35 protein-coding genes and 1 pseudogene are annotated in these 44,930 nt (G+C 63.1%); 19 read left to right on the forward strand and 17 right to left on the reverse strand.

Annotated features, from left to right (window positions below):
* The 9 genes and pseudogenes from BG57_RS26465 to BG57_RS26505 all read left to right on the forward strand — a co-directional run.
* Positions 1-578: ChbG/HpnK family deacetylase (locus BG57_RS26465; RefSeq protein ID WP_152562711.1), on the forward strand; the 578-nt coding region annotated here is incomplete at its 5' end.
* Positions 575-1,591 (forward strand): lysylphosphatidylglycerol synthase domain-containing protein, encoded by a 1,017-nt coding sequence (locus tag BG57_RS26470; protein ID WP_229753935.1) that lies wholly within the window; start codon positions 575-577, stop codon positions 1,589-1,591. The genes BG57_RS26465 and BG57_RS26470, both read left to right, overlap by 4 nt.
* 640 nt (positions 1,592-2,231) lie before the next feature.
* Positions 2,232-2,987, forward strand: coding sequence for a COG4705 family protein (locus BG57_RS26475; protein WP_035969822.1), 756 nt, complete (start codon positions 2,232-2,234; stop codon positions 2,985-2,987).
* 620 nt (positions 2,988-3,607) lie between these two features.
* A complete protein-coding gene (locus BG57_RS26480) occupies positions 3,608-4,297 on the forward strand; it encodes a response regulator transcription factor (protein WP_035969823.1) in 690 nt (229 codons plus the stop codon).
* Positions 4,287-5,585 (forward strand): sensor histidine kinase, encoded by a 1,299-nt coding sequence (locus tag BG57_RS26485; RefSeq protein WP_035969824.1) that lies wholly within the window; start codon positions 4,287-4,289, stop codon positions 5,583-5,585. The genes BG57_RS26480 and BG57_RS26485 overlap by 11 nt, the downstream gene beginning before the upstream one ends.
* An 80-nt stretch (positions 5,586-5,665) precedes the next feature.
* Positions 5,666-7,055: pseudogene (locus BG57_RS26490) on the forward strand (TolC family protein).
* Positions 7,055-8,113 (forward strand): efflux RND transporter periplasmic adaptor subunit, encoded by a 1,059-nt coding sequence (locus BG57_RS26495; RefSeq protein ID WP_035969825.1) that lies wholly within the window; start codon positions 7,055-7,057, stop codon positions 8,111-8,113. The pseudogene BG57_RS26490 and the gene BG57_RS26495 overlap by 1 nt, the downstream one beginning before the upstream one ends.
* A gap of 42 nt (positions 8,114-8,155) precedes the next feature.
* Positions 8,156-11,284, forward strand: a complete 3,129-nt coding sequence (locus BG57_RS26500) for an efflux RND transporter permease subunit (RefSeq protein WP_035969827.1) — start codon at positions 8,156-8,158, stop codon at positions 11,282-11,284.
* Positions 11,285-11,988: 704 nt separating this feature from the next.
* Entirely contained in the window at positions 11,989-14,142 is a 2,154-nt protein-coding gene (locus tag BG57_RS26505) for a filamentous hemagglutinin N-terminal domain-containing protein (protein WP_229753936.1), read from the forward strand.
* Between the two features lie 77 nt (positions 14,143-14,219).
* Here BG57_RS26505 and BG57_RS33140 read toward each other — a convergent pair whose 3' ends face one another.
* Positions 14,220-14,366 (reverse strand): hypothetical protein, encoded by a 147-nt coding sequence (locus tag BG57_RS33140; RefSeq protein WP_160174753.1) that lies wholly within the window; start codon positions 14,364-14,366, stop codon positions 14,220-14,222.
* Positions 14,367-15,063: 697 nt separating this feature from the next.
* On the opposite strand from BG57_RS33140, the gene BG57_RS26510 reads away from it, so the two are divergent.
* Positions 15,064-15,426, forward strand: coding sequence for a BON domain-containing protein (locus tag BG57_RS26510; RefSeq protein WP_035969828.1), 363 nt, complete (start codon positions 15,064-15,066; stop codon positions 15,424-15,426).
* A 218-nt stretch (positions 15,427-15,644) separates the two neighbouring features.
* Here BG57_RS26510 and BG57_RS26515 read toward each other — a convergent pair whose 3' ends face one another.
* Entirely contained in the window at positions 15,645-15,974 is a 330-nt protein-coding gene (locus tag BG57_RS26515; RefSeq protein WP_035969830.1) for an ArsR/SmtB family transcription factor, read from the reverse strand.
* Between the two features lie 88 nt (positions 15,975-16,062).
* On the opposite strand from BG57_RS26515, the gene BG57_RS26520 reads away from it, so the two are divergent.
* Entirely contained in the window at positions 16,063-17,160 is a 1,098-nt protein-coding gene (locus BG57_RS26520) for an NADH:flavin oxidoreductase/NADH oxidase (protein ID WP_035969832.1), read from the forward strand.
* A 718-nt stretch (positions 17,161-17,878) separates the two neighbouring features.
* On the opposite strand, the gene BG57_RS26525 is transcribed toward BG57_RS26520, so the two are convergent.
* The 10 genes from BG57_RS26525 to BG57_RS33145 all read right to left on the reverse strand — a co-directional run bounded on the left by BG57_RS26525 (position 17,879) and on the right by BG57_RS33145 (position 28,241).
* Positions 17,879-18,910 (reverse strand): LacI family DNA-binding transcriptional regulator, encoded by a 1,032-nt coding sequence (locus tag BG57_RS26525; protein WP_035969833.1) that lies wholly within the window; start codon positions 18,908-18,910, stop codon positions 17,879-17,881.
* A complete protein-coding gene (locus BG57_RS26530) occupies positions 18,907-20,022 on the reverse strand; it encodes a glycerol dehydrogenase (protein WP_035969834.1) in 1,116 nt (371 codons plus the stop codon). The genes BG57_RS26525 and BG57_RS26530 overlap by 4 nt, the downstream gene beginning before the upstream one ends.
* Positions 20,019-20,762, reverse strand: coding sequence for an SDR family oxidoreductase (locus BG57_RS26535; RefSeq protein WP_081850995.1), 744 nt, complete (start codon positions 20,760-20,762; stop codon positions 20,019-20,021). The genes BG57_RS26530 and BG57_RS26535 overlap by 4 nt, the downstream gene beginning before the upstream one ends.
* A gap of 19 nt (positions 20,763-20,781) precedes the next feature.
* Entirely contained in the window at positions 20,782-21,792 is a 1,011-nt protein-coding gene (locus tag BG57_RS26540) for an NAD(P)H-quinone oxidoreductase (protein WP_035969836.1), read from the reverse strand.
* A gap of 5 nt (positions 21,793-21,797) precedes the next feature.
* Positions 21,798-22,346 (reverse strand): 2,4'-dihydroxyacetophenone dioxygenase family protein, encoded by a 549-nt coding sequence (locus BG57_RS26545; protein ID WP_035969837.1) that lies wholly within the window; start codon positions 22,344-22,346, stop codon positions 21,798-21,800.
* A 45-nt stretch (positions 22,347-22,391) separates the two neighbouring features.
* Positions 22,392-23,096 (reverse strand): ABC transporter ATP-binding protein, encoded by a 705-nt coding sequence (locus BG57_RS26550; RefSeq protein ID WP_035969838.1) that lies wholly within the window; start codon positions 23,094-23,096, stop codon positions 22,392-22,394.
* A complete protein-coding gene (locus tag BG57_RS26555) occupies positions 23,080-24,864 on the reverse strand; it encodes a branched-chain amino acid ABC transporter ATP-binding protein/permease (protein ID WP_035969839.1) in 1,785 nt (594 codons plus the stop codon). The genes BG57_RS26550 and BG57_RS26555 overlap by 17 nt, the downstream gene beginning before the upstream one ends.
* An 18-nt stretch (positions 24,865-24,882) precedes the next feature.
* The gene (locus BG57_RS26560) at positions 24,883-25,755 is read right to left on the reverse strand and encodes a branched-chain amino acid ABC transporter permease (RefSeq protein WP_035969840.1); all 873 of its coding nucleotides are present in this window, start codon (positions 25,753-25,755) and stop codon (positions 24,883-24,885) included.
* Between the two features lie 80 nt (positions 25,756-25,835).
* Complete coding sequence (locus BG57_RS26565; protein ID WP_035969841.1) at positions 25,836-27,053, reverse strand: ABC transporter substrate-binding protein; 1,218 nt, start codon at positions 27,051-27,053, stop codon at positions 25,836-25,838.
* A gap of 921 nt (positions 27,054-27,974) precedes the next feature.
* Positions 27,975-28,241 (reverse strand): hypothetical protein, encoded by a 267-nt coding sequence (locus BG57_RS33145; RefSeq protein WP_160174754.1) that lies wholly within the window; start codon positions 28,239-28,241, stop codon positions 27,975-27,977.
* A 16-nt stretch (positions 28,242-28,257) separates the two neighbouring features.
* Here BG57_RS33145 and BG57_RS26570 point away from each other — a divergent pair, with 16 nt between their 5' ends.
* A complete protein-coding gene (locus BG57_RS26570; protein ID WP_229753937.1) occupies positions 28,258-29,379 on the forward strand; it encodes a right-handed parallel beta-helix repeat-containing protein in 1,122 nt (373 codons plus the stop codon).
* 447 nt (positions 29,380-29,826) lie between these two features.
* Here BG57_RS26570 and BG57_RS26575 read toward each other — a convergent pair whose 3' ends face one another.
* Positions 29,827-31,395 carry a methyl-accepting chemotaxis protein gene (locus BG57_RS26575; protein WP_052006015.1) on the reverse strand — a complete coding sequence of 523 codons (1,569 nt, stop codon included), beginning with the start codon at positions 31,393-31,395 and terminating at the stop codon, positions 29,827-29,829.
* Positions 31,396-32,513: 1,118 nt separating this feature from the next.
* A complete protein-coding gene (locus BG57_RS26580) occupies positions 32,514-33,101 on the reverse strand; it encodes a MarR family winged helix-turn-helix transcriptional regulator (RefSeq protein ID WP_035969843.1) in 588 nt (195 codons plus the stop codon).
* Between the two features lie 216 nt (positions 33,102-33,317).
* On the opposite strand from BG57_RS26580, the gene BG57_RS26585 reads away from it, so the two are divergent.
* From BG57_RS26585 to BG57_RS26605, 5 genes are all read left to right on the forward strand, one after another.
* Positions 33,318-34,670: an MFS transporter gene (locus BG57_RS26585; protein WP_035969858.1), complete on the forward strand. Its 1,353-nt coding sequence runs from the start codon at positions 33,318-33,320 to the stop codon at positions 34,668-34,670.
* A gap of 187 nt (positions 34,671-34,857) precedes the next feature.
* Entirely contained in the window at positions 34,858-35,820 is a 963-nt protein-coding gene (locus BG57_RS26590) for a PDR/VanB family oxidoreductase (RefSeq protein ID WP_035969845.1), read from the forward strand.
* A gap of 18 nt (positions 35,821-35,838) precedes the next feature.
* Positions 35,839-37,164 carry a Rieske 2Fe-2S domain-containing protein gene (locus tag BG57_RS26595; protein ID WP_035969846.1) on the forward strand — a complete coding sequence of 442 codons (1,326 nt, stop codon included), beginning with the start codon at positions 35,839-35,841 and terminating at the stop codon, positions 37,162-37,164.
* On the forward strand, positions 37,164-38,333 hold the full coding sequence (locus tag BG57_RS26600; protein WP_035969847.1) for a Gfo/Idh/MocA family protein: 1,170 nt from the start codon (positions 37,164-37,166) through the stop codon (positions 38,331-38,333). The genes BG57_RS26595 and BG57_RS26600 overlap by 1 nt, the downstream gene beginning before the upstream one ends.
* Before the next feature lie 33 nt (positions 38,334-38,366).
* A complete protein-coding gene (locus tag BG57_RS26605; RefSeq protein WP_035969859.1) occupies positions 38,367-39,359 on the forward strand; it encodes an ABC transporter substrate-binding protein in 993 nt (330 codons plus the stop codon).
* A gap of 863 nt (positions 39,360-40,222) precedes the next feature.
* Here BG57_RS26605 and BG57_RS26610 read toward each other — a convergent pair.
* Complete coding sequence (locus tag BG57_RS26610; protein ID WP_035969848.1) at positions 40,223-41,464, reverse strand: NAD(P)/FAD-dependent oxidoreductase; 1,242 nt, start codon at positions 41,462-41,464, stop codon at positions 40,223-40,225.
* Positions 41,465-41,486: 22 nt separating this feature from the next.
* Positions 41,487-42,269 (reverse strand): ABC transporter substrate-binding protein, encoded by a 783-nt coding sequence (locus BG57_RS26615; protein WP_035969849.1) that lies wholly within the window; start codon positions 42,267-42,269, stop codon positions 41,487-41,489.
* Positions 42,270-42,433: 164 nt separating this feature from the next.
* On the opposite strand from BG57_RS26615, the gene BG57_RS26620 reads away from it, so the two are divergent.
* Positions 42,434-43,420, forward strand: a complete 987-nt coding sequence (locus tag BG57_RS26620; RefSeq protein WP_052006016.1) for an ornithine cyclodeaminase family protein — start codon at positions 42,434-42,436, stop codon at positions 43,418-43,420.
* A gap of 51 nt (positions 43,421-43,471) precedes the next feature.
* Positions 43,472-44,125: a helix-turn-helix transcriptional regulator gene (locus tag BG57_RS26625; protein WP_035969851.1), complete on the forward strand. Its 654-nt coding sequence runs from the start codon at positions 43,472-43,474 to the stop codon at positions 44,123-44,125.
* Between the two features lie 377 nt (positions 44,126-44,502).
* Here the strand turns inward: BG57_RS26625 and BG57_RS33150 are convergent, their stop codons facing one another.
* Positions 44,503-44,655, reverse strand: a complete 153-nt coding sequence (locus BG57_RS33150) for a hypothetical protein (RefSeq protein ID WP_160174755.1) — start codon at positions 44,653-44,655, stop codon at positions 44,503-44,505.
* Between the last annotated feature and the right edge of the window lie 275 nt (positions 44,656-44,930).

The raw sequence follows: 44,930 nt of genomic DNA on the forward strand, positions 1-44,930 counted from the left end.
ATTCCTTGCTTCCGCACGTGCGCCGACAGCTTGCGGAGGAAATTCGCGCGCAGTTCGAGGCATTCATTGCAACCGGCTTGCCTCTCGATCATGTAAACACGCACAAGCATCGGCATGTTCATCCGGTCGTGCTCTCGCTGATTCTCGCTATCGGGCGCGACTACGGCATGCACGCGATGCGGCTGCCGTCAGAAGCCCGCGCGCCGCTCTGGCTCAGACCATGGACCGCACTCGTGCGCAGACGTCTCGCGCGGGCGCGCATCGCGCACAACGACTACGTGATTGGAATCGCCCAGACTGGACGCTTCGACGAAACCGCGTGGCTGGCCGCCATAGCAGAAATCGGAAGCCACACCGGAGGTGTCGTCGAAATCTACTGTCACCCTGCGGTGCAAGGCGGAGTACCGCTGACGCCGTCGATGCAAGACTACCGGCACGCCGATGAGCTCGCCGCGCTGTTATCGCCGCGCGTCGCCAGGGCTTTGGAGGCTGTCCGCCAACGCGGCTTCGCGTTCGGCGGTTTCGCGGATGTTTTCCCCGCTGCCGCCGATGCATTCGGCGCGAGGCGGCTCGCTTGAAGCGAACGCACCCGTTGACCGCCGCGTGGACGCTGATGATCGCGCTCCTTGCCGCGATTGCCGTCGGCTTCGCACTGCGTGACAGCCTCGGCCCCGCGACCGCGCGGGTGGCCGACGCAGGGTTGCCCCTGCTTGCGCTCGTGCCGTTCCGCGCGCTCCCGCTCGCACTGGATGCAGCAGGCTGGTGGATTCTGCTTGGGCGCGCACCGCCGTTCGTGTTCATTTGGTGGATCGCGGCGGTGCGCGACGGGGTCAGCCGATTGCTTCCGGTGGCGAGCATCGGCGGCGAGGCGGTCGGCGTGCGAGTCGCGTGTTGGAAAGTGCATGAACTACCTGCGGTCATTGCATCGGTGATCGTGGAAGTGCTCATTACGCTCGCAATGCAGGCGATATTCGCGACCATCAGCATCGCCGTGCTGGCGCGTTCAGCCGCTCTGGGGCGCGCAGCATGGCCGCTCGCCGCAGCGAGTGCGACAACGATCGTGGCCGTTGCTGCGAGCTATGTGTGGCTGCGTCATGGGGCGCCATTTTTGACGCTGATAAGAGTGACGCGTCGCGTGCTCGGCAGATGTCATTCCCTCTTGATCGCGGTGCCTACCCGCCAACTCGACGATGCGCTCCGCGCGCAGACGCATGCACCGCGCAGATGGCTCGCAGCCCTCATCGCGCAGCTCACGGGTCAGGTGGTCGGCGCATTCGAGAATCAGTTCGCGCTCTGGGCGATCGGCGTTCCGATAACGTTCTCGAATGCGCTCGCCATAGAAGCCGTCGCGCAGATTGCCCGGCATGTGGCTTTCTTCGTGCCGCTTGGCGTGGGCGTTCAGGACGCGGCGATCGTCCTGACGAGCCAGATTGCGGGGCTGAGCACGGAGGCTGCGCTGTCGCTTGCGCTCATCAAGCGGATGCGCGAAGTGCTGTCGGGCGGGCTCGGTATTGGGTCGTGGCTTCTCGTCGAGACTGCGCGCGGCAGCCACCTGTGGGACGCCGAGCGAGACAAGCGGCAGCTTCATTGACGCCGGGAGTTGCGCTCCACCTCGGACGCGTTGAACCACCCCGGCCCACATTGCACGGGTTCGAGTCCGCCCGCGAATTGCGGGACGGTTGCTTCTTGCGCCCGCCTGTTGATGCCGCGCGCCCCCCAGGACCGAGCCACACCTTAAGCGAGCGCGCGAGCGGAATCGATGACCTCTTTGCAGGTAAGAAGCGTTGATAGACTCCCGCACCGCGACGGAGCGCAGCACAAGGCCGGGTCGCAAAGCAGGCGCACTCAGCCTCGCCGGAACGGTCCAGACGGACCCATGCCTGATGTTGCCTATTGGATGTCAGCTTGGCCTCGGACATCTGCCGGCTGTTGCCTTCGCCGACGCAGCGTGTTTGGGCTAGAGAGGCCTTCGACCATCCCATTTCGACAGGAAGAGGGCGTCGCAGAGAGCTGCAGTCTGGAGTTTCTGCGCCGCGCGCTTTTAGCGAATGCGAGCACGTCGTTTTCACAGCTCTTTCGTTTGCACTGAGGCAATTGCATGTCTCTACAGCGCATATGCCACGGCGTCTATGCTGCACGCCTCCCTTTTTGCCGTTCTCGCACGGTCCACTAAGGTTCTCTTAAGCAGCTAGGTACTACCCTTGGAGGTTTTCCTCGTTTCAGGAGACGACATGGAAAGAGCGAAGCAGGCGTTTGCCAAGGTTCCAGAAGTCACTTTAACGTTCTGGATAATCAAGATTGCGGCCACCACGCTCGGAGAAACCGGCGGCGACGCGCTTTCGATGTCAATGAACCTCGGGTATCTGATCAGTACACTGATCTTCGCCGCCGTGTTCATTGTCGCAGTCACTATGCAGGTCAGGGCAAATCGGTTCCATCCGGTGTACTACTGGACAACGATCATCGCGACGACGACGGTCGGCACGACGCTCGCGGATTTCGCAGACCGCTCGCTCGGGATCGGCTATGCGGGCGGGAGCATAATCTTGCTTGCGCTGCTGCTTGTGTCGCTGGTGCTGTGGCATCGTGTAACGGGCTCGGTGTCGATCTCGACAATCGTGTCTCCGAAAGCCGAGGCTTTCTATTGGCTCACCATCATGTTCTCGCAAACGCTCGGCACGGCGCTAGGCGACTGGACCGCCGATAGCGCCGGCTTCGGTTACCTGGGCGCCGGCCTGATTTTCGGCGGATTGTTGCTCATAGTCGTGGCCGCTCACTACTTCACCGGAGTCTCGCGAACCTTGCTGTTCTGGAGTGCATTTATCTTGACGCGGCCGCTCGGCGCGGTCGTTGGCGATTTCCTAGATAAACCGCTCGCTAACGGAGGACTGGCGATGAACCGCTACAGCGCATCTGTCGCGCTTGTAACGTTCATCGTCGTGTGCGCTAGCCTGTTCAGGCAACGGCCCGCGCAAGTAGCGCATTGACCGCGCACAGCGGAAAAGAAACGGGACGAGTTCTGCGACAGTGACCGCCGCTGTACCCTAGCTAGCCAACCGCGTACACGACCACGTTCGCGCTGGCTTAGAGCGACTCGGTATCCGGCCTGCGCTAGCGTTAGCTTGCGCCACTTCCGCTGGACGAGACGGTACCGACCAAGTGAAGATGCAATCACAACTCGCTGAGCAGAGGATTGGTCGGCCAACTGCGTGTCCCGAAGGATGCACAATAGTCTTCGACGGCCGACGTTGATTGAGCTCTCAGAAGGAAATCGAGACGAACTTCGTTAGTCAGACGCCTTCTGCTAGCGGCTCGTCAACCGTGTGCGAGTAGCCTTCGGCGAAGCTCCCTTGCGTCCGAACTGCAGGTCGCATGCGCTCACCGATGAACCGCTATAAGTAATCGCGCGTGGCGCGCGCGAGTTGCAACAGAATCAATCGCGCTGAACTTGGTTAAACTGTCGCGCTCCCGGCTGCACTATGCGCTTTCCTTTCCGCATCGATCTCGACCGGTTGCGCGTGAAGAACTGAGTAGCACCGCAGTTTCGCGAACAGAAGCCGTCCGCGTCTCAGCGTCCAAGCAAAAAAATCTCACGGATGGCAATTTGATGAAGGTGCTCATTGTCGAGGACGATTCGGCGATCGCAGCGAATCTATACGACTACCTGGAAGCGAACGGATACGAAGTCGATCTCGCCTCCAACGGCCGAATGGGACTCGCGATGGCGATTGCAAATTCATGGGACGCCATCCTGCTCGATCTGTCGCTGCCGCACATGGACGGGCTGACGCTGTGCCGCAAGCTGCGCGAGGAGGCGCGCCGGGACACGCCGGTGCTGATGCTCACTGCAAGGGATGCGCTGGACGACAAGCTCACCGGTTTCGTGCACGGTGCGGACGACTATCTTGTCAAGCCTTTCTCGCTGCTCGAGGTGGGCGCCCGGCTCGGCGCGCTGGTCAAGCGGTACCGGGGCGAAGTCGCCACGCCGGAAATTCGCTTCGGAGACGTCCGGCTCGACTTGACGACGCTCACGGTCGAGCGCGCCGGGCGGATCATCAAACTGCAGCCGAAAGGCCTGCAACTGCTGCGCATCCTGATGCAATCGCCCGGGCGCGTATTCGGCCGGGTCGAGCTCGAAGCCGAAGTCTGGGGCGACGAGTTGCCCGACAGCGACACGCTACGCGCCCACATCTACATGTTGCGCAAGGCATTGGCGCAGCAAGGCGAGCCGGAGTTGATCGAAACTGTCCACAGGCTCGGCTACCGGCTCGTCGCCCGCGACACCGATGCGACGTAGCCTGCGCTTCAAGGTCGCGCTAGTCTTTTCGGCGCTCACGATCGTGCTTCTGGTAGCCCAGGCCCTTGGCGTGCGGGTGCTCGCGGAGGCTCAAGAAGAACGGCTCATTGCTGCCCTGATCGACGATGACGTACAGAGCGTGCTGCGAAGCTTCCAGACCAATCCCTCGCAGCTGCCTCCGTATGATGTGCGACTTCACGGGTACGTCTCTTCGGCGGATCAGGCACGGCTCACACTTCCATCAAGCATCGCCACGCTGCCTGCTGGAACGCACGAGATCATCGTCGGCGACCGGGAAATCCATGTGTCGATCACGCCGGTCGCGGACACCCGGCTTTATCGCGTCTACGACTTCAGCCGCTACGAGAAGCACTTCAAGGAAATGATTAACGCGTTCATGGCCGGCACGGGCGTGTTCGCGCTCCTGACGGTCTGGCTCTCGTTCGGCGTTTCAGGGTTGCTGGTGCGCCAGGTCGCCGGCCTGGCTCGCCAGGTAAAGGCGCTGCGGCACGAAAGCACCGCGTCGATCAATCCGGGCAGGTATGACGAAGTCGAGATCGTCGGGCTGGCCGAGGCCTTCAACGACTATCACCAGCGCATGGCCGACATGATCGCGCGCGAGAAGGATTTCACCGGAAACGTCAGCCACGAATTGCGCACGCCGCTTACGGCGGTCAAGACCAGTTGTGAGTTGCTCGAACACGATCCCGCCATTGAGGGCAAGTCGCGCGCGCGGCTTGCCCAGATCAACCGCGCGGCGGACGGCATGCATGAACTCGTCAATGTGTTGCTGATGCTCGCCCGCGACGATACCCCCCAATGGATCGAGCCGGTCGAACTCGCGCACGTGATCGAGACGACGTTGACGCAGTTTGCCGATCGTCTGGCAAGCAGCGGCGTGCATACGGTAATCGACGTTGACAGCCGCTTGCAGGTCAACGCGAACGTGTCTGCCCTGACGATCGTGCTTTCGAACCTCGTCGACAATGCCGTGCGGTACACCGATCGTGGTTGCATACGTTTCTCGTACGCAGACGGCTGGCTGCACATCGAAGACACCGGCTCGGGCATCTCCGAAGAAGCGTTGCCGCACGTCTTCGACAGGTTCTATCGGGCCGGGCCCGAGCAGACCGAACAGCGGGGTTTCGGCATTGGCCTGTCGATCGTCAAGAAGATCTGCGACCGCTACGGCTGGGCAATCCGGCTCGAGAGCGCAGAACATCGGGGCACACGTGTGTCGGTGAGTCTTCCCCTGACTGGCTCAGATGGCAATCGGCCACCTTGTTGACAAAAATTTCACATCCTGTTGCGTAGCATCCGGGTCTGTAGCTGCCTGAAGGGTACGGCAGCAAGACCCATGGATGCGGAATGCGCCGAGCCGTACTGACTGTCCTGACACTGCTAGCTGGCTGCGCGACTTATCACGCACAGCCAATTGCGCCCGCACAACTGGCTCACCAGTTCGAGCATCGCTCGCTCGCGAGCGATGAGCTGCGAGCGTTTCTTACGAGAGAAGTCGGTCACGAGATCCAGCCATGGCCTGTCGCCCGCTGGGACCGGCGCATCCTCACGCTTGCGGCCTGGTATTACAGTCCGGCGCTCGATGTCGCGCGCGCCCAATGGGAAACCGCGAAAGCCGGCGTTCAGGTCGCCGATGCTATCCCGAATCCGGTACTCCAGTTGCCGTTTCAGTTCGCCACACCCAATCCCGGACCGGGAGCGCCCTTTATTTGGGGCCCCGCGCTCGACATTCCGATCGAGATCGCCGGAAAGCGCGGTTATCGCGTCGATCAGGCCTCGCACCTGTCGGAATCCGCGCGCCTCGCAATTGGCAACGAAGCGTGGAAAGTGCGTGGCCAGGTTCGCGATGCGCTGCTTGCGCTGTACGCCGCGCGCGAACGCACTGAATTTTTGTCACGCAAGGCTCAGGCGCTGGAGCAAGTCGTCCGGATGGTCGAAAAGCGACGCTCGGTCGGGGGAGAACTCCGGGCCGGATGTCGACGCAGCCGTCCTCGTGGCGACCCAGGCGCAAAGCGATCTGGCCACGGCCCAAAGCGCCCGACAGGATGCGCTCGCGCAGTTGGCGTCGGCGATCGGGGTTGCGGTGGCCGCGTTCGAAGACGTCCAGCTCGACCTCGACGAGTTCGCTACTTCGCCCGCCGCTCCGCCTGCCGCTGAAGCACAGCGTGACGCCATTTTTCATCGCGCTGATCTGCTTTCTGCGCTCGCTGACTACGCGGCAGCCGAATCGGCGCTTCAACTGGAAGTGGCGAAGCAGTATCCCGACATTCACCTCGGCACCGGCTACACGTATGACACCGGCACGCACAAGATCGGCTTCGGGATTGCCGGCATCACCTTGCCGATTTTCGACCAGAACCAGGGGAACATCGCGCAGGCCGAGGCGAAGCGCAAGGAAGCAGCGGCCCGTACGGCCGCTCTGCAGGACTCGATCCTCGGCGATCTGAACCACGCGCTCGCGCGCTATCGGTCCCGTCTCGATGCCGTGCAGCTCTCGGCGCGCCACCTTGCGACCGCACGACGTCAGCTCGACGATCGGGCGGCAGCTTTTGCCACCGGCGACACCGATCGCCTGACGTTCACGCAAGCGAAGGCCGACTTCGAGGTCAGCGAGATGACGCATCTCGATGCCGTCGTCGCCGCGCGGCAGGCGGCTGATGCGCTCGAGGATGCAATGCAACGGCCCCTTGAGCCGGAGTTCACGAAAGCATCTCTGAGCCAACAGGAACCACTGTAATGAAATATCGGTTGCTCTTCTTTGGCGCCATCAGCATCGTGCTGGCTGCCGGCGCGAGTTGGTACATCTGTGAGGCGTTCCACGCTGAACCGGCGGCGACGGCCACGCAAACAGCATCCCCGTCGAGTGTGCAGACTGTCAACGGCGAAACCGTGGTGACCGTCAGCCCCGACATTCAACGCGCCAGCCACATCGAGGTTGCGCCGCTCGCGCCTATCACGGTGCAGCCTGACAGCCCAGCTTGGGCAACGGTGGTCGATTTGCAGCCGCTCTTCGATCTGCGCAACCGGCTAGCCTCCGCTCGAGCCGACCTCGATACGCTCACCGCACAAGCTGCCAACTCCCATACGCAGTATGAGCGCAGCAGCGTGTTGTTCGAGGACGACCGCAACGTTTCTCAGAAGAGCCTGCAGGATGCGGGCGCAGTAATGCAGGCGGATCAGGCGAAGCTCAAGTCAGCCAAGGCAGCAGTCAGCGGACTGGAAGCGACAATACGCCAGCAATTCGGTGATGCGCTTGCGCGCGCATCGACGAACTCCTCGTCGGACCTGTTCCAGCGCCTGCTGTCGGGCAGCACGGCCGTGCTGCGTGTGACGCTGCCGGCGGGGTTCAACGGCGGCGCGCCCGCCCGCATCACGGTCGACGGGGTGGGCGGGCAATCTATTGCCGCGACGAAGCTGTCGGCGTCGCCGCTCGCCGATCCATCCGTGCAAGGCAGCCCGTGGTTCTACGCCACGGACCGCGCGCTGCCAGTCGGCACACGCACCGGCGCGCACGTCCCGACTTCAGCGGCGGCCTCACAGATGCTTGTCGTGCCCGATGCAGCCGTCATCTGGTACGGCGGGCAGCCATGGGCTTACGTGCAGACTGCGCAGGATCATTTCACAAGGCGCTATCTTCCGTCCGGCAACGAGAGCGCTCACGGCATTCTCGTAACCACTGGATTTCATGCGGGGGACCGCGTCGTCACGCAAGGCGCCCAGTTGCTGCTTTCCGAGGAGCAAAAGCCCCAGGGGATAGGGACGGCCTGCAAGGACCCGCCCGAGTGCGACGACTGACCCGTCACTTCCCTCGGCACGACACGAACCCACCGACTGCTCATGCTCAACGCAATTATCCGGTTCTCGCTGCGCTTTCGCGGCGTGATCTATGCGCTGGCCGTCATCACGGCCGGCTACGGCCTCTACTCGCTCACCCGTGCGAAGCTCGATGTGTTTCCGGAGTTTGCTCCGCCCATGAGCATTGTCCAGACCGAGGCGCCCGGCCTCACCAGCGAGCAGGTGGAGACGCTCGTGACACAGCCGATCGAGAATGGCCTGGGCGGCATGGTGGGACTGCAATCGATGCGCTCGAAATCGATGCAGGGCCTGTCCGCCATTACGCTCGTCTTCGACGGCCATGCGAACGTGATGCAGGTCCGCCAACTCGTCTCCGAGCGGGTGAGCGCGCTAGCCGCAGCCCTGCCGGCGGGTGTCATGCCGCCGAAGCTGCTGCCGCTCACCACCACGACGAGCGTGGTACGTACGATTGGACTGACGTCGAACAAGCACTCCCTGATGGCGCTGCATGACATTGCGCAGTGGACCATCAGGCCGCAGTTGCTCAGCTTGCCGGGCGTGGCTGACGTTATCGTCTTCGGCGGCCAGACGCGTCAACTCCAGATTCAGGTTGATTCCGCCAAGCTGATGCGCTACGGCATGACGATGCAGGACGTATTGGCTGCGGCGCGCGTATCGACTGGCGTGCGCGGCGCGGGTTTCATCGAGAACGATAACCAGCGCATCGCCGTCAACACCGACGGCCAGATCTCCACACCTGAAAAGCTCGCCGCGATCGTGCTGCATTGGAGCAATGGCGCCGCTGTGCGACTCGCCGATGTCGCGACGGTGACCTGGGCACCGGCGCCCGCGATGGGCGCCGCCTCGATCATGGGTCAGCCGGGCGTGATGCTGGTGCTCGAGAGTCAGTACGGCACCAATACGATGGCGGTCACGAAGAACATCGAGCAAACCCTGTCGACCCTGGCGCCGGTCCTTCGAAAGGAGGGCATAGACGTGAACGCCGATGTGTTCCGGCCCGCGAATTTCATTGATGCATCGGTGAGTCACTTGCGCACGGCGTTGCTCGTCGGTGCCGTGCTGGTCGTTGTCGTACTTTTCCTGTTTCTTCTCAACCTTCGCACAGCGGTGATTTCCGCGGTGGCCATTCCGCTGTCGCTGCTCGTCGCGATCATCGTGCTGACCTCGTTCGGCCTGAGCCTTAACACGATGACGCTGGGCGGTCTTGCCATTGCGCTGGGCGAAGTCGTCGACGACGCCATCATCGATGTCGAAAACATCTATCGCCGCTTGCGGGACAACCGCGGCCTGCCGAAGCCAATGCCCGCGTTTCGCGTGGTGCTGCGTGCGTCGCTCGAGGTTCGCAGCGCCGTAGTGTTTGCCACCTTCATCGTGATGTTGATTTTTCTGCCTGTGCTCACGCTGTCAGGCGTCGCCGGCAAGCTGTTCGCGCCGCTGGGCATCGCTTACATCCTCGCCGTGCTCGCGTCGCTCTGCGTGGCGCTGACTCTGACGCCCGCGATGGCGCTCGCGCTGCTTGCGCGCGGCTCATTGCCAAAAGACGAGCCGCGGCTGATCGCCCGCATGAAGGTCCGCTACGTGGCGATGCTCGTGAAGGTCGAGCAACGCGTGAAAACGGTCATGATCGTTGTCGCACTGATGTGCGTCGCGGCGCTCGCTTGGGTGCCGTTCATGAACGGCAGCTTCATTCCGGAGCTGCGCGAGGGCCACTTCATCGTCCACATGGGTCTGGCTCCCGGCACGTCGCTCGCTGAATCGATGCGCATCGGCACCCAGGTTTCGCATGCCCTGATGCAGGTTCCAGGCGTGCGTCTCGTCGCTCAACGCGCGGGTCGCGCCAACGAGGTTGTCGATCCCGTGGGCGTGCAACTCTCCGAGTTCGAAGTCGATCTCAAACCCATGAGCCCATCAGATCAGAGCTGGGCGCTCTATCGCATCAATCAGGCGCTTGCACGCTTCCCCGGGCTCACGACGTCCGTCAACACGTTTCTCGTCGAGCGCATTGACGAGACGATTTCAGGTGTGACCGCTCCGGTCGTGGTCAATGTGTTCGGCGACAACCTCGATGTGATCGATCGCAAGGCGCAGGAGATCGCACGCGTGCTGGGGGCGATACGGGGCGCGGCGAGTGTACGCGTGGAATCGCCACCCGGCATTCCTGAGCTCGACGTGAAGCTGCACCCCGAACAGTTGAACCGTTACGGGTTCAGGCCGCTGGAAGTGCTCGACGCGATCCAGTTGGCGTACCAGGGCACGACCGTGTCGCAAATTTATCAGGGTAGCCGCACCTACGATGTCGCGGTGATGCTTGCGCCTCGTGATCGCGCCGCACTCGACAGCGTCGGCGCGCTGATGCTGCGCAACCCGGATGGACTTGCCGTGCCGCTGCGTGATCTCGCGTCGATTCGCCAGGTCTCGGGCCGCTATCAGATAACTCACGACGGCGGGCGGCGCATGCAGACGGTGTCGGTCAACCTTGGCAGCCGGGCGGTGAGTGATTTCGTCACGGAGGCACAGGGCCGTTTGAGTCACGAAGTCACCATGCCGCAGGGAACGTACGCGGTGTTTGCTGGTGAGAGCGAAGCGCGCGCGCAGTCCCAGCATGACCTGCTGATCTACGGCGCCATGTCGCTGATCGGCATTGCGTTGCTGCTTTTTTTTGCGCTCAAAAGCCGGCGCGGCGTGCTGCTGGTTATGACGAATCTGCCGTTTGCACTTGTGGGCGGCGTGCTCGGCGTCGTGATGACAGGCGCGAATTTGTCCCTCGGCAGCATGGTCGGATTCGTTACGCTGTTCGGCATTTCCCTGCGCAACTCGATCATGCTGATCAGCCACTACGAGCACCTCGTACATGTGGAGGGACAGCCATGGAACCGCGATACGGCCGTTCGCGGCGCCTCCGAACGTCTCGTGCCGATTCTGATGACCGCACTGGTCACCGCGCTGGCGCTTCTGCCGCTCGCCGTAACAAGCGGTGCGGCCGGCAACGAGATCGAAGGGCCGATGGCGGTCGTGATCCTCGGCGGGCTGATTACATCTACCGCGTTGAACCTGATCGTATTGCCGACGCTGGCCTTGCGCTATGGACGTTTCGAGCGAGATGAACTTGCTGAACCCGCCGCCAGCGGCGGCGCAATCGTGGAGCAGTGATGTCCATCCATGCCTTGTTGATGTCGCTCAGCGAACGTCCCTTTCTCATGCTTGCCGTGGTGTGCGCCGCCAGTACGGAGTTTGCGGCGATCGGCGCCTTCGTTTCGACAGGCGTTGTCATGTTCGTCGCAGGCGCGCTGATCGGCGCAGGGGCGGTGAATGCCTGGCTGACACGGCGGCAAGCGCGTTGTGCTAGCCCCGTTCGTCGCCCTCTGGCGGGGCCTCGGGGCCCGCACACATCGCGCCCGGTATTCTGTTCGTATCAAACAAAAGTGAGCTGATAGGTCCCGGGAGCGTTTTTCGCAGTCGAATGTCTGCTTATGTCGGCACCGAGAACTTGGCGGCGACACCGGCGGTCGTTTGCTCTTGCAACGCGCGCGGTCGGTCGTTTCGCCGGGCGCGGGCTCCTACTCGAAACCTTCCGGATAAATGGTCGCGCTTGGTCTATGTTGATGTTAACTGCCTTGTAGGTGGTGGACGTTGACGTACGTAGACGGGGACATGACATGCGCAGCCGTTCCGCATCAATGAACAGACGGGTGAGAACGCCTCGTCCGGTTCAAGCAAAGGCGCTTCGCCGCACTGCAACCGTCTTGCTCGGGGCGGGACTCGCGGTCGCTTGCAATGTATGGGCGGCGGCTCCCTTGCCGAGCGGAGGAAAGTTCGTCGCGGGGGCCGGTGCGATAACTTTCACGGGCGCACGGTTGACCGTCACGCAGTCGACATCGCGCGCCGTCATCGACTGGTGCAGTTTCTCCATCGACAAAGACCATGCTGTCATGATCCAGAACGGTTCGGGCGCGACGCTAAGCCGCGTGACCGGCGCAGAACAGTCCGTGCTCAGAGGATCCCTGAGCGCGACCGGTAGCTTCTATCTGATCAACCCGCAGGGCGTCCTCGTCGGCCCGAGCGGAGTCGTGACTACGGGCGGGCGCTTCGTCGCGTCCGCGCTGGATATCAGCAACGACGCCTTCATGGCAGGCGGTCCGCTCACTTTCACCGGCAGTGGCACTGGCGTCGTCTTGAACCTTGGCAAGATCACCTCCACTGGCGGCGACGTGTTCCTGATCGCGCGCAAGCTCGTCGAGAACGACGGCACGATCAGCGCCCCGTCCGGCTCGGCGGAACTGGCGGCCGGCGACCAGGTGCTGGTGCGCGGCACCACCGGTCTGCCGCAGACCTTCGTGCAATCGACGGGCAGCCGCGGCGATGTCGTCGACAAAGGGACGATCGCCGCGGCCCAGATTGCGCTGCAGGCTGCGGATGGCAAAGTGTACGCGCTCGCGGGCAACACGAATGCTTTGCGCGCCACAGGCACGGCGACTCGCGACGGTCACGTATGGCTCATCGCCAATGACGGCACGGCGCACGTCCACGGCCGAATCGAAGCAACGAATCCGGTTGGCGGCGGAACCGTCGACACCAAGGGCGCGGCGCTGCATCTCGACAATGCCGATGTTCACGCGGCGAACTGGAATCTGAATGCGCCGGTGTTCAACGTCGGCCCGTTGACGACGGCGGCGCTGCTTAGTCAGTCGGGGCAGGGCACGTCACTGACGCTCGTCGCCTCCCGAGGCGACATCGTGATGGAACAGACGATGCGCTGGGCCGGCAACGCATCCCTCACGCTCAACGCCGCGGGTTCGGTCACGGTCGGTCCAATGGCGACGCTTGCCAATAGCGGGACGGCCAATCTGCTTCTGCGCGCCGACATGGGCGGGCAGAACAACGGAGGCGGCGTCGCGAATCTCGGCACCATCGACTGGTCGAAGAGTTCGGGGCTCGTGTCGAGTTACCACGATGGCAACGGGCTAGATGTAGCCGGATACACAAAGAGCAATGCCACATGGACTGTTCCGGCATACAGTGGCATCCGAAGCCAGTTCACGGACTACGTGCTGGTCGACTCGTTGGACGACCTGAACAAGATCTCGCAGCGTCTTGGCGGAACCTACGCGCTGGGCCGCGACATCGATGCGAGTCCTGCCGCCAACAACTTCCAGCCCATAGATACTGGAACGGCGAATGGCTTCATAGGGCAACTAGACGGTCTCGGACACACCATTGCCAACGTCGGCATTTTCTCCGAGGATGATGTCACTGATCGCTCTGGCGCCGGCCTTTTTTCAACCATCGGCAACACTGGCGTCGTGCGCAATCTCAAGCTCGCCAACGAGCGCATAACCGTGTACTTCGTCCCTGCAGGCGGGCTCGCTGCCCGGTCGTCCGGGCTGGTGTCGAACGTCTATGCTGACGGTATTGTGATGGACGTGGCAAGCGGACCTTCTGCCGGGTTGATAGGAACGAATTCCGGTGTGATATATCGTGCGGGCAGCAATGTCGCGGTCTCGGGGTCTGGCGGGTCCGGCGGGCTCGTCGGTAACAACAGCGGGACCATTCTGCAATCGTTCGCGACAGGTAGCGCCGGTGGCGGTTCGCATTCATCGGCCGGCGGACTGGCAGCCAGCAATTCGGGATTGATCCGGCAATCCTATTCGACGGCATCGGTATCGGCCTTTAGTGGTCAGGGCGGATTGGTCGACTCCAACAGCGGTACGATCGAGCAGTCGTTCGCAAGCGGCCCAGTCAATACGTTCCCGCTGCCGTTCTACAGGGGCGGCATCGCAGAATATAACGCCGGCAAGATCGCCGCCGACGTTTTCTGGGACCGCGATAAATCGGGACAATCGTCCGGAGTCGGAATGGGGACATCCGTGAGCACGGCCAATGGCCTCACGACCGGACAGATGAGCGTAGCGGCCAGCTTCGGCCCGACGTGGGATTTCGGCGCTGGCGGGACCTGGGTGATATTGCCGAACACCACGCACCCGATACTGAGATGGCAACTACAGCAATAGCTTGCGTTCCTTACGCCAACTCTATCGACGCTAACCGCGCGGTTCGCTCCCTCACACGACGCCCGCTCGATCGACGGTCACTGCATGGGCAGCGTCACAGGTCGCGCCACCGTGACAGCGGTCAGCGCGACCCAACGCCCGTGATTGCCGGGCGAGCCAACGAGCGGTGACGTCGCGAGCATGAATCTGCCTGACCACATCGCGCGCATCACGCGGGTCAGCATGGCCTCCGTGCCAGGCCTAAGCCTCTTATCAGGCTCACAGATGAGAGCAACTATCGACGGCGCAAACCGCTGTTAGACGCCGTGGACCGAACGCATTGGGGCAACTTGATCGCGATACACACTGGGCCGATCGATTATTTTCCCATACTGGGTGACGGTTGCACTTCCGATCGCAGCCATTCACAAGGCCATGAGCCGAACGGCCGGAAGCGGTCGGTTTGGCCAATCGCCCGCGACGGACAGCAAGCGGCCATCTCCGGCCGTTCAGAGGGCAGGGTTTTCGAACGATCGAGCGTCCCTTACGCGTCGGAAGCCTGTGCTTGATCCGAAAGCGCTACCGAGCGGGAACGAGTTGAACGCAGTCCATCGATGAAACAGGACCAGACTACAAGCTTCTTTCTCGCGTCCCCACGCGCCTCAGACAGCTTTTCCCCGGATCTTGCCATCGCTTGCCGGGCGGCCCTTAAGATAACCGATCACCCCGCGAAGCCGACGTGCCGACGAAGGATGCGTGCCTTCTGCGCTCGGCGTTAGCGCTGTGCGCACCAACAAGTGGCACGAACATTCTGAACCGACGCGTTGGGCCGGAATTGAGCTTGGTTATCCTCAAGATTGAAGTATCTCTTGGAAGTCACGCATGGCCGCCTAGAATTCAGCGTGCCCCTCAATGAGATTCAAGCGAACCTGGAGCTAAGCGATGAAGACGATCAATGTGCTCAGACTTGCCGCGATCGCCCTGGCGACCGTGTTTTCCGTCAACGTTTGGCCGCAAACGGCCGGCACCACCGCCGCCTCAGGCGCGCCGTCCGCGAGTGCGGGAATGTCGAAGAAGCAAATTCGTACAGCCAACAGGGCGCTCAGCCGGAAAGTGTCCCAGGCGCTTCAGAAAGGCGGCGTTCAGACGAACGGCATCAGCGTAATCGCGAAAAACGGTGTAATCACGCTCAGCGGGCACGCTGCCGATCAGACCCAGATCGACAAGGCCGCCGCTATCGCGAAAACCGTGGATGGCGTCTCCTCGGTGAAGAACGTTCTGACGGTCCAGTATGGAGGGCAGTAAGCTCCACGCCGCCGGGACTGAAGGATTCGATCTCACCACCTCGTGAATACGGAAGCGACCACCCCTTATTCTGTACAGCGAAGATTGATCAGGCTGACGCTCTATGACGCGCCGTCTGGGCTGACACCGCTACATCGGGAAAGGGGTTCGCCGTCCCGGCTTTCATGGTGCGCACCGTCGCGCTCGCGCCTATCTTTCCACCAGCCTTCAGCCGACTTTCAAGCCGATTCGCTCAATGCGGGTTCATTGGCGACCTGCTTGATGACCGCCTCCATTAGGCCCGGAAAGCGCGCATCTAGATCCGCGCGCCGCAATGAATTCTGGTGCACGGTGCCGGCAACACGCGTGCGCACCAGACCGGCTTCGCGCAGAATTCGGAAATGATGGGAGACGCTCGACTTCGGGCGTCCACCGTCGAGGTCGCCGCAGGTGGCTTCGTCGACCGTTGCAAGTCGACGGACGATCTCAAGGCGCACCGGGTCGCTCAGCGCGTGGAAGAGCCGCGCTAGCGTGAAGTCCTCGGCGCCAGGATGGGAATAAGTGCGCATTGTGCAAAAGGTAGAGGTTTCTGCCATACTCAATAGTTCGATATTCATCGAACTAACGTACAAGCCTTATCCAGAGGAGTTTAGCCTGATGTCCGCATTATTTCAGCCCTACAAGCTCAAGGACGTTTCCCTGCGCAACCGCATCGCCATTCCGCCGATGTGCCAGTACACCGCCGAAGACGGTCTGATCAACGACTGGCACCGCGTGCACCTGGCCGGTCTGGCACGCGGGGGCGCGGGGCTGGTGATCGTCGAGGCAACCGCGGTGTCGCCCGAGGGCCGGATTACACCGGGCTGTGCGGGCATCTGGACCGACGAGCAGGCGCAGGCGTTCGCGCCCGTGGTCGCATCGATCAAGGCAGCGGGCGCCGTGCCCGGCATTCAGATCGGTCACGCGGGCCGCAAAGCCAGCGCGAACCGGCCGTGGGAAGGTGACGACCATATCGCCGACAGCGATCCCCGGGGCTGGGCGACCCTCGCTCCGTCGGCGATTCCCTTCGGCGGCGGTCTGTCGAAAGTGCCCAAAGCGATGACGCTCGACGACATCGCGCGCGTTCGCGAAGACTTCGTCGCGGCTGCCAGGCGCGCGCTCGATGCCGGCTTCGAATGGCTCGAGTTGCACTTCGCGCACGGCTACCTCGGCCAGAGCTTCTTTTCCACACATTCCAATCAACGCGACGACGCATACGGCGGCAGCCTCGAGAACCGCAGCCGCTTCCTGCTGGAAACGCTGGCCGCAGTACGCAAGGTATGGCCTGAGCATCTGCCGTTGACGGCGAGATTCGGCGTGATCGAGTACGACGGACGCGACGAAGAAACCCTCGCTGAGTCGATTGAACTGGCGAAGAACTTCAAGCGCGAAGGGCTGGATATGCTGAGTGTCAGCGTGGGCTTCTCCACGCCGAAGGCGGCCATCCCGTGGGCGCCGGCGTTTCTTGCAACGATCGCGGAGCGTGTGCGCCGCGAGGCTGACATTGCCGTCTCATCGGCGTGGGGCATCGATACGCCGGAACTGGCCGACCGCTCCGTCAAGAACGGTCAGCTGGACCTGGTGATGGTCGGGCACGCGCATCTGGCCGATCCGCACTGGCCGTACCACGCGGCGAAGAAGCTCGGTATCGAACGACCGTCGTGGACGCTGCCGGCGCCTTACGCGCATTGGCTCGAACGTTACGCGGTTGCTTGATTGAAGTCGACGCCGATCACGGCGGTTGCTGCTGATCTGACCGGCGGCGCACGCATCGGGTCGGCGTTTCTCGCATAATCGTGAAATGAGTCGTGCTGCGGACACACGTCTGCAGCGCGACTCTATCCATTGCGAATACCTTGGATAAACGAAGCTGCACGGACCGCATGCACTCCATGCAAGCATCTCCCGTCGGACGGTAATGCCACCGCAAACTCATGCGCTTGCTCGTTGCCGCGTCCCCGGGCCGGGCTTTTCGAGCAATTAACCGTGTTTCGGCGTCGGACGCACCATTCAGCGGATCGGAATGACCGTTGCACTTCATCAAGAGACGTCCGGCCCATCGAGAGGCTTTACGTGCAGGCGCAACAGTTTTACGACCATCTCGACGCACTCGATGCACACGCGTTCGCAGGGAAGTCGCGCTCCCGGGGCACGGCCACACCGTGATCGACGATACACACGACCTGGCTTTGGTGCATCGCATAGATCATGGCCGATGAAGCGCAGCCTTCGGCAAGCGCCTCGCATGGCGTGACAAGAATAATCAGGCTTCTATCAAGGCAATCCTGTGGGACATGGACTGACACGCTCATCGGGACATTTCGATCGTTCCGTGCCCGAGCGCATCGAGCCGATCCCTGGCCTGTCGACGATGCATCGCCGCGCCGATGGTGCTACGACGTGACGAAGCGTGCGCACCGGGGCAGGGCACCGGTCAGCTTCCCGCCTGCCCGCCCAGCGGCCTCGAAAGCGTGTCCCGTTCGACAACCGGCGCGTCCAGCACGATCTCATCCTCACCGCTTCTGCCGTCGATCAGCGCCATCAGATGCCGCGCCGCACGAGCGCCGATTTCCAGCGACGGCACGCGCACCGTCGTAAGGGGCGGCTGCGTGAGCCGGGCCTGCTCGATATCGTCGAAGCCCGTCACCGAGAGGTCCTGGGGCACGCGAATGTTCTTCGCCCGGCATTCGTCGAGCAGACCGATGGCCTGCAGGTCGGTGCCGCAAATCACAACGCTCGGACGCTCTTCACTGTCCCACAATTCGCGCAGCGCCTGCCGACCGCCTTCGAACGTGAACGGCGCTTCGACGATCCAGTCGGGTCTCAGGTCGAGGCCGGCTTCTCTCAGCGCGGCGCGCGTGCCGGCCTGCCGTGCGCGCACTCGCTCGTTGCCCGCTGTGGAGCCGCCGCACATGGCCACGCGCCGATGTCCGAATTCGACGATGCGCCGCGCGAGCCGATAAGCGGCCTCGAAGTTCGAGAAGCCGACACAGTGCGGATACTGCGTTTCGTCGACCGACCACGTCAGCACATAGGGCAAGTCGTATTGGCGCGTCAGCTCGATGACTTCGGGCGGATGGTCGGTGCCGACGAGCACGAGGCCATCGACGCCGCGTTCGAGGATCGCGCGCAGCACTTCAAGTTCGCGCGCCGGCCTGTATTCGTGACTCGCGATGAGCAACTGATACCCGTAGCCCCACAACGTCTGCTGCAAGGACTGGATGGAATCGGCGTAGATGGGATTGTTGAGCGTCGGATAGATGGCCGCGACGGTGCGCGTCTTGCGCGACGCCAGCGCCTGCGCCGCACCGTTTCGCACGTAGCCGAGCTGTTCGACCGCGCGCTGCACGCTCGCGAGCGTCTGCGGCTTGACCTGGTCCGGCACGGACAAGGCCCGCGACGCACTGCCGAGCGAGACGCCGGCGAGCCGCGCAACATCGGCGAGCGTGGCGCGGGTCGGCTTCATGACGCGCTGCGTGTGCGTCCGTAGGCATCCGCGCGAGCGATGCCGTCGATCACCCGCTGCGCCGTCAACGGCGGCGTCATGTGCCGGCTATAGCGCGTGGCGAGCGTGGCCTCGGCGATGAGCGCTTCCTGCGCCGGGGTAAGCGGGGCGTGCTGCCCCAGTTGCGCGAGCGTGAGCGGCAATCCGACTGCGGTCATGAGCGTGGCCAACGGTTCGATCTCTTCGGGCGATGAATCTTCGACGAACAATTGTACAAGCGTGCCGAAAGCGACCAGTTCGCCGTGCATCATGGAGGCCATCGCGGGGATCGCCGTGAGACCGCGAATCAGCGCGTGCGCGAGCGACAAGCCGCCGCTCTCGAAGCCGACGCCGCTCAACAGCACGGTCGCTTCGACCACGCGTTCGACGGCATCGGTGAGTTCGCCTCGCCCGACATCCGCATAGGCGCGCGCGCCGTCTTCGAGCAGGATCGCGAGCGTCGCACGGGTGAGCAGCAGCGCACTTGGCAGCGGCGGCGTGCCGTATGAATTCAGGCCGGCAGCACGCTGACACTGCGCCGCTTCGAACTTCTTGCTCAACGCATCGCCGATGCCGGCCGCGAACAGGCGCGCGGGCGCGGCGGCGATCAACGCCGTATCGACGATCACCGCATCCGGATTGCGCGGCAACATCTCGATGCCCGCGACGCGATGCGCTTCGTCATACAGGATGATGAGCCGGCTCGTCGGCGCGTCGCTCGAAGCGGCCGATGGCGCGATGACGATCGGCGCGTCCAGCGCCCGCGCAACGCCCTTCGCCGTGTCGATGGTCTTGCCGCCGCCGATCGCCACGACCGCATCGGCATGCCGCTCGCGCGCATCGGCGGTCAGCTTCGCGATGACGGCCGCCGTGCATTCGCCCGGAAACGCGGCCAGATGCGGCGCGACGCCCGCGGCTTCGAGCGATCGCACGACGTCTGCCGACACGCGAACGGCCACCGCCTCATCGACGACCACGAATGCGCGCCGCGCGCCGAGGTCCGCGAGCGTCGGTCCGAGAGATGCCAATGCGCCCGGTCCTTGCGTGTATCGCCCGGGAAAGCCGATGGTTCGCAATGGCGCGTGCGTCGTCATGTCATCAGCCATCCGCCGGCCACGTCGATCACCTGGCCCGTGACGAACGCCGCGTCATCGGACGTGAGGAAGAGGCACGTCGATGCCACCTCGTCAGGCGCGCCCAGGCGTCGCAACGGTGTTGCGCGCGCCACTTTCTCGTTGGCCTCGCGCGCGACGCCGCGCACGAGCGGCGTGTCGATGCGTCCCGGCGCGATCGCGTTCACCGTGATGCCATGCGGGCCGAGTTCGCCCGCGAGATGCCGCGTCATGCCGATCAGCGCGGCCTTAGTCGTGCTGTAGTGCGCGGCGACGATGTCGAGATAAGCCTTGCCCGCCACCGACGACATCGACACGATGCGGCCAAAGCGCCGCTCCACCATGCCCGGCGCAAGAATGCGGCAGAAGTTGAAGACGCTATTCACGTTGACGTCCATCACGCGGCGCCATTCGTCGGGCGCCATCTGCCAGACCGGCATCGGCTTGCCCGCGTGTTTCGGCGAAATGCCCGCGTTGTTGACGAGCGTATCGATCGGTCCGAGCGCCGCTTCGATCGAACGGCACGCGGCCTCGCACTCGGTGAAGTCGCCGACGTCGGCGCGCGCGAAATGCACACGCAGGCCCGCATCGGCGAGGCGCCGTGCCAGCGCTACGCCCGCTTCTTCGTTGACGTCGACGATGCCGACTGCCGCGCCGTCGCGCGCATAACGCTCGACGAGCGCCTCGCCGATGCCGCCGCTGCCGCCCGTTACCAGAACCACACGCTTGTCGTGCCGCACGTTATCGGTCTCCCACTTTCAGCATGATTTTGCCGATGTGCCGGCTCGATTCCATCAGTTCGTGCGCAGCCTGCACATCGGTAAGAGGCAGCACGCGATGAATCACCGGCAGGGCGCGGCCTTCTTCGAGGAGCGGCCACACCTGCGCGTGCAGCGCCTGGGCGATGGCCGCCTTCTGCGCGACGCTGCGCGCACGCAAGGTCGATCCGGTGAACGTGAGACGGCGCAGCATGATCGGCATGGCGTCCAGTTCGATGCGGCTGCCTTCCAGAAACGCGATCTGCACAAGCCGGCCTTCGAGCGCGAGCGCGCGGATGTTGCGCGGAATATAGTCGCCGCCGACCATGTCGAGGATGATGTCGACGCCCCGGCCATCGGTGAGCTTCGCGACGGCCTCGACGAAATCCTCGTCGCGATAGTTGATGACGTGATCCGCGCCCGCCTCACGACACGCCGCTGCCTTCTCCGCATTGCCGACGGTCGTGAACACGCGCGCACCGAACGCGTGCGCGAGCTGAATCGCGGTCAGCCCGATGCCGCTCGATCCGCCATGCACGAGGAAAGCCTCGCCCGCTTGCAGCCGGCCGCGCTCGAACACGTTCGTCCATACGGTCAAGTAGGTCTCGGGCAACGCGGCGGCCTGCAACAGCGTGAAACCTTTCGGCACCGGCAGGCAATGCGATGCATCGGTGATGCAGTATTGCGCGTAGCCGCCGCCCGGAACCAGCGCGCAAACTTCATCGCCCACGCGCCACTGCGTCACGCGTGCGCCCGTGGCGACGACGCGTCCCGACACTTCGAGCCCCAGATGCGGCGACGCGCCCGGCGGCGGCGGATACGAACCGGAACGTTGCAGCACGTCCGGGCGGTTGACGCCCGCGTAGGCGACTTCGATCAGCACGTCGTCGGGGCCGGGCGAGGGCAGCGGACCTTGCGCGAGCCGCATGCAATCGGGCGCGCCGCCCGCGCCGTGATCGATGTATTGCATCGATGCGGGAAGAGTGGATGTCATGGCGTTCAACGGATGATCGATTCGATGTAGTCGGCCGGCAGACCGATCGACGCATAGTGTTTGCGGGCCGCTTCGATTTTCGTGAAGACGTCCTCGTACCCCTGCGCGACGCCTTGCGGATCGACATACGTGTAGCCGCCCGTCACGTGGAACCACGTGATCATCTCGGGCACGTCTTCAGGCACGAAAAGCGTGTGCGTTTCGCCGGCGGGCTCGAACGCATAGCCGCCCTGTTCCGCAACCCAGTCGTGTTCCAGGTAGTACCAGCGGCCCTTCAGCACCATCGCATGAACCGCTCCGCTATGACGATGCCGCGAGATCACGCCGCTGCGGCGCACGCGCAGCAGGTTCACGTAATAGCCCTGGCTCGCGCTGAGAATGAGCGGCTTGAACGACACGGTTTCGGTCGCGGGCACCCACAGGTTGTCGTCTTCGAGCCAGTCGGTCATCACGCCGCCATGCACGAGATCCTTCGACATGTACGGCGCTTGCGGCAATTGATAGGCGATGACCTGTTCATCGGGTTTGACTGCGGGCTTCACTTCGGTTTGCATGAGTTGTTCTCCGTGAGTTCGGGATGCGATGCGTCGGCCGTTCGATCAATGACCGAGATAGGCGCGCCGCACGTGGGGACTGTCGAGCAATTCTGCGCCGGTTCCAGTCAGCGCGATGGCGCCGTTTTCCAGCACGTAGCCGCGGTTCGCGAGCTTCAGCGTGTGAAACACGTTCTGTTCGACGAGTAGCACCGTCACGCCTCGGGCCGCGACCGTGCCGACCACCTCGAACATCTGTTCGACGAGCAAGGGCGAGAGTCCGAGCGACGGCTCGTCGAAGATGAGCAGTCTTGGCGCGGACATCATGCCGCGCGCGATGGCGACCATCTGCTGCTCGCCGCCCGACAGCGAACCGGCGAGCTGCGTCAGCCGCTCGCGCACGCGCGGAAAGAGTTCGAGCACTTCGTCCATGCGTTCGCGCCGTGCGCCGCGTGCGGCGTGACGGAACGCGCCCATCAGCAGATTCTCTTCGACGCTCAGGAAAGGGAAGAGCTGACGGCCTTCGGGAACCATCGTGACGCCCATCGCGACGATCTCGTACGCCGTCTTGCCGACGAGTTCCTTTCCCTCGAACGTGATGCTTCCGCCGCGCGCAGCGACGATGCCGCACAGCGTCTTGAGCGTCGTGGTCTTGCCCGCGCCGTTCGCGCCGACGAGCGTCACGATCTCGCCTTCCTGCACGTCGAGCGAGACGCCGCGCAGAACTTCGCTCTTGCCGTAGCCGGCCGATACGTTATGCAGCTTGAGCATCGAGATACCCCTTGCCGAGATAGGCCTGGATCACCTGAGGATCGTTGACGACATCGGACGGCTTGCCTTCCTTCAGCATGCGCCCGGCATTGATGACGATGATGCGGTCGGAGAGCGCCATCGTCGCCTGCATCATGTGCTCGATCATCAGCACGGCGACGCCCGAGTCGCGGATGCGCCGCACCATCTCGATCGCGCGCGCGATGTCGGCGGGATTTAAGCCCGCCATCACTTCGTCGAGCAGAAGGGCGCGTGGACGCGTCGCGAGCGCGCGGGCCACTTCGAGACGCTTCATGCCGCCGACGGTCAGACTGCGCGCTTCGGTATCGAGCAACGAGGTAAGGTCGGTGATCTCCGCGACTTCGCGAGCGATCGATTCGGCTTCCAGGCGCACCCGTGTATGCATGAACGCGCCAAGCATGATGTTCTCCAGCACGGAGAGGCCTGCGAACGGCTGCGCGATCTGGAAGGTGCGGCCGATGCCGTCCTTCGCGAACGCATCGGGCGTGCGCGGTTCGGTCCAGCGGCCATCGGCGAGGCGAATCTTGACGATGCCTTCGTTGGGCCGGATGAAGCCCGAAAGCTGGTTGAAGACCGTCGTCTTGCCCGCGCCGTTCGGGCCGATCACGCCGAGAATCTCGCCGGCATGCAGCGTGAGGGACACGTCGTCGGTGGCGACGAGACCGCCGAAGCGCTTCTTCAGATGCTCGGCGACGAGCAGCGGCGTGCCGAGCGGCAGCGCATCGGCGGGTGCGATCGACTTCGCCGGTTGCGCCGCCGGCGTGCGCGCACCGGGCAAGCGGTCGATGAAACGCAGCACGTAGCCGCCCAGATGCCCGACGAGGCCGCGCGGGATGAACAGCACGACGAGCACCAGCACGACGCCGTAGACGAAGCCGTGCGTGCCGCTGCCGAACGAGCTGAGCCATCCGCGTGCAAGCTCGGCGATCGGCAGCACGAGCACGGTGCCCGCGAGCGGCCCGGCGACGCTGCCCAGCCCGCCGATCAGCGCGAACATCGCGATCTGCACCGACAGTTCGAGCGAGAACGCGGCGGACGGATCGATGAAGGTGAGGTACATCGCGTGGAAGGAGCCGATGAGGCTCGTCAGCACGGCCGAGATCACCGCCGCGCCGATCTTCACCTTCACCGCGTTCACACCGACGGCGCGCGCCGCATCTTCACGCTCGCGCACCGCGATCAGATAGAAGCCGAAGCGCGAGCGCCGGATCAGCCACGCGGCCCACAACGTCACCAGCAGGAAGCCGAAGGCGATCAGCAGGTACGCCCACTTTTCGCGGAAGACCATCCACGGCAGGCCGATATTGAGCGGCACGTTCAGGCCCGCGGAGCCGCCCGTCCAGCTTTCCTCGTGGACGGTGAGCAGGCGGCACACTTCCAGGAAGGCGATGGTGGCGAGCGCGAAGAACGGCCCGCGCAAACGCAAGGTGGGATACGCGATGACGACCGCCGCCGCCGCCGATATGACCGCGCCCGCGAACATGCCGAGCCACGGCGTGATGCCGAAGTGCATCACGAAGAGCGTCGCCGTGTAAGAGCCGATGCCGTAGAACACCGCGTGCCCGAGCGACAGTTGGCCGGCGAATCCGCCGACGATATTCCATGCTGTCGCGAGCGCGCCGAAGATGCACACGAGCACGGCCAGGTGAAACGCGAACGGCGATTGCAGCGCGAACGGCGTCGCGAGCAGCGCGAGGAGCGCCAGCGCGCCCATGTAGCCGCGCGGATGCAGGAGATTAGGAAACATCGGTTGCCTCGCTGAACGTTATTCGGAGCCGCGTCCGAGACCGAAAAGGCCGGTCGGGCGCACCACGAGAATCACGAGGAAGATCGCGAAATAGACGACTTCCTTCATGTCGGGCGAGATGTAGTAGCCCGCGAGACTGTCGATGAGCCCGATCACGATCGATCCGACGAGCGCGCCCGGCAGGCTGCCGAGACCGCCCAGCACGACGATGACGAACGCGGTGAGCACGAAGTACTGGCCGACGGTCGGGAACACCGGATACTGCGCGACCAGCAGGCCCGACGCGAGTCCGACCAGCGCCGCGCCGATGCCGAACGCGAGCACGTAGGTGCTCTTTACGTTCACGCCCATCAGCGAGGCCGCGTAGCGATGCTGCGCCACCGCGCGAAACGCGCGTCCGGTATAGGTGCGCTGCAGGAACAGATGCAGCCCGCCCGCGACCGCAAGCGCGGCGGCGAACGTGAACAGTTGCCCGCTCACGATGTTGATGTCGCCGAATTGCAAATGCTCGGTGCCGAACGTGACCTCGACTGGATGCACGTCCGCGCCGAAGATCATCAGTGCGAGATTGACGAGCGCGGTCGATACGCCGACCGTCGCGAAAATCTGGATGTGGGCATCGGCGGAAAGCAGCGGCTGGATGATGAAACGCTGGATGAGCACGCCGAGCGCGAACAACAGCACCGCAACCGGCGCCGCCGATACATACGGATGCCAGCCGAGCTTCGCGGCGAGCAGCCAGACGGCGTACATGCCGACCATCAGCAGTTCGCCGTGCGCGAAGTTGACCACGCGCACGACGCCGAAGATCAGCGTGAGGCCGATGCTGATGATCGCGTACGCGCCGCCGAGCAAAAGGCCGTTGACGAGAAGTTGCAGAAGGATAGACATGCTCGTTTCCCGGACGCCGCGCGGCGCATCGGCGCCACGCGGTTCGAGTGAAAGAGGAATGAGGCTTGATCGCGGCGGAGTTACTGCGCGGCAACCGGCTTGGCGATCGCAACCGATTCCGGATACACGGTCACGAGCTTGCCGCCTTGCCACTGCATGACGTTGGTGGTCGCGAGCTGGTTCTGCCCGTTATCCGCGAACTGGAAGCCCCAGCCGGCCGCGGTCGTGCCGGTCGCTTTCTTGTAGGCGAGGACGGCTGCGCGAATCTTGTCCTTGTCGGTGGACTTCGCGTTGGCGAGCACGTCGAGGAACGCCTTTGCGCCGACGTAGTTCACGAGGCTGTGGCCCGATCGCGGGGCCATGCCGAAGTGCTTCTGATATTCGGTGGTGAACGTGTCGAGGCCGGGCGCGCCTTTCTCGTTCATGGCGACTTGCGGGAAGTCGATGTCGTACACGCCGTTCATCGGCGCGCCGACGGCCTTGGCGGTATCGGCGAGCGAATAGCCGCCGCCCGCGCCGATGACGGCCTTCGGCTTGAAGCCTGCCTGCGCGGCCTGACGGAAGAACAGGATGGCATCGTTCTGATACGCCGTTTGCAGGACAACGTCGACGTCCGCGCCCTTGAGCCGCAGGATCAGCGAGGACAAATCCACGCTTTTGGCGGAATAGGGCAGCACCTGCACGACGTTCAGGCCGAGCTTCTTCGCGCCTTCCTTCTGAAAGCCGCTGACGAGCGTCCCGTACGGGCCGTCTTCGGCGATGATCGCGATCTTCAGCGCCTTCGGGTCCACTTTCAGTTGCGGGGCGACGACCTTGGTAAGCGCCTCGAGCGTGCTGTCCGCGAAGGTCTTGGTGGTCGAGTTGCTGCGATAGAGATACTTGAAGCCGCGGCTCGTGATGGTGTCGGCGGTCGCCCCGAGTTCGAAGAAGGGCACGCCGGCGAGCTCGGTCACCTGCGTCGCGGCCGACGACACCGCCGACGAGTAGCTGCCGAACACGGCGGTTACGTTTTCGACCGACGTCAGGCGGCGCGCTTCGCCGACGGCCTGATTGGCATCGACGGCATCGGCCTTCACCAGCACGACCTTGTCGCCGTTCACGCCGCCTGCGGCATTGCGTTCGTCCACGGCAAGCTGCACGCCGCGATAGCTTTCCTCGCCGAGCAACGCGAGACCGCCGCTAAACGGGAAAAGCGCGCCGATTTTCAGATCAGCCGCATGTGCGGCACCGACGCTCAGCGAGGCAAGGCAGGCGCCGAGTAAGCCGCGAAGGGCGGTGCGAGGAAAGGTCGAGGACATGCGTTGTCTCCATTGTAAGTATTTGACTCGCAGTAACGCGAATTTGAAGCGCTTCATTTTTTACGCGTGGCAGTGGCACTTGGACGCGCGCATGTCGCGCTGTCTGTCCTTCTGGTGAGAGGTCGCCGCTGTCCGCGCTTAGCTGAAGCGCTTCAATATTGAGTTCTGACTTCGACGCACGTCAACGAGGGGTTTCCCGACTCCGGCTTCCACCACCGACCGCTCTTCGAGCAACGCCTTCTCCTCAAAACCGCTGGCTGGCGCCAGACGATTCGGAGCTAGTCCGCCAACAAGTCGATCTTCCGTTCCTAGCGCTGCAGCAAAAGCACCGACGGAGTGCTCTCGATCGCCTGCGCATTCGTGCCCGGCGAACGCTGCCTGAGCAAGACAAGCGCTCTTGGCAGGAACACCGACCCCGATGCCGGTACTGCCCAATGGTCAGGCCGACGCGGACGTTGGCATCGTTCAGCACCACCGAGGATCTACTCAGCTAGCTCGCGAACCGCTGTTACTTCATCAGAAGCGCCGAGGCAAAGTACGCGGTCCGGCACGTTGTGGCAAAGCTTCCCGATCGCGCGTCGAAGGCGGTAAATATGCCTGATGGTGCACGCGATGCGCGGAGATCCGCACATCTTCGAACTAGCCGCGACGGTTGGAAATCGGACGCAACTGGGCCGCAAATCGCATTTTTAGCGAGTAATTTTTACTATATTAAGGATTTACATAGCTGTGCTTAGCAAGAAAATTATCGATTAGACGCCTTTCCTCTGAAATAACGCGTCCGTTCTTTTCTCAATACGCAAACGATTGCGGGCGTTTTTTCCTCCTTACGGTATGAGCATATCCAAGCTTTGCTTTCTTCCGATTGTTACTTTCAGATACGTTTTCGGTCGCTTTTCGGCCCATATACTTCGGCCTCCTTCACCAAACGTAAAAAATTGCCGTGTCGTTGAACAGCTTTCCCCAAACGCAGGACGAAACTTCCTTTTCTAGCGTCACCAGCACGACCAACGCTCCCTTTTCACGTAGAAAGTTCCTGACCTTCATGATGGCGGGTGCAGGAACTGCCACATTGGCTGCCTGTGGCGGCGGCGGCGACGCTGCCGGTACCGATGCCGCAGATCCTTCGGCGGTAGCAAAGGCCGCCTCATCGAGCGGGACGGTGATTCCGCCGGCAGCATCCATCACTGATAGTTCAGGCGCCGTGTGGACGCTCGTGGGCGGCCGTGCGACGCGCAACGGCGCATCGGTGGCGACCGGTTCCCCCGTCGCGTACACCACGATCCTCTACTTGAACGGCGTGATTCACGCCAAGAACACAGCAGGCAACTGGTACAAGAGCGGCACATCGCCGTGGATGAACCTGGGCGCCGCAGATCCGCGCACCGCGGCGAGCACCGGCTCGCAAGGCACCAGCAACACCAGCACGAACGGCGTGCTGCAAGACAAGTCATTCGGCGTGAAGGGGGATGGCACGACCAACGATCGCGCGGCGCTTCAGGCTGCCATCGACGGCTCGGTCGGCCAGATTCTTCTCATCACCGGCAAGAGCCGCATCGACACGACGGGTCTCACGCTGCGCTCCAACACGCATATCCGCTTCGCGCCGGGCGCGTCGATCAAGATGCTCTCGCACAACACCGGCTCCTATCAGATGATGCGCGTGTGGGACGTGAGCAACGTGAACATCGAAGCACCGTATCTCGACGGCAGCAAGGAACTGAACTCCGCCGGTTCGGGCGAGTGGGGCATGGGCATCTCGATCAACGGCTCCACGGGCGTCACGATCACGAACCCGACGACGATCAACTGCTGGGGCGACGGCATCTACATCGGCAATAGCCAGAGCGGCTCGAACAAGACCAGTTCGAACGTGTCGATCAGCGGCCACCACGCGAACGGCTGCCGCCGTCAAGGCGCGACGATCACGTCCGGCAGCGGGATCACGTTCACCAATCCGCTCTGGGAAAATATTGCGGGCACTGCGCCGGCATGTGGCCTCGACATCGAGCCGAACGACAACAACGCCGTGCTTCAGGCCATCAAGATCGTCAGCCCGACGACTCAGGGTTGCGCGGGCGGCGGCATCCTGGTGTACCTCGGCTTCTTGCCCGGACCCGTCGCCAAGAACGTCGACATCCAGATCACGAACCATACCGACCGCTGCACGACCGATTCGTTCGACGTCCAGGGTCTTCGGTTGAATGGCTGCGTCGTTACGGGCGCGATCACCAGCACGAACCCGGTGTGGAAAAAGAACTGGTATTTCGCTGACTGGGACAGCAACGGCCCGAAGGTGTCGGTCGTGAATCCCAAGGTTGGCTAAGCCCGGAGATGTGCCGCTCGTGTTTGCGGACCAGCTGGAAGAAAGTGCGTGAGGTCGTGTGTTGTCACGGCAGCATCTCAAGGGGTACTGAGGCGGACCTTGCGTATCGAGTAGCGGATCGCTCTGGCAAGCAGACGGTTCGTCATCGGCTCGATCAGCCGGTCGGCGGTGCGCCGAGATGACGGAATGCGTCGATCTCCTTCCGCGCTGCGTTCATTCGAACTGCAGACGAAGGGCTGAGGCACTCCGAGACGCGCCGTTGACGCCTCGATCCGCTGAAACGGAGATAGGTCGCGAGTGTTGATTCTTGCTGAGTTCGGTGTAGCGTTCGCGCCGCCTCACGCGTGACGAGGCTGCGAGCCTTGGCTGCCACCGGCAGCCAAGGAATCCGGGCCATCGCCAAACCAGCGCTGGTTCATAGTCAGCGCACACCCTCTCACTGCAGGATCAAAGCGCGCTCACCTTGAAGACGGAGACCGCGCGGCGAAGGCTGTTCGCCTGCTCTGACATAGCTTGTGCCGCGGCGCTAGCTTGCTCGACAAGAGCGGCATTCTGCTGAGTGACTTGATCCATCTGGCTAACGGCGACGTTGACCTGTTCGATACCCGTGCTTTGCTCATTCGATGCCGAGGCGATGTCGCCCATGATGTCGGTTACGCGTTTGACCGAGCGCACCAGCTCATCCATCGTGTTGCCTGCGTCGAGCACGAGCGACGACCCCGCGTTCACATGTTCCACCGAGCTGCTGATCAGGTCTTTGATCTCCTTCGCAGCAGTCGCGCTGCGCTGTGCGAGCGTGCGCACTTCTCCTGCGACGACCGCGAACCCGCGCCCTTGCTCGCCGGCGCGGGCGGCTTCGACGGCGGCATTCAACGCAAGAATATTCGTTTGAAACGCGATCCCTTCGATCACCGAGATGATCTCCGCCACCTTCGATGAGCTGTCCGAGATATCGCGCATCGTCGAGACCACGCGCTGAACGACCTCGCCGCCTTCGGCCGCAGTACCGGAGGCTGACGTCGCAAGAGAACTCGCCTGAAGAGCGTTCTCGGTGTTCAGCCGTACGGTAGAGGTGAGTGCCTCCATACTCGACGCGGTTTCCTCCAGTGACGCGGCCTGCTCTTCGGTTCGTTGCGACAGGTCGACGTTGCCCTGTGCGATCTCGCCGGCGGCTACCGAAATCGATTCGGCGGAAGTCTTGATGCCGGCGACAACGATGCTAAGTTGCCTGCGCATGGCCTCGAGAGATGCCATAAGACTGCTGTCATCGCTTTGCGTAACGTTCATAGTCATCGTCAAGTTGCCTTCGGCGATTTGACGCGCCATTTCTTGAGCTTCGGCAGGTTCCCCGCCCAATTGCTTAACGATGCTGCGAGTGATGACGATCGCTGAGACCAAACCGGTTAACAAAGCAAGTGCGACGATTGAACACATCGCTATGCGGATCGATTTATAGGACGCGGCCGCTTCGTTAGCAGCCTGATCGTTAAGTTCGGCTTCGAGAGAAGCAAGGTCTGCAAGGTGGCCAAGCCATACGGACTGTTTCGGTCTCGCCTCTTGTAGAAGGACTTTGGTTGCGGCATCTGCATCGTTCGCCAGACCGAGGGCACTGGCCTTGGCTAGCAGCGGGAGTGCTGCGGCTTCATCTTCCTTGATTGCCGCAAACAGCGCCGTCTCCCGCGCAGTTGTGCGAGGGTTAGAGGCGAACGTCTTTCCGAGAGCCTGATATGCACCGGCATATATGGCCTCTTGTCGTTTAATGCGATCTGCCTCCTTTGACATTGCAGAGAAATCGGTCAGAAGCGCAAGGTTGCGAATCGCAATTGCCCGATCCTGCACTGACGATTTCATCTCGTTGGCTAGCTTTGTTTGGGTGTTATTAACGCTCGATATGTCGTTGAGGTTCCGGTAGATCAAGGACATACCGTAAAAAGCGAGCCCGGCAATAGTGATCAGCAGCACAAGCAAGCTGACAAAACCAATAGACAGGCGAGTGGAGATGCGAAGGTTTTTCATGCGTGTTTAAATAAATGTATATTTGGATTACGACAAAAGCTGGACGAACTTAAGCGTCATCGAGACATGGTCGGGCCGATGCTGTCGTTCGGCGGGAGTTGGCGGCGGAGTTACGATGTGTGCGCTTCTTTGGCTGAAGCGGCTTGCTGTTGATGCGCGGCGCTGTCGCAAGTACTAGGCAGCCGGCGAATTGCGGTATATGGGCAATACGCTGATCACAATCGGTATGTCCCGGTGGAAGAGACGCGATACACGCTCATAGGAATGCGCGCCTGTAACGGCGAAAAACCGCGGCCAGCGACACGAGATGTGAATTCGAAAATCCGCAACCGGCGCACGGGGCGGTTTCTCATCGTGAGACCACACTGGCGCCATGATTTTGTGACGCGCACGCCTTCGAACCTCGAAACGGCCGTCGCCGTTTCAAGCCGCAGATGTTTTGAAGAACCGACAAGCGTCGAGGTCGGGACTGTGACTGATGCTTTCCCAGGCGGGCCGGCTAAGAAGATCGAGGCGCAACTCGAGCGTGGTGAATACGCTGATTTATTCCCGAACTAAAAAGAGTGCAGTTGCCCTTCAAGCACCGACGCGGGAAACCGTTCTCTGGATCGCCGGCACTCGATTTTCTATCGATTGGTTTGGGCAGGCCCTCAGACATCAGCCTTTGACGATGCACCATGCGTGCATAAATTCCCGGGGCTGCAAACTACGTCCTTGCGCGACATCCGGATGCCTCGCCTTAAGTCGCGATATCGTGCGGATCGTTGATAACGGGCGGTCCGATTTTGAAGTTTGAGAAACGCACCTCCAGTCCGCCGCGCTCAGGTGTAGCACATTGAGCCGACGAGCCAGTGTGCGTTTGCATCGCTTTGCGGGAAAGGCGCGATACGCATCGGTGTCCGGTTCCGTTCATCAGCGCGGACCACGCAGCGTCGCCGCCGTGGAGATGATGCAGAACGCCTGCGAGAAGATCCGGAACAAATCCGCGATACGGCGCAAACCGAATCACCGCACCTAGATTTGCCTGGCTTGGTCGCTCCCCGCCGCATAAAACGACTCCGCGGCGCAAGTCCTCCGTTCGGCCTGCGCGCGGCGCTAGCGCTTCGTTGCGAAGGCGTTCAAGCGTCCTCCAGACTCTCGCCGCGCTCGGCGATCATCTTGCCGAGCTCGCGCGTCGACAGCACGCGCCGCATTGGATTCGTCGAACCGGATTCGTCCTCCGCGAGATTCTCAATGATCGTCAGCAGCACCTTGCGCGCGACCTTGATGTCGCGCTCGCTCAAACCTGTCACGCTGATGTCGTTGACTTCCTCCGCCAGCGGCACGAGCTTGTCTTTCAGCGCACGGCCCTCGGGCGTCAGATACACGTGCGTGTTCTTCTTGTTCTCCGGACGCTGCTGACGCTCGACCAGCCCGAGCTTTTCCATCGCGGTCACGGCGGCGAACGTGGTGGGCGCCATCACGCCCGCCTGCTCGCTCAGTTCGCGCTGCGTGAGGCCATCGGTCTCCCACAGGATCCGTAGAAACGTCCAGTGCCCGAACGACACCGCGTGCTCCGCGAGCCGCATCTGCAACGCGCGCACCATCGAACGCGCAGCGTCCTTCACGAGGTGCGCGAGACGATCGTTCGGCACCGATTCGTGCCAGTGGCGCAGCATCTCCGCCGTTTCTCGCGGCGCGCCTTCCGCAGTCTTTTTCCGTGTCATGACAGTGTCTTTCCCGTAGAGCGATTCTTTCCCGACATGATAGCCGCTGGCTTGCCGATCGAAGCCCGGACACGCGTCTCGGTGCAAACCCGGACTTGTTCCAGGCGGCCCGTCTCCTTACCATTATGATTAGATATCGAATAAAACGCAGATGCCGGGCCGTGGTCGCGCGCGGCGGTGCATCGTCCTAATGAGCACGGGAATCGGAGACGTTTGGTGGCCAAATCCACAGTCACGCAATTCATTTCGGAATCGGACGCGGCGGCAGCGCGCGTCGAGGCCACGTATCACAAGGTCACCTGGCGGCTGATGTCGTTCATCTTCGTCTGCTGGGTGCTGAACTATCTCGACCGCGTGAACGTCAGCTTCGCGCAGCTGCACCTGAAGCAGGATCTCGGCTTGTCCGATGCCGCGTACGGCCTCGGCGTGAGCCTGTTTTTCATCGGCTATATCTTGCTGGAAGTGCCGAGCACGCTGTGGCTCAAGAAGATCGGCGCGCGCCTGACGATCTCGCGCATCATGATCCTGTGGGGCGGCATCTCCACCGCGATGGCCTTCATGACCACGCCGACGCAGTTCTATGTCGCGCGGATTCTGCTGGGCGCGGCCGAGGCGGGATTCTGGCCCGGCATCATCCTGTATCTGACGTACTGGTATCCGGGCGCGCGGCGCGCGCGCATCACGTCGCGCTTTCTGCTGGCGATCGCGGCGGCGGGCATTATCGGCGGGCCGTTGTCGGGCTGGATCCTGCATAACTTCGTCGACGTGCTCGGCTACAAGAACTGGCAGTGGCTGTTCTTCCTGGAAGGCCTGCCCGCGCTGGTGATGGGCGTGGTCGCGTTCTTCTATCTCGTCGATCGTCCGCAGGATGCGCGCTGGCTCGACGACGAGCAGAAGAAGATCATTCTCGATGCGCTCGCCGCCGACCGCGCCGCAAAGAAGCCTGCGAAGCACACGCGCCATCAACTGCTGGTCGCGCTGAAGGACCCGCGCGTGTATATCCTCGCGGCGGGCTGGGGCACGGTGCCTTTGTGCGGCACGATCCTGAACTACTGGACGCCGACGATCATCCGTCAGGCGGGCGTCTCGGACGTGCTCAACGTGGGCTTGCTGTCGGCGTTGCCGTACATCATCGGCGCGCTCGGGATGTTCGCGGTGGCGCGCAGTTCCGACGTGACGCTGGAGCGGCGCTGGCATTTCTTCGCCTGCACGGCGATCGGCGCGCTGGGCGGCTTTCTGCTGCCGGTGCTGTCGGGCAACACGGCGGCGGCCATCCTCTGTCTCGGCATGATCTCGATTTCGTACTTTGGCGCGGCCGCGATCATCTGGTCGATTCCACCGGCTTATCTCTCCGATGACGCGGCCGCCGCGGGCATCGGCGCGATCAGCAGTCTCGGGCAAGTGGGCGCGTTCTGCGGCCCCATCGCGCTCGGCTGGATCAAGACGATGACGGGCAGTCTCGCCATCGGTCTCTCCGCAATCGCCGCGATCGTGATGCTCGGCGGCCTCGCCGTGCTGATAGGCGTGCCGGCCAATACGCTGCGCGAGCACGCGGAAACGCATTCGTAACGATCGGTTCTCGCAGCACGGGCGGCGTCTTCGTCATGAAGACGCCGCTTTCTTTTGGTGACGATCCGATGCGTTTCAGGGAAAACCCGCTTGCTTCTAAATGATTAGATATCTAATATAAACGGCATGGTGATCGATGCTGAACACGGCGCGATCGAATGGATCGACAAGCAGGGGAGCAGGTGCAATGAACGACGAACTGTCATTCAGGACGCTCGTAGTGACGAAGAAGGATCAGGTGGCGGAGGGCATCTTCCGTTTCGAACTGCGCGATGAGGCCGGGCCCGCGCTGCCGCCATTCACGGCGGGTGCGCATCTGACGGTGCGCGTGCCGAGCGGCGCGAATCGCAACTATTCGCTGTGCAACGATCCCGACGAAGCCGACCGCTACGTGATCGCGGTGAAGCGCGACGCGGCAGGGCGCGGCGGCTCGTTGAGCATGACGGACGATGTCGCGGAAGGCGACCGCATCGAGGTCTCCGAACCGCGCAACGAGTTCGGGCTGAGCGAGCGCGCGCGAAGCTTCGTGTTCGTCGCGGGCGGCATCGGCATCACCCCGATTCTTTCGATGATGCGTCACCTCAAGGCCACCGCCGGCCCGCGCTTCAAGCTGTATTACGTGTCGCGCAGCCCTGAGACGACCGCTTTCATCGACGAACTGTCGAGCGCGGAATGGAAGCCGCACGTCGTCATTCATCACGATCACGGCGATCTGGCCGATGCGTTCGATTTCTGGCCAGTCTTCGAGAAGCCCGGCAGCGGCGCGCATGTCTACTGCTGCGGCCCGCGCGCGCTGATGGACGGCGTGCGCGACATGACCGGCCACTGGCCGACGGGCAGCGTGCATTTCGAGAGCTTCGGCGTGGACCAGTCGCGCGCGGCGGAGAACACACGGTTCAGCGTGAAGCTGGAGCGCTCGGGCCGCTGGTTCGAGATTCCGAAGGACCGCTCGATCCTCGAAATTCTGCGCGATAACGGCATCCGCGCGCCGAGCTCATGCGAGAGCGGCACGTGCGGATCGTGCCGCACGACGCTGTGCGCGGGCGAGGCGGACCATCGCGACATGGTGCTCGGCGACGACGAGAAGCGCGATCAGATCATGATCTGCGTGTCCCGTGCGAAGAGCGAAGAACTCGTACTCGATCTTTGAATATCTGGAGAAGCGTCAATGCTCACGCATGAAGAAAACGAATTGCTGTGCCGTGTCGAAGGCGATGCCCCGATGGGCCAGTTGATGCGCCGTCACTGGACGCCCGTGTGCCTCATCGAGGAAGTGAGCGAGCCGGACGGCGCGCCCGTGAAGGCGCGCGTGTTCGGCGAGGATCTCGTCGTGTTCCGCGATACCGACGGCAACGTCGGCGTGATGGACGAATACTGCCCGCACCGGCGCGTGTCGCTCGTGTACGGGCGCAACGAGGATTGCGGCCTGCGCTGCCTCTATCACGGCTGGAAGATGGACGTGAAGGGCAACGTCATCGAAATGGTCTCCGAGCCTTCGTGCAGCGACATGACGAAGAAGGTCAAGCACAAGGCCTACGAAACGAAGGAATGGGGCGGGTTCGTGTGGGCGTACATGGGTCCGCAGGACGCGATTCCCGAGTTCGTGCCGCCCGCCTGGGCGCCGACCGAAGACACGCGCGTGACCATCGCGAAAGCGATTCTGCCGTGCAACTGGGCGCAGATTCTCGAAGGCGCGATCGATTCCGCGCACAGCTCCAGCCTGCATTCGTCGGACTTCGTGCCGGCGCGCGTGGGCGGCGCGGAAGCGACCTCGAAAAACTGGCTGCGTCCGTCGACGGACAAGGCGCCGCGTCTGCAGGTGCATCGCACCGAATTCGGTTTCCGCTATGCCGCGCTGCGCCGTCCGATCCAGAACGCCGCGACGCACGATTACGTGCGTTCGACCGTGTTCGTCGCGCCGGCGACCGCGCTGATTCCGCCGAATAACCTGTACAACGTCGCCAACATCAACGTGCCCTGCGACGACACCAGCACCGCGTTCTACTTCATGGCGTGGGGACATCCCGACAAGACGCCGGAAACCGAAACGTGGCGCAAGTTTCTCGGGCAGCAGGTCGGCATCGATCTCGACCAGTACTACCGGCCGCTGCGCAATCACGACAACCGCTTCTGGCAGGATCGCGAGGCGATGAAGGCGGGCAACTTCACCGGCATCAAGGGCTTCCCGAATCAGGACATCGCGATGTGGGTGACGATGGGCGCGGTCGCCGATCGCACGGAGGAGCGCCTGGGCGCGAGCGATGTTGCTGTCGTCGAATTCCGCCGCCGCATGCTCGATGCGCTGAAGGCGTTTCAGGCGGGCGAAGAAGCCATCGGCACCGGCGACAAGGCGATTCCGCGCAGCGTGTGCTCGTTTCAGGCGATGGTGCCGAAAGACACTGACTGGAAGCAGTTCGACGCGCATCCGGTGTGGGTCGAGCGTGCGGACGAGGCCGCGCCCGCGCTCGAATCGAACTATCAGGTTCAGGTTTGATGGCGACGATCCGACTCGGCATCGCGGGACTGGGCCGCGCCTTCTCGCTGATGCTGCCGACGTTTCTCTCCGACGCGCGCGTGCGGCTCGTCGCGGCGTGCGACCCGCGCGAGACGGCGCGCGCGCAGTTCGAAGCCGACTTCGATGCGCCCGCGTATGCCGACATCGAAGCCCTCGCGAAGCGGCCGGACATCGATGCCATCTATATCGCGAGCCCGCATCAGTTTCATGCGGCGCACACGCGGATCGCGGCGGCGCACGGCAAGCACGTGCTCGTCGAAAAACCGATGGCGCTGTCGCTCGCCGAATGCGACGACATGATCGGCGCGTGCCGTGAAGCGAACGTGCATCTGATCGTCGGCCATTGTCACAGCTTCGATACGCCGTATCTGCGCACGCGCGAGCTGATCGCGTCGGGCGCGTTCGGCGATGTGAAGATGATCCACGCGCTCAACTACACCGACTATCTATATCGGCCGCGACGGCCCGAGGAACTGAAGACGGAGGAGGGCGGCGGCGCGGTGTTCAGCCAGGCGGCGCATCAGGTGGATATCGTGCGCATGCTCGCGGGCGGCCGCGCGACGCGCATTCGCGCGGCCGTCGGCAACTGGGATGCGGCGCGTCCGACCGAAGGCGCGTACACCGCGACGCTGTGGTTCGAGAACGGCGCATTCGCGACGCTTTCCTATAACGGCTACGCGCATTTCGATTCCGACGAGTGGACCGGCTGGATCGGCGAAATGGGTCAGACGCGCAGCGCGGATGGATACGGCGCGGCGCGTCGCAAGCTGTCGAAGGTTGCGTCGGCGGATGATGAAGCGCGGCTCAAGGCGGCGGGCACGTACGGCGGCAACGCGTACACGCCTGCATCGAAAGTGGCCGAAACGCGCAGGCATCAGCATTTCGGGCCGCTGATCGTGTCATGCGAGCGCGGCGATTTGCGGCCGATGCCCGATGGCATCGTCGTGTACGGCGACGAGCGGCGCGAGCGTATCGAGCTCGACGCGCCCGCGGTGCCGCGCGCGGAAGTCATCGACGAACTGATCGCCGCCGTGCATGGCGGCGTCGCTCCGCTGCACGACGGCGCATGGGCGCGCGGCACGCTGGAAATCTGCCTCGCGATGCTGCAATCGAGCGACGAACAGCGCGACGTGCTCATCGGCGGCTAAGACATCGAATCGAATTGATAAGGAATGTTGAATATGAGCAAGCTCAATCTGTCGGTGGCGGTGGGCAATTACGATCGCATGCGGCCGCTGGTCGATGGCGAAGTGCAGATCGACGGCGTCGATCCGGTTTTCATGCTGCAAGACCCGGAAGAGATCTTTTTTCGCGCGTTCCGTCACGCGGATTACGACATCTGCGAACTGTCGCTGTCGAGCTATAGCGTGAAGACGGCGGCGGGCACGAGCCCGTACATCGCCGTGCCGATATTTCCGTCACGCGCGTTTCGCCATACGTCGATCTACGTGCGCAACGATCGTGGCATCGACTCGCCCGCCGATCTTAAAGGCAAGCGCATCGGCGTGCCGGAGTATCAGTTGACGGCCAACGTGTGGGCGCGTCTCTTTCTGGAAGAAGACCACGGCGTGAAGGCGTCGGACGTGACGTGGATTCGCGGCGGCTATGAAGAAGCGGGGCGTCTGGAGAAGATCAGCCTCAAGCTGCCCGGCGATGTGCGGCTCGAGAACGCGCCCGAGAACCAGACGATCTCAGGCATGCTCGCGTCCGGCGAAATCGATGCGCTCATCGGCCCGCGCGCGCCGTCGTGCTTCACGAACGGCCATCCGAACGTGAAGTATCTCTACGACGATCCGCAGAAGGCCGCCGCCGACTGGTACACGCGCACGAAGCTGTTCCCGATCATGCATCTGCTGGGCGTGCGGCGCGCGCTCGCGGAACAGCATCCGTGGCTGCCGGGCGCGGTGGCGAAGGCCTTCGAAAAGAGCAAGGCCGTCGCGCTCGCGAAGCTGAACGACACGTCCGCGACCAAGGTGACGCTGCCGTTCGTCGAAGAACAGTTGCGCAACGCGCGCCGTCTCATGGGCAACGATTTCTGGTCGTACGGCTTCGAGCCGAACCGGCATGTGCTGTCGCGCTTTCTGAAGCGGCATCACGAAGAAGGTTTGTCGAGCCGGCTGCTGCAGCCGGAGGAACTGTTCCATCCGGCCACGCTGGAAAGCTTCAAGATCTGAGCGTCAACGCGGCGTCGGTGTCGCGCGGGTGCCGAGGGTGCGCGTTCCTTCGGTTCCTGCGCGCTCGTGTCGTACAGGCGGGCCGAAACGGAGAACGCGCCGACCAGCAGGAAGCTCACGCCGGACGAGGACTGCGTGGCGATGAAGCCGATCGGCACCGGCGTAGCGCCGAGCAGAAGCGCCCCCCGTTGTATGAGCCGCCGACCGCCGTGCCGCGAATGCGCGTGGCGAGGCTCTCGGACATGAACGCGCCCATCATGGCGAGCGGGACGTCATAGAGAAAGCCGCAGGACACGCGGCGACATTTCGCGGAGCACCATCGAGCCGTCGTTAAGGCGATGGCCGAGCGCGACGGCGCAACGGCGGCCACGCGCATGCGTGACCCTCTGCTGAACGTGCAACGGCGGATACCGACGCAGGGAGAATGAAGCGATAACGCCATCCGATAGCAGCCGGAGTAGACTTGAATTTCGCGGCGCGTTCGCTGCGAAAGGAGCTTGCTATGAGACTCGCTGAATTGTTCAGACACGCGAAACGGGGTGCCGCTGGGACGCATGGCGGCGATGCGGAGCACCACGACGAAAGTGCGAAGTCGGCCCAGAAAGAGTCGAAAAAGCTTTGGGACGTGATTGGCCGTAATCGGCACAAGAAAGCGAAATGGCAGTAGGGGAGATGACGCCCGGCGTGGGCGCGCCGGGCGTTGCGCAGCCTGGATCGCGGTTTCCCCGGGGAAACCGCGTAATCGCCGCTAACAAGCGTGCGGCAACGCATCACAGCGCCGCGTCTGTCTATTACAAGTAAGGGCTAGTGTGTGCAGCAAGTCCAAAGGCCCGCCCCGGGTCTATATCCCCGGCTACGCAGGACTAGAACCTCCCCGCGCGGTAGGGATGTGGACTGGTGAAGCCCGCTTCTCCGTCCATTAACTCGCTCAGCAGCCTGCCCGTCACCGGCCCGAGCGTCAGTCCGTGATGCGCATGTCCGAACGCGAACCAGAGACCGGGATGACGGTCCGCCGGCCCGATCACCGGCCGCATATCCGGCGTGCAAGGTCGCATCCCGAGCCACGGCGCGTCGTCGATGCGCGCCCCGAGGCCGAACATCGGACGCGCAACGCGTTCCGCTCGTTCCAGTTGCACCGGACTCGGCGGCCTATTTCGAGACGCCAGTTCGACGCCGGTCGTGAGGCGCAGCCCGCGCCGCATCGGGGCGACGACATAGCCGTTCTCGATATCGACGACGGGCCGGGATAGGGCAGCGCGGCCGTCGCTCTCGTAATGCATGTGATAGCCGCGCTTCGCGACCAACGGAATGCGGTAGCCGAATTTGCGCGCAAGATCTCCGGACCAGACGCCGAGCGCGATGACCGCCGCCTGCGCCTCCACGAGCCCGCTCGACGTCATTACGCGCCAGCCGCTGCCCGACTGTTGGAGCGTCGCGGCGTCGCCGCTCAGGATGCGTCCGCCCTGGCGCTCGAACAGCGCCGCATATCCTTTTGTCAGCGCGCCGGGATCGATGACACTGCGCGGGTCGGTCCAGTGAATTGCGCCCGCGTATCCGTCTGCAAGCGATCCCTCCAGCCGATGCAGCCCGGCCGCATCGAGCGCCTTCATGCCCAGGCCGTGCTCGCTAGCGATGCGCGCGGCATCGCTCGCCTCGCGCTCGAACTGCTCGGGCGAGCGATAGGCTTCGAGCCAGCCCGTGGGCCGCACGAGATCGGAGAGACCCGCGCGCGCGATCAGCGCCTCATGCTCGGCCACGCTGTTGCCGATGAGCGGAAGCATGTCGCGCGCGGCGGCGGCAAGACGCGCCGGCGCCGACTCCCACCAGTAGCGCGCGAGCCACGGCCCATAGGCGGGCAGGGAGCGCAGGTCGTAGCGCAGCGCGGTCGAACGGTTCATCGCGAACTTGAACACGGTGCGCAGGTCGCGCGGAAACGCATAGGGCACCACCGACGACGCCTCGATCAGCCCCGCATTGCCGAAGCTCGTCGCTTCACCGGGCGCGCGCCGGTCGACGAGCGTCACCTGCCATCCGCGCTGCTGCAAATGCAGCGCGACGCTCACTCCCACGATACCCGCGCCGAGCACGATCACGTCCTGAGCCATGTTGCAGAGCCTGCTGAAATAGTTATTTGGCGATGATGTCGCGTTTGAAATATTTTTGCGAGAGCTGGCTGAGCGTTCCGTCCTTCTTGAGCGAATCGAGCGCGGCGACGACCTTTGCCTTCAACGCGGCGTCGTCCTTGCGCAAGCCGATGCCCGTGCCCTCCCCGAGCGTGGACGGATCGGTCAGCGGGGCGCCCGCGAAATCGAAGTCCTTGCCCTCGGGCTTCGCGAGAAAGCCGTCGATCGCCGTCTGCACTTCCTGCACCGCGCCGTCGAGCCGCCCGGCCGAGAGATCCGCGAAAATCTGGTCCTGACTCTGGTACGTGACGACCTGCACGCCCGCGCTCGCCCAGTGCTTGCGTACGTAGTCCTCCTGCGTCGAGCCTTGCAGCACGCCGACGCGCTTGTCCTTCAGGCTTGCAGGCGTCGGCTCCAGATGCGAGCCGCGCTTTGCGATCATCTGGATCGGCATCACGTAGACGGGCGGCGTGAAGTCGATGGCCTGCTTGCGCTTGGCCGTGATGTTCATCGCCGAATTGATCGCGTCGAACTTGCGCGCCTGCAGCGCGGCGATCAGCCCGTCGAAGCTGTTTTCCACCCACACGCACTTCATCTTGACGCGCTCGCACACCGCATTGCCGATGTCGATGTCGAAGCCTTCAAGCGTGCCTGCCGGCGTCTTGCTCTCGAACGGCGGATACGACGCCTCGACGCCGAAGCGCAAGGTCTGCGAATCCGCGTGCGCCACGCCGATTGTGAACGCGAAACTCGCCGCGCCCGCGAAGCAAATCATCTTCCAGTTCATTGTCGTCACCCAAGGTCGTATTTAACTTGCCGCGCGGGCATCGCCGAGCGCCCACAGGAAATATAGTCCAGAAACAGAATAAAAGTCTAGAATGGACAAAAATGTCTATTCGTCCCAAAGCGGCTGCATGGCACGACCTGGCCGCGCGAACCGGAGGCTTCCGAATGAATTCCCTGTCCGAAACCACGCGCGATGAGTCGCCTTTCATCGTTCACGAAGACGGCGTGCGGCGAGCGCTGCCGTCGCTGGATATCCAGGGTGCTCTCGAAGACATGTTCGACGCGCTCGGCGGCGGCGACGCCGTGCAGCCGCCGCAGACGCTCACGCCTTTTCCGGGCGGCGCGGGCGATTTCATCACTTATCTCGGCGCGCTCGCCAAACACGGCGTGTTCGGCGCAAAGCTCTCGCCGTATATCGTGCATCCCGGCGCGCCGATCGTCACCGCCTGGACCGCGCTGATGTCGATGCGCACCGGCGCGCCGCTGATGTGGTGCGATGGCGCGCTCCTCACCACCGAGCGCACGGCGGGCACGACAGCGCTCGCGGTCGCGCGGCTCGCGCGCGCATCGAGCGAGCGTCTCGCGATCATCGGCTCGGGAAGCGTCGCGCTCGCGCACCTGCGGCATGTCGCGCCGTTGCGCGCATGGTCGGACATCCGCATTCGTTCGCCGCGCCTTGTGAACGACCACGAACGCGCCGACGAAGCGCGGGCGCTCGACGCACGCGTGCGCATCGCGGCATCGGTCGCCGAGTGCGTGCGCGATGCGGATGTCGTGTTGCTGTGCACGTCGTCGGGTACGCCGGTGCTCTCGCTCGATGCGCTCACGAAGCCCGCGCTCATCACCTCGATCAGCACGAACGTCGCTCGAGCGCACGAGATCGATCCGGCCGCGCTGAGTGCGCTCGATGTCTACTGCGACTATCGGCAGACGACGCCGTCGAGCGCGGGCGAAATGGTGATCGCGCAGGAGCGTCACGGCTGGTCGCTCGATGCGATTCGCGGCGATCTCGCGGAGCTCGTGCGCGGCGCGTGCCCGACGCCTTCTTTCGAGCGCAACGTGTTCTTCCGCTCCATTGGCCTCGGCCTCGAAGACATCGCGGTCGCGCACGCGCTCTACGTCCATCTCGCGAAGCCGCGCGCCGCGGATTAAGCAGTATCATCGGCTTTCACCGTTTCGGAACCCATGCCCCATTCCCAGTCAATGTCACGACGCAAGACGCCGAAGCCCGATGTCATCGCGCGCGAGGCGCTGCTTGCGCGCTATGCGCACATCGCGGACAGCATCACGACGCTGTTCTTTCCCTATGCCGAAGTCGTAATCCACGATCTGTCGGATCAGACCGTCGCATATCTGTCGAACAATCTGTCGAAGCGCGAGATCGGCGACGACTCCGCGCTCGAGGATGTCGAGGACACCGCGCGCGACCGGCTCGTCGGTCCCTACGAGAAGGTGAACTGGGATGGCCGCCGCATGCGCTGCGTGAGTACGGCGCTGTTCGACGACGCAGGCAACGCCGCCGGCGTGATGTGCATCAACTTCAACATCGCGGCTTTTGAGGAAATGCGTTCGACGCTCGATCTCTTCCTGCGCGGCGCGGGCGTCGTCGCGCAGCCCGTCGAGCTTTTCAAAGACGACTGGCAGGAGCGCATCAACACGTTTCTGCACGGCTGGCTGCGCGAGCGGCAGATCGCGCTCAATTCGCTCACGCGCGAACATCGGCGTGAACTCGTCGAGGCGCTGCACGCGCAGGGCGCGTTCAAGGGCAAGAGTTCGGCGAATTATGTCGCCAAGGTGCTCGGGATGGGGCGCGCGACTGTTTACAAACATTTGCGGGAGATGAAGGACGGGGGTTGAGCGGTGGGGTGGCGCTGGCGTGGAGCGCGGGCGGGTTGTGGTTAGTGGCTAGCGTTTGAGTTCCTTATGGATAACGAACTCGACGCCGGGCGCTTCCTTAAGCAGGAACGACAGACGGTTTCGTGAAGAGTTGCGCTAATCTCCGTCAGCATTGAATGTGTTCAACATAACCTGAAAACGCATTTCTAAATGTAGGTCCCAAGTTCAAATGTCGCGTTTCTGCCAGATAGAAACGTCGTGTTTTGACGTAGGTTCATTGCCAGGCAAGCGTCTCAGAAGCGCCGGCGAAGGCCCGCGTCCGCCGGTGTTGACGACACCGCTGCGCTCGATCAACACGCCTTGCGTCGAAGCTCTCCGTCGCGCTCAGACTCCCTCGGTCACGAAGCGTTGCGGTCCGTGCCGTTTTGAATATCGACGCGTTTCTCTTCGCCACCGAGAGGCAGGTAAAGTGTTGCTCTGACGATCCAGCCGCCAACGCCACCCTTCACGACGCTGAGCTTGTCCCCGCCCGTACCCTTCGCCCGATACATGCACACACTCGATCGGAGCCTAGGTCGCGCATGACCGACTCGTTGGCGTCAATGCCGACTCGGGTTGGCGCTGACAAACGTCACCGAAATCGCTTGCATTTCGCGATAGCGCCCCTAGCGACAATGCCTGCGAGAAATGTGCGACTCCTAACGTTAAAGCGCGCATTCCGCGTTTTGGTCGAAGCCGTTATCGGATATGGTGTCTCTAACCACTTAGCACACCACACCGGATCAGACGTCCGTGTGCCGTTTTGCCGTTTTGCCGTTTTGCCGTT

Source organism: Caballeronia grimmiae, assembly GCF_000698555.1.
Classification (GTDB): Bacteria; Pseudomonadota; Gammaproteobacteria; order Burkholderiales; family Burkholderiaceae; genus Caballeronia; species Caballeronia grimmiae.

What these genes read in the sequence shown, in the direction of transcription:
- BG57_RS26475 (WP_035969822.1), top strand. Translation starts at nt 2,232, where the DNA reads ATGGAAAGAGCGAAGCAGGCGTTTGCCAAGGTTCCAGAAGTCACTTTA.
- BG57_RS26480 (WP_035969823.1), top strand. Translation starts at nt 3,608, where the DNA reads ATGAAGGTGCTCATTGTCGAGGACGATTCGGCGATCGCAGCGAATCTA.
- BG57_RS26485 (WP_035969824.1), top strand. Translation starts at nt 4,287, where the DNA reads ATGCGACGTAGCCTGCGCTTCAAGGTCGCGCTAGTCTTTTCGGCGCTC.
- BG57_RS26495 (WP_035969825.1), top strand. Translation starts at nt 7,055, where the DNA reads ATGAAATATCGGTTGCTCTTCTTTGGCGCCATCAGCATCGTGCTGGCT.
- BG57_RS26500 (WP_035969827.1), top strand. Translation starts at nt 8,156, where the DNA reads ATGCTCAACGCAATTATCCGGTTCTCGCTGCGCTTTCGCGGCGTGATC.
- BG57_RS33140 (WP_160174753.1), bottom strand. Translation starts at nt 14,366, where the DNA reads ATGCTGACCCGCGTGATGCGCGCGATGTGGTCAGGCAGATTCATGCTC.
- BG57_RS26510 (WP_035969828.1), top strand. Translation starts at nt 15,064, where the DNA reads ATGAAGACGATCAATGTGCTCAGACTTGCCGCGATCGCCCTGGCGACC.
- BG57_RS26515 (WP_035969830.1), bottom strand. Translation starts at nt 15,974, where the DNA reads ATGCGCACTTATTCCCATCCTGGCGCCGAGGACTTCACGCTAGCGCGG.
- BG57_RS26520 (WP_035969832.1), top strand. Translation starts at nt 16,063, where the DNA reads ATGTCCGCATTATTTCAGCCCTACAAGCTCAAGGACGTTTCCCTGCGC.
- BG57_RS26525 (WP_035969833.1), bottom strand. Translation starts at nt 18,910, where the DNA reads ATGAAGCCGACCCGCGCCACGCTCGCCGATGTTGCGCGGCTCGCCGGC.
- BG57_RS26530 (WP_035969834.1), bottom strand. Translation starts at nt 20,022, where the DNA reads ATGACGACGCACGCGCCATTGCGAACCATCGGCTTTCCCGGGCGATAC.
- BG57_RS26540 (WP_035969836.1), bottom strand. Translation starts at nt 21,792, where the DNA reads ATGACATCCACTCTTCCCGCATCGATGCAATACATCGATCACGGCGCG.
- BG57_RS26545 (WP_035969837.1), bottom strand. Translation starts at nt 22,346, where the DNA reads ATGCAAACCGAAGTGAAGCCCGCAGTCAAACCCGATGAACAGGTCATC.
- BG57_RS26550 (WP_035969838.1), bottom strand. Translation starts at nt 23,096, where the DNA reads ATGCTCAAGCTGCATAACGTATCGGCCGGCTACGGCAAGAGCGAAGTT.
- BG57_RS26555 (WP_035969839.1), bottom strand. Translation starts at nt 24,864, where the DNA reads ATGTTTCCTAATCTCCTGCATCCGCGCGGCTACATGGGCGCGCTGGCG.
- BG57_RS26560 (WP_035969840.1), bottom strand. Translation starts at nt 25,755, where the DNA reads ATGTCTATCCTTCTGCAACTTCTCGTCAACGGCCTTTTGCTCGGCGGC.
- BG57_RS26565 (WP_035969841.1), bottom strand. Translation starts at nt 27,053, where the DNA reads ATGTCCTCGACCTTTCCTCGCACCGCCCTTCGCGGCTTACTCGGCGCC.
- BG57_RS26575 (WP_052006015.1), bottom strand. Translation starts at nt 31,395, where the DNA reads ATGAAAAACCTTCGCATCTCCACTCGCCTGTCTATTGGTTTTGTCAGC.
- BG57_RS26580 (WP_035969843.1), bottom strand. Translation starts at nt 33,101, where the DNA reads ATGACACGGAAAAAGACTGCGGAAGGCGCGCCGCGAGAAACGGCGGAG.
- BG57_RS26590 (WP_035969845.1), top strand. Translation starts at nt 34,858, where the DNA reads ATGAACGACGAACTGTCATTCAGGACGCTCGTAGTGACGAAGAAGGAT.
- BG57_RS26595 (WP_035969846.1), top strand. Translation starts at nt 35,839, where the DNA reads ATGCTCACGCATGAAGAAAACGAATTGCTGTGCCGTGTCGAAGGCGAT.
- BG57_RS26600 (WP_035969847.1), top strand. Translation starts at nt 37,164, where the DNA reads ATGGCGACGATCCGACTCGGCATCGCGGGACTGGGCCGCGCCTTCTCG.
- BG57_RS26605 (WP_035969859.1), top strand. Translation starts at nt 38,367, where the DNA reads ATGAGCAAGCTCAATCTGTCGGTGGCGGTGGGCAATTACGATCGCATG.
- BG57_RS26610 (WP_035969848.1), bottom strand. Translation starts at nt 41,464, where the DNA reads ATGGCTCAGGACGTGATCGTGCTCGGCGCGGGTATCGTGGGAGTGAGC.
- BG57_RS26615 (WP_035969849.1), bottom strand. Translation starts at nt 42,269, where the DNA reads ATGAACTGGAAGATGATTTGCTTCGCGGGCGCGGCGAGTTTCGCGTTC.
- BG57_RS26620 (WP_052006016.1), top strand. Translation starts at nt 42,434, where the DNA reads ATGAATTCCCTGTCCGAAACCACGCGCGATGAGTCGCCTTTCATCGTT.
- BG57_RS26625 (WP_035969851.1), top strand. Translation starts at nt 43,472, where the DNA reads ATGTCACGACGCAAGACGCCGAAGCCCGATGTCATCGCGCGCGAGGCG.
- BG57_RS33150 (WP_160174755.1), bottom strand. Translation starts at nt 44,655, where the DNA reads ATGTATCGGGCGAAGGGTACGGGCGGGGACAAGCTCAGCGTCGTGAAG.